This is a genomic window from Enterobacter sp. IF2SW-B1, assembly GCF_001743375.1.
Classification (GTDB): Bacteria; Pseudomonadota; Gammaproteobacteria; order Enterobacterales; family Enterobacteriaceae; genus Enterobacter; species Enterobacter bugandensis.
Map to the genome: position 1 here is coordinate 451164 of NZ_MJAA01000001.1, position 57280 is coordinate 508443.

The window sequence follows — 57280 nt, forward strand, 5'->3', positions numbered from 1 at the left end:
ATTTGCTTATGTAAAACGATCGAGGATAATAAAGACATTGCGTATCAGTGATATGCCCCAATACTGTTGGTATATCCATAAGAGACTCTGACATAGCCATGCCTGAACACTATCGTTATTCCTTGCCCGTCAAAGCGGGCGACCAGCGCCAGCTGGGTGAACTCACGGGCGCGGCGTGCGCCACGCTGGTGGCAGAAATCGCTGAGCGGCACCCTGGCCCGGTGGTGCTGGTTGCCCCGGATATGCAAAACGCCCTGCGCCTGCACGATGAAATCCGCCAGTTCACCGATAGCCTGGTGTTCAGCCTGGCCGACTGGGAAACGCTGCCGTATGACAGTTTCTCCCCGCATCAGGAGATCATCTCCTCGCGCCTGTCGACACTATATCAACTCCCGACCATGCAGCGCGGCGTGCTGATTGTGCCGGTGAATACCCTGATGCAGCGCGTCTGCCCGCACAGCTATCTGCACGGCCACGCGCTGGTGATGAAAAAAGGCCAGCGCCTGTCTCGCGACACCCTGCGAGACCAGCTTGACGGTGCCGGATATCGCCATGTCGATCAGGTCATGGAGCACGGGGAATATGCCACCCGCGGCGCGCTGCTCGACCTTTACCCGATGGGCAGCGACCAGCCGTATCGTCTGGATTTCTTTGATGATGAAATCGACAGCCTGCGCGTGTTCGATGCCGACACCCAGCGCACGCTGGAAGAGGTGGAATCCATCAATTTACTGCCTGCCCACGAGTTCCCGACGGACAAAACCGCCATCGAGCTGTTCCGCAGCCAGTGGCGCGACAGGTTCGACGTAAAGCGTGATGCAGAACATATCTATCAGCAGGTCAGCAAAGGTACGCTCCCGGCCGGAATCGAATACTGGCAGCCGCTGTTCTTCAGCGAGCCGCTGCCCGCCCTGTTCAGCTACTTCCCGGCGAATACCCTGATTGTGAACACCGGCGATATCGACGCCAGCGCCAGCCGCTTTGAAAGCGAAACCCGCGCACGCTTCGAAAACCGGGGCGTTGACCCGATGCGTCCGCTCCTGCCACCGGAAGCGCTGTGGCTGCGCACCGACGAACTCAACGCCGAGCTGAAGCGCTGGCCGCGCATGCAGCTGAAAACCGATTCGCTTGCCGATAAGGCCGCCAACACCAACCTCGCCTTCCGCACGCTGCCGGAGCTGGCCGTTCAGGCTCAGCAGAAATCGCCGCTGGATAATCTGCGCAAGTTCCTGGAATCCTTTACCGGGCCGGTGGTGTTCTCCGTTGAGAGTGAAGGCCGCCGCGAGGCGCTCGGTGAGCTGCTGGGACGCATTAAGGTGGCGCCGAAGCGCATTCTTCGCCTGAGCGAAGCAACCGGAAACGGTCGTTACCTGATGATTGGCGCCGCCGAGCACGGGTTCATTGACACGCTCAACAACCTGGCGCTGATTTGCGAAAGCGACCTGCTGGGCGAGCGCGTCGCGCGCCGCCGTCAGGACAGCCGTCGGACCATTAACCCGGACACGCTGATCCGCAACCTGGCCGAGCTGCATCCAGGCCAGCCGATTGTTCACCTGGAGCACGGCGTTGGCCGCTATCAGGGGATGACCACGCTGGAAGCAGGCGGTATCAAAGGTGAATACCTGATGCTGACCTACGCCAACGACGCCAAACTCTATGTACCGGTCTCGTCGCTGCACCTGATCAGCCGCTATGCGGGCGGCGCGGAGGAAAATGCGCCGCTGCACAAGCTGGGCGGCGACGCCTGGGCGCGTGCACGCCAGAAAGCGGCGGAAAAAGTGCGCGACGTGGCGGCCGAACTGCTGGATATCTACGCCCAGCGCGCGGCCAAAGAGGGCTTCGCCTTTAAGCACGACAAAGAACAGTACCAGCTGTTCTGCGACAGCTTCCCGTTTGAAACTACGCCGGATCAGGCTCAGGCTATTAACGCCGTGCTGAGCGACATGTGCCAGCCGCTGGCAATGGACCGCTTAGTCTGCGGCGACGTCGGTTTCGGCAAAACCGAAGTGGCAATGCGCGCCGCCTTCCTTGCGGTTGAAAACAACAAGCAGGTGGCGGTGCTGGTGCCAACCACCCTGCTCGCTCAGCAGCACTTCGACAACTTCCGCGACCGCTTCGCCAACTGGCCGGTACGCATCGAGATGCTGTCGCGTTTTCGCAGCACCAAAGAGCAGACGCAGATCCTGGAGCAGGCCAGCGAAGGCAAAATTGACATTCTGATCGGTACCCACAAGCTGCTGCAAAGCGATGTGAAGTGGAAAGATCTGGGGCTGCTGATCGTCGACGAAGAGCACCGCTTCGGGGTGCGTCATAAAGAGCGCATCAAAGCGATGCGCGCGGACGTCGACATCCTGACCCTGACCGCGACTCCGATCCCGCGAACCCTGAACATGGCGATGAGCGGCATGCGCGATCTGTCGATTATCGCCACGCCGCCGGCGCGTCGTCTGGCGGTAAAAACCTTTGTCCGCGAGTACGACAATCTGGTGGTGCGTGAGGCCATTCTGCGTGAAGTGCTGCGCGGGGGTCAGGTCTATTACCTGTATAACGATGTCGAAAATATCCAGAAAGCCGCCGACAGGCTGGCGGAACTGGTACCGGAAGCGCGTATTGCCATCGGTCACGGACAGATGCGCGAACGCGAGCTGGAGCGGGTGATGAACGACTTCCACCACCAGCGCTTTAACGTGCTGGTGTGTACCACCATCATCGAAACCGGGATCGACATTCCAACGGCGAACACGATTATCATCGAACGCGCGGATCACTTCGGCCTGGCCCAGCTTCACCAGCTGCGTGGCCGAGTCGGGCGTTCGCACCATCAGGCCTACGCCTGGCTGCTGACGCCGCATCCGAAAGCGATGACCACCGACGCGCAAAAGCGCCTGGAAGCCATCGCCTCGCTGGAAGACCTCGGCGCAGGCTTCGCGCTTGCCACGCACGACCTGGAGATCCGCGGCGCAGGTGAACTGCTGGGTGAGGACCAGAGCGGCTCCATGGAGACCATCGGCTTCTCGCTCTATATGGAGCTGCTGGAAAACGCGGTGGACGCCCTGAAGGCCGGGCGCGAGCCGTCTCTGGAAGATTTGACCAGCCAGCAAACCGAGGTCGAGCTGCGAATGCCTTCCCTGCTGCCGGACGATTTCATTCCGGACGTGAATACCCGCCTGTCGTTCTACAAGCGCATCGCCAGCGCGAAGACGGAAAACGAGCTGGAAGAAATTAAGGTTGAGCTGATCGACCGCTTCGGCCTGCTGCCAGATGCTGCGCGTAACCTGCTGGATATCGCGCGCCTGCGCCAGCAGGCGCAGAAGCTGGGCATTCGCAAGCTTGAGGGCAACGAAAAAGGCGGCGTCATTGAATTTGCCGAGAAGAACCACGTCAACCCGATGTGGCTGATCGGCCTGCTGCAAAAACAGCCGCAGCACTTCCGTCTTGATGGCCCGACGCGACTGAAATTTACCCAGGAGCTGACGGAGCGCAAAACGCGCATGGACTGGGTGCGTAACTTTATGCGACAGCTGGAAGAGAACGCTGTCGCGTAACTCACCCTTCCCCCCGTTAGCGCAATGCTGGCGGGGGACAATTTACAAACTCTTTGCACTTCACCCGATCTTCCCGACACACCCATTCGCCATAATTATCTTTAACCCCTTATAAAACAATAACCTTATCATTTATATGGATTATGGTGATGATGACCTCTTCGCGTTTTACCCGCTGGATAACCCTGTTTGCGCTGGCAGCCACCGTCGCGGTTGCGCTTCCTGCTCGGGCAAACACCTGGCCCCTTCCCCCGCCCGGCAGCAAGGTGGTGGGCGAAAACCGTTTTCATGTGGTTGAAAACAATGGTGGCTCACTGGAAGCGATAGCCAAAAAATATAACGTCGGTTTTCTGGCCCTGCTGCAGGCGAACCCCGGCGTCGATCCGTACGTCCCGCGCGCGGGCAGCGTACTGACCATTCCATTACAGACTATCCTGCCGGATGCCCCGCGGGAGGGGATCGTGATCAACCTGGCGGAGTTGCGTTTGTACTATTACCCGCCGGGTAAAAATGAGGTTACCGTCTACCCTATCGGTATTGGTCAACTGGGCGGCGATACGCTGACGCCGACGATGGTCACCACCGTCTCGGATAAACGCGCCAACCCAACCTGGACGCCGACGGCCAACATTCGCGCCCGCTATAAGGCCCAGGGCATCGATCTTCCTGCCGTGGTTCCGGCAGGCCCGGATAACCCGATGGGTCATCACGCGATCCGCCTTGCCGCATATGGCGGTGTGTACCTGCTGCACGGTACGAACGCGGATTTTGGCATCGGCATGCGCGTCAGCTCCGGCTGCATTCGTCTGCGCGATGACGATATCAAAACGCTGTTTAACGTCGTTACGCCGGGAACGAAGGTGAATATTATCAATACGCCGATTAAGGTCTCTGAAGAGCCAGGCGGCGTGCGGCTGGTTGAGATTCACCAGCCGCTATCAAAAAATATCGGCGATGATCCCCAGACATTACCCATTAACCTGAATGCCGCGATGGTGAGCTTCAAAACGAATGCGGATACCGATAGCCTGGTGATGGAGCGCGCCATGGAAGCGCGGTCAGGCATGCCGACCGATGTCACCCGGCATCACGATGTCGTCCAGCAGTCCATGTAAGACGGAAAGTAAAACGCCCTGCTAAGCAGGGCGTTTTTTATTGCAGTGGCATAAATGAGGGTTTATGCCCGGCTTATTTGTAGATGACAGCGGTGCCGTGCAAGGTGTTAGGACCGGTCACAGAGGTGATGCGGTAAGATTTTGCACCCATTGCTTCCGCTTTTTGTGCCAGCTGATCTTCCAGAGAGCCCAGGTTAGTCCCGGCAGACGCAGAGATCGTCCCGACTTTATGCTGATCGGCTGGCGTAGATTGTACCTGTACAGCAGCAAAGCTTGCGAAAGAGAGTGAACTCAGTACAGCAGCAGCGATGAGGGTTTTGACGTTTTTCATAATGTTTACCTTTGGCAGATGAATTTTTTGGTCGTTAGCTATTTAGTTAACGATCGATAGGTAAATCATAAATGTGATCCAGCTCACGCGTCAACACATTTTTATAACGAGCATTAATTAAATTTTAAAATTGTTATTTTTCATACATATATGATTAATTTATTTTTAAGCATTCTGCACTGGTGGTGGGTTGCGTTTATTTTTATAATGGTCATTCAACAAACCAACAGAGGACCAACGGCAAATGACAACCGACGTCACGAGTTGTGTGAAGAAAAGCCGTGGCCGACCAAAAGTGTTTGACAGGGATGCAGCGCTTGATAAGGCCATGACTCTCTTCTGGCAACATGGGTATGAAGCGACCTCGCTTTCCGATCTGGTAGAAGCCACCGGAGCTAAAGCGCCGACGCTGTATGCTGAATTTACCAATAAAGAGGGGCTGTTCAGGGCGGTGCTGGACAGGTACATTTCGCGCTTTGCGGCGAAACACGAAGCCCAGCTATTTTGTGAAGAGAAAAGCGTTGAACAGGCGCTACGGGATTACTTCACCGCCGTTGCCACCTGCTTCACCAGTAAAGATACGCCCGCGGGCTGCTTTATGATTAACACCTCTGCCACCCTGGCGGCAGCATCAAAAGAGATCGCCAATACGGTGAAATCGCGTCATGCGATGCAGGAGGAGACGCTCAGCGCATTTCTGGCTCAGCGCCAGCAGCGCGGTGAAATTCCCGCACACTGCCAGCCTCAGATGCTGGCGCAATACCTGAGCTGTATTTTACAGGGAATGTCGATCAGCGCCCGTGAAGGGGCGACGCTGGAAAAACTGCAGAACATTTCCGACACCACGCTGCGCCTGTGGCCTGAACTGCTCAAAATCTGACGCAAAAAAAGCTCCTCAGCCTGAGCGCTTGAGGAGCTAAGTTCAGAGAACATCTTTTTTACGCTTTGTTATTCAGTACCAGCTGGCCGTTTCCATCCAGTGGAATTTGGGTGCCCGGGTCTTTATCCATGCGGATTTTGCCCTGCTGATCGCCAATTTTGTAGGTCACGTCATAGCCCAGCATTTTTTCCGACTTGTCATAGACGGTTTTACAGCGCTGCTGGGTCGTGGTGTAAGTATCGTTATCCTGCATTGCGCCCTGCACCTGGTTACCGGCATAGCCGCCACCCAGCGCGCCGACCACGGTCGCGACATCTTTACCCCGACCACCGCCAAACTGGTGACCAATCACCCCACCCGCTACCGCACCCAGAACAGAGCCGGCAATACGGTTTTCATCCTGTACCGGACGACGGTGGGTTACGGAGACGTTACGGCACTCCTGACGTGGGGTTTTTACGGTTTCTTTAATAGGCGTTGCTGAAACCACCTGCGCATACTGCGGGCCGCGATCTAAAACGTTGAGACTGGCAACAGCAGCCACACCTAACGCAGCTGCGACGCCGATCCCTATACCCGCCAACATTGATTTATTCACGGGACTTCCTCCTTTGTTGCTATTGGTAACAATTCTGCTATGGAGGCGCGGCTTCGCCAATAAGACAAAGGATCAAAAAGTGGACATCGGGGAGAGATATATCGCGTTTAGGAGAACTCTTAGGCACCTAATCCACGACGAACAGCATGATATGCTAAAAAATCCCTCCGGAAGGCCCGGAGGGAGTGAAAGATTAGTGCAGCTTCAGACGTGGACGAATGACGCGGTTGATTCTGCCCACCAGCATCATCAGGCCCGTTTTAAAGTAGCCGTGCAGCGCGATCTGGTGCATACGGTACAGGGAGATATACACGAAGCGTGCAATGCGCCCTTCCACCATCATCGAGCCACGCATCAGGTTACCCATCAGGCTACCGACGGTAGAGAAGTTTGACAGCGATACCAGAGAACCGTGGTCTTTATAGACATACGCCTTCATTGGCTTGCCTTTGTACTGCGCCAGGATGTTGTGCAGCACCAGGCTTGCCATCTGGTGCGCGGCCTGAGCGCGCGGCGGCACGAAGCCCCCTTCAGGACGCGCGCAGGAGGCACAGTCACCAATAGCGAAGATTTCAGGGTCGCGCGTGGTTTGCAGCGTCGGCTCGGTGACCAGCTGGTTAATGCGGTTCGTCTCCAGACCACCGATATCTTTCATAAAGTCAGGCGCTTTGATACCTGCCGCCCAGACCATCAGATCCGCTTTGATATACTCGCCGTCTTTGGTGTGCAGTCCACCTTCGTCAGCGCTGGTCACCATGGTCTGCGTCAGGACGCGCACGCCCAGTTTCGTCAGTTCATTGTGCGCTGCGCCGGAAATGCGCGGAGGCAGCGCAGGCAGAATACGCTCACCCGCTTCAACCAGCGTCACGTTCAGCGCTTCGTTAGTTAACCCTTTGTAACCGTAGCTGTGCAGCTGTTTAACCGCATTGTGCAACTCTGCGGACAGCTCAACGCCTGTCGCGCCGCCGCCGACAATGGCAATGTTAACCTTGCCATTCGCACCCAGATTGCTGGTGTACTTCAGGAACAGGTTCAGCATTTCCTGATGGAAACGACGCGCCTGGTGCGGGTTATCGAGGAAGATACAGTGCTCTTTAACGCCCGGCGTGTTGAAGTCGTTGGAGGTACTGCCGAGCGCCATCACCAGCGTGTCATACGCCAGCTTGCGCTCGGGGACCAGCAGCTCGCCTTTTTCATCACGCAGCTCGGCCAGGGTAATGGTTTTGCTCTCACGGTTGATGTCAACCACCGAGCCCAGCTGGAACTGGAAATGATGGTTGCGCGCGTGCGCCAGATAGCTCAGCGCGTCCACGCCCTCATCCAGTGAGCCGGTCGCCACTTCGTGCAGCAGCGGTTTCCACAGGTGGCTGTGGTTACGATCCACCAGCGTGATTTTGGCTTTTTTACCGCGCCCCAGCTTCTTGCCTAACTGTGTGGCCAGCTCCAGCCCGCCAGCACCACCGCCTACAATCACTATCTTTTTCAATGGCGTAGTCAACGTGACCCCCTCAAATTATTAACCAATTGTTAATTAAAAGTTATGAAAATAACCCTTAATTAACAACAGGTTACAGCACTGAAACCATTCAAGTGCATTGAGAATAACACGTCAGGCGCATTGGTCATACCAAAATTGATATGCATCAAGTTTTGATGGCTTAAAAGTAGACAATTCTGGACAAAAAGAAACCCGGTGCGCATTCGCGACCGGGTTTCTGAAGTGGCAGGCTGTGGTTTAGCCCAGCGTTTTAAAGGCTTTGATGCGCTGGAGGTGCGGGGAGATGTTCTTGAACTTGTGGGTCTGCTCTTCGTCCCAGACGATCTCGTAATAGTGATGCAGCAGCTCTGCGGCCCGATGGCTGTTCAGTGCTTCATCATTACGCGAGAGGATCACCAAACAGCGATCGCGGTTTTTCTCACGGAAGTTGCTCACGCACTTGGTCGCAATATCGACATACTCTTCCGGGCGGTCAATTTTGCCTTCCATGTTCTCATTCGGGAAAAGATTAGGATTGAAGACCACCTGGCGGATGTCGCACAGGAAGCCAATCCGCTCCGCCCAATAGCCGCCCAGCCCCACGCCGCAAATCAACGGGCGATCGTCGACGTTAAGCTGCAGCATCTTGTCCACCTCTTTGAGCAGATGCTGCATATCATGCTTCGGATGGCGCGTACTGTAGCTAATCAGCCGTACATCGGGATCGATAAACTGCAGCTGTAGCACCTTCTCATGATTACCAGGACTGTTTGAGTCAAAACCGTGTAAATAGATGATCATTGTCTTCTCACCACGCTACGCCTTCCGGGAGGGTTTACAGGCTGGCTTTATGTGCCTGCCAGCGCTCATTCAGGTCTTCAAGCCGGGCGTTGACCGACTTCCAGCGCGCCGAATCCATCAGCTCCTGACGGCTAAATGAACCTTTATGATACAAATGCGTAACACGCTCTGCATTGATCGGTGACAGGTTATCCAACACGCTAACGGCACCTTTACGATTATTGCAGACCAGGATCATATCGCAACCTGCATCCAGCGAGGCCTGACCGCGCTCAGCATAGCTGCCCATGATTGCCGCCCCTTCCATCGACAGATCGTCGGAGAAAATGACGCCGTTGAAACCCAGCTCCTGGCGCAGAACGGTTTTCAGCCAGTGCGGGGAGCCGCTGGCAGGACGCGGATCAACGTCGCTGTAAATCACGTGCGCGGGCATAATGGCGTCCAGCTTGTTATCGGTGATAAGCGAGCGGAACACCGACATATCTTTGGCGCGAATTTCCGCTTCCGGACGCGGGTCGCGCGGGGTCTCTTTGTGGGAATCCGCCGTCACCGCCCCGTGGCCCGGGAAGTGTTTCCCGGTAGTTTTCATTCCCGCCTCGTGCATCCCGTCGATAAACCGGGTCGCCATTGCCAGCGCAATACGCGGATCTTCATGGTAGGAGCGCTCGCCAATCGCGGCGCTGATATGGCCCACGTCCAGCACCGGGGCAAAGCTGATGTCGATATCCATGGCAATCATTTCGCTGGCCATCAGCCAGCCGGCTTCCTGCGCCAGTTTCCCACCCTCTTCCGTGCCGAGCAGCGCGGCGAAAGACTGGGCTGCCGGCAGGCGGGTAAAACCGTCGCGAAAACGCTGCACGCGGCCGCCTTCCTGATCGACGGCCACCACCAGATGATTGCGCGACGCGGCGCGGATCTGGCGCACCAGTTCACGCAGTTGCGCCGGATCGTGATAGTTGCGGGTAAACAGGATCAGGCCGCCCACCAGCGGATGCGCCAGAATTTCACGCTCCTCCGCATCCAGCTCAAACCCTTCTACATCCAACATGACTGGACCCACACTCACCTCTCTTATCCTTTCGTTTGTAACTGGCGCCAGGCATCGTCTGCCAGCGCAATAAATTGTTTATCTCTGGACTGCTGCAAACGCATCTCAAACCAGCCCGCCATCAGCATGATGACCCAGGGCCGCCAGCGTCTCACCTGGCGTGCCAGCGCATCGGCGTTAAAGTGCGCAACGCTGGCATACTCTCTGATGAGTTTCTGCCGCGCGGCTTCACTTTCCGTCCAGACCGCGGCCAGCTCCAGCGCCACATCGCCGTCTCCGGCATATTCCCAGTCGATAAGCCTGGCGCCCTGTGGCGTATGCACGATGTTCCCGGCGTGCACATCCATATGTAACGGCGAGAGCCGAATCGGTTGCGGCTCGCCCGCTTTACGCAGCTGTTTGAGATGCGCAAGCCACACTGGGGTACGTCTTGCTGGAGAGGCTTGTTGCCAGTAGTTTTCCAGCAGTGGAAGTAAGGCGATTCGCCACCCCAGACGCTGTTGCTGGTGCAGATGATACAGCATCGCCGCAAGCGCTGGGGTGTCCGGCAGCGCGCTTTTCACCTCCCCCTCCAGATAGTCGACGGCCATCCAGCCCTTGCTGAAAAATCGGGGTTCAGGCACGAGATCCGACGGAAGGCGTTTGAGGGCGCGAAACTGACGGCGAAACTGGAAAGCCGGGGCGAAGGGATCGTGGTTCTGCCGCAAGACCAGACGGTGCGCGCCCCGCGCTATAATGCAACTCGCGCCGCTAAGCCCGGAGTGGGCCTGCGGCGCGATAAGGCGGTACTGTGGAAAATAACGCGTCAGAATCTCTTCACGCGTGGTGTCATTGTTGCGTAACCGCACCTTTACCTGACCAGATAATTTCGCCTGTCTGAACCAGCATCAGCTGCATCTGCAGGGCTGGGGTATTCACGTTACCGGTCGCATTAGAGTACAGCACATACTGGGCGCCAACGTTGCGGGCAATGCCAATCGCCTTGCTGCGGGTGCCGAGGCTATCCTGCGGCGACAGGCCCAGCTGCTGTTTGGCTAACGCGAGCTGCTGAGCAGAGACCAGCGTAAACTTACCGTTGTTTGCCAGGGCATTGCGCAGCGTTTCTGTCGCTTCGCCCGCGTTCAGCGAACCGTTGGTACGGTTGTTCACGCTATCGACCAGCAGCACGCTGCCTGCCGTCACGCCCTGAGCCTGCAGCATTTTACCGACCATCGGCTGCATCGCACCGTTCCAGTCGTAATGGCGCACGCGCGGCGCAGGTTGTGACGTCTGGTCCTGATGTTCAATCGGGCCAGGCTGTGACGGAATAGACGGTACAGACGGCACGGTTGGCTGGGTCTGCGTTGGCGGTGTCGGCTGCTCGGTACCCGGCTTTGCCTCTTCCACAGGTGCTGGCTGTTCTGTACGGGTCACACACCCTGCGAGGAACAGCGCGAATGCGGTCACGAGCGCATAACGGCTCATATTTTTAATCAAGGTTCACCCCTTAGAGATAAAGATAAAGTCTCACCTTATGCGCACCCAGATAGCTGGCGCTGTCATAGAGCGTTACCGACGACCTTGCCGGAAGAGTGACGCTGCGCGGCGCCTCCAGCGGGTGCATCTCAAGACCTCTTACGTCATACCAGAAAAAACGGTAGTGGACCGTCACCGGTTCATTTCTTTCGTTATAGAGCGTAGAGGAGGCAGAAGATTTAATTTCACTGATGGTCAGTGCGGGCTGTTGCGCCGTGATGCCCGCAGCCAGCACGGAGGATTCCATCACCAGCGTCTGTTCATCGCTGACGGGGATCGCCGGACGCGTGCTGCACCCCACAACCATCATCGTCATTACCAGCGCTGCAATACGCCCTTTAAACATGTTACAGACCTTTGTGAGCCAGCATCGGTCCCAGCGGACGTCCACCCAGCAGATGCATGTGAATATGATAAACTTCCTGGCCGCCATGACGATTACAGTTCATGATCAGACGATAACCGTCTTCCGCTATGCCTTCCTGCTCGGCAATTTTCGCCGCCACCGTCAGCATACGACCTAACGCCACTTCGTGCTCGGTTTTTACGTCGTTTACGGTCGGAATCAGAATATTAGGAATGATAAGGATGTGTGTCGGTGCCTGAGGGGAAATGTCCCGGAAAGCCGTTACCAGTTCATCCTGATAGACGATATCCGATGGGATTTCGCGGCGAATAATTTTACTGAAAATCGTTTCTTCAGCCATGACCTTTTCCTTTTTTGTTAGGTGCGTCCGCTGTTAACACACTCTCTGGAGGACTGTGTGACACAATTCAAGAGTATGAGCGAGTTTCTCCTGTCCTTTCAACCTTCTCCCCCGAATTCTTTGCTGAATATTCATCAGATGACTGAAGAGTGACCGCTCGCGTGCCTTAACGGGCTGAAACATTATTTCAGTTTCGCACGACACATCTGTTTACAGCATTAATGGCAATGCGTATATTTCGCATTTGCATTTTCATGCGCATTTTTAACATAGAAAACGACGTCAGACCGTATTTGTGGGACTGACGCAAACACTCTTCACCGTTCATAAGGGTTTGATAATGTCTTTCATTGTTCACACCAGGGATGGGCAACGTCAGCCTGTCGCAACGCCTTCGTTGCTGGCAGCCTGTATTGCTATGGCATTGACGCCAGCCGCCGCTTTCGCTGCATCAGCAACCGAAGACACCGTCGTCGTGGATGGAGGTTTTGACAATACGCAGGATCCTTCCGCAAGTCAGGACCGGGATTACAGCGTAAAAACCACCACCACCGGCACAAAGCTGTTGCTGGTTCCCCGTGATATCCCACAGTCCGTTAGCGTGATTAGCCAGCAGCGCATGGCGGATCAGAACCTGCAGTCTATCGGCCAGGTGTTAACCAACACCACGGGCGTAACGGCGCAGGTGCAGGACAGCGATCGTACCGTCTTTTACTCGCGCGGATTTTTCGTCAGTAACTACGCGTATGACGACCTGCCCACCTCCATCAGCGAAGTGTGGAACTTCGGCGACACCGCCGCCGATACCGCGATTTACGACCGTATCGAAGTGGTTCGCGGCGCAACCGGGCTGATGTCCGGCACCGGTAACCCGGCGGCGTACGTCAATATGGTGCGTAAGCATGCGGACAGCAATGAGTTCAAAGGCAATGTCTCCGCCAGCTACGGCAGCTGGGACAAACAGCGCTACGTGCTGGATCTCCAGGCACCGCTGGTAGAGTCCGGGAAGGTACGGGGACGCCTGATTACGGGCTATCAGGACAACGACAGCTTCGTTGATAACTACCACTACCGGAAGAAGTTCCTCTACGGCGTGGTGGATGCGGACGTCACCGACAGCACCACCCTCTCTGTAGGGTATGAATATCAGGAAAGCCACACCGCCGATCCGACCTGGGGCGGATTGCCGACCTGGTACAGCGACGGGAGTAAAACCGACTACAATCGCAGCCAGACCGTTGCGCCTGACTGGGCCTATTCAGACAAGGATAGCACCCGCATCTCCGCTAACCTGACCCAGCGTTTCGACAACGGCTGGGAAGCGCACGTCAACGGCATGCACGCGGAGACCAACTTCGACAGCAAGCTGATGTATATGTCCGGCTATCCGGAAAAAGAGACCGGGGCGGGCATGGTTGGCTACGGCGGCTGGAACAGAGGTGAACGCAAACAGGATGCGGTTGATGCCTTCCTGCGCGGCGGCTTCGATCTTTTCGGCCGCCAGCATGAGATGATGTTTGGCGGCAGCTTCAGCCGACAGCGCAACCACTATGACAACAGAATGCCGGATGCGCTGTACGGCATGGTGGACGTGGGGAATTTCAAAAACTGGAACGGAAATATCGCCGATCCGCAGTGGACGCCGTGGAAGCTCTATAGCCAGGACGACATTCGCCAGTCCTCAGCGTACACCTCCGCCCGCTTCTCGTTGGCTGACCCGCTGCACCTGATCCTCGGGGCGCGCTACACCAACTACAACATTCGCTATAACCCGGCGGGCTCTCCTGACACCCGTCTGGAAAGCACTGAAGATGACGTAACGCCTTACGCGGGCCTGGTCTACGATATCAACGAAGACTGGTCGACCTACGTCAGCTATACCTCCATCTTCCAGCCGCAGGACAAGCGCGACGCCAGCGGACGTTATCTCGATCCGACCACGGGCAAAAGCTACGAAGCCGGTGTTAAAGCAGACTGGTTTAATACCCGTCTGACCACCTCGCTGGCGATTTTCCGCATCGAGCAGGATAACGTGGCGAGCAACACCTATACCTACATGCCGAGCGGTGAGTCGATTTATGAATCGCTGGACGGCGTGGTCAGCAAAGGGATTGAGTTCGAGCTGAACGGCGCCCTGACCGATAACTGGCAGCTGACGTTCGGCGCGACCCGCTACATTGCGGAAGATAAGAACGGCAGCGCTGTCAGTTCCGATCAGCCGCGCACGACAATGAAGCTGTTTACCCGTTATCAACTGCCAATGCTGCCGGCGCTGACGGTGGGCGGTGGCGTAAACTGGCAGAACAAAGTGTGGACGGATGTGGACGGTGGCCCGGCGGGACAATCCCGCGCAGAGCAAGGCAGCTACGGACTGGTTAATCTGTTCAGCCGCTATCAGGTCACCAAAGATTTTGCTATTCAGGCGAACGTCAACAACCTGTTTGACAAAGAGTATTACGATTACGTCGGCTCTTACGTGGTTTATGGCGCACCGCTGAACGTCTCGGTGAGCGCAAGTTACGACTTCTGAGTGTTGGCACAACAAACCACAGCAATAAAAAAGGCAGCCATTCGGCTGCCTTAGTCTCCCCAGGTCACAGCTTAGCTGTTGCGGATGTACTCATCCATTTCGGTTTTCAGGTTATCGGATTTAGTACCGAAGATAGCCTGAACGCCCGAACCTGCAACAACCACGCCCGCTGCACCCAGTTTTTTCAGACCCGGCTGGTCCACTTTCGCAACGTCGGCAACGCTCACACGCAGACGAGTGATGCACGCGTCCAGGTTAGTGATGTTCTCTTTACCGCCGAACGCAGCAACCAGTGCCGGAGCCATTTCGCTGGTCGCGCCTGCTTTGCTGTCTTCAGTTGCATCTTCACGACCCGGAGTTTTCAGGTCCAGTGCTTTGATCAGCACGCGGAAGATGGTGTAGTAAACAACGGCGTAGCATGCACCCACGATTGGGAACAGCCACAGCTTGCTGCTGTTACCGGACAGAACGATAAAGTCGATCAGGCCGTGAGAGAAGGACGTACCGTCACGCATACCCAGCAGGATACAGATTGGGAACGCCAGGCCAGCCAGTACAGCGTGGATGATGTACAGGATTGGCGCAACGAACATGAAGGAGAACTCGATCGGCTCGGTGATACCGGTCAGGAACGAGGTCAGCGCTGCGGAGATCATGATACCGCCCACTTTTGCACGGTTTTCTGGCTTAGCAGAGTGCCAGATTGCAATCGCAGCAGCCGGCAGGCCGTACATTTTGAACAGGAAGCCACCAGACAGTTTACCTGCAGTTGGGTCACCCGCCATGTAACGTGGGATATCGCCGTGGAACACCTGACCTGCTGCGTTGGTGAATTCACCAATCTGCATCTGGAATGGAACGTTCCAGATGTGGTGCAGACCGAATGGCACCAGGCAACGCTCGATGAAGCCATAGATACCGAACGCGACAACCGGGTTCTGGTAAGCAGCCCACTGAGAGAAGGTCTGGATAGCGGAACCGATTGGTGGCCAGATGAAGGACAGGATCACGCCAGTGAAAATCGCTGCCAGACCAGAGATGATCGGAACAAAACGCTTGCCCGCGAAGAAGCCCAGATACTCAGGCAGCTTGATGCGATAGAAGCGGTTGAACATATACGCTGCAATCGCACCGGAGATGATACCGCCCAGAACACCGGTATCTGCCAGGTGTTTCGCGGCAATCTCTTCTGCCGGTAAATGCAGAACCAGCGGCGCAACCACAGCCATGGTTTTCACCATGATGCCGTAAGCAACCACTGCAGCCAGCGCAGAAACGCCGTCGTTATTGGTGAAGCCCAGCGCCACACCGATAGCGAAGATCAGAGGCATGTTAGCAAAGACGGAACCGCCTGCTTCAGCCATCACATGGGAAACTACGGCTGGCAGCCAGCTGAAGTTAGCAGAACCGACACCCAGCAGGATACCTGCGATAGGCAGTACGGATACTGGCAGCATCAGCGATTTACCGACCTTTTGCAGGTTAGCAAATGCATTCTTAAACATAATTGAGAGTGCTCCTGAGTATTTGTGCTTTTTTTACGCTTTCACGCATTGGCCCGGGGGGAGTACCGTGCCGTGGACAGGACATCTAAGCGCCCTTTATTTATTACACAGAGTAAAATAATTCCCTCTGAGTTTGTTTGACGGCTATCACGTTTCAGCTTAAGACGGTCGAAAAACTTTCAGTAATTTACAAAAAGCATGTCTGGATGTTTCTAAGAACACCGTCACCGCCCCAAATGAGGCGGTGAACTTTACTCGTTTTATTTATTAATTACGAGCCTAAAAAAAACAGGCTTATCAGACGGATTGCAGGCGGGCGGGGTCGATATGGAACAGCGCAGAGAAGTTTTGCGTCGTGACGCGGGCCAGCTCTTCGATACTGACGCCTTTAAGCACGGCCATGTACTCTGCGACGTCTCGCGTCATGGCCGGCTGGTTCTCTTTACCTCGATGCGGTACCGGCGCCAGATACGGAGAGTCTGTTTCCACCAGAATGCGATCGAGCGGGACATAGCGCGCAGCATCACGGAGCTGCTCAGCGTTACGGAACGTCACGATCCCGGAAAACGAAATATAAAACCCCAAATCAAGCAGTTTACCCGCCGTTTCTCTGTCTTCTGTGAAACAGTGTAGTACGCCACCGCAATCCGTCACGTTTTCTTCCCGGAGGATCGCCAGCGTATCGGCGCGCGCATCGCGCGTATGTACGATGACCGGTTTATTCAGTTCGCGGCCGATGCGAATATGGTTGCGGAAAGACGCCTGCTGGCGCGCTTTCGTTTCCGGCGTGTAAAAATAGTCCAGCCCGGTTTCACCCATCGCCACGACGCCCGCTTCTGCTGCCAGTCGGCGCAGATCTTCTACGTCATACTCTTCGTCCTGGTTCAGCGGATGAACGCCGCAGGAGAACACCACGTTATCGCGATCGCCCACCAACTCACGCATTGAGCGATACCCTGGCAGCGTCGTCGCCACCGCAAGACAAAATTTCACATCGCGGGCAGCGGCTTTCGCCAGCACGTCATCCACGTCGTTGTGCAGGGATTGATAATCCAGGCCATCAAGATGGCAGTGTGAGTCGACTAAAAACATAATGTCTCTCTCAGAGATGGGAAACAGGCGGCGTAACGCCCGGTTGCAGGTAGTGTTCAATACGCAGTAACTGGTCGGTCAGCAAAAGCTCGCGATTAAGACCCGTCACGGTTAAAAGCTGTTCGCGGCTCTCGCAAACATCATGAAGGATAGCGTGCAGAGACGCGCCTGTAAGGCGGCTCGCCAGCATGTTCACCAGGGGCCACGCGTCCGGGTTAGTCAGCAGCGTAGCTCCTTGCTGGATTTTTAGCGCATCGAGCAATAAGGAGGCCAGCCAGTGCAGACGCTCGATGGCCCGATCGCTATTCAGCGCAGGCAGTAAACTCAGCCAGTCCTGGTTGTTAAGTGAAGCCTCAACGGCCCTGCAGAGCGCTTCTCGCTGCGACCAGACGTCAGGCTGTAGTAATGCCAGCGCCGCCGCGGGGGCGCCGCTGCTGAGGCGCAGCGCAGACAACGCACTCTCCTGTGACGTTGTCACCTCTCGCTCAAGCCAGCTTAACGCCCACGATTCCTGAGGTACCGCCAGATGATGGAGACGACAACGGCTGCGCAGCGTCGCCAGTAAACGTCCCGGGTCCCGGCAGGAAAGGAAAAACCACGTCTTTTCCGGCGGCTCTTCCAGGGTTTTAAGCAGCGCGTTCGCCGCCGCCTCGGTAAGCAACGCAGCGTCGTTGAGCCAGACCACTTTTGCCCCGCCCAGACGCGCATGTTCGTACAGTTTCTCGCTGACTTCACGCACGGCATCAATGCCGAGCGCGCTTTTGCCCTTCTCAGGCTCAAGCGTGTAATAGTCAGGATGCGTGCCGGCCTGCATCAGCTGGCAGCCGCGGCATTTACCGCAGCTTTTATGCCCTTCCGGCTGCTGGCACATCAGAAAACGAGTGATGGCGTAGATCAACGCATCATCCCCCATTCCCGGCAACGCCTGAATCAGTAACGCATGATGCCCCCGACCGGCCTGATAGCTGGCGATCAGCTGTTCAAAGTGCGGGCGCAACCATGGATACCATTTCATGCCTGCTGCTCCTGTAGCCACTGCGTAACGGTCTGTTGAATATCGCGCGTGACGTCGTCCAGAGATTGCGTGGCGTCAATGGTACGAATTGCGCTGTCCCGTGCGGCCAGCTCAAGATAGCGCGCGCGCGTGCGGTTAAAGAAATCGAATGACTCTTGCTCAATGCGATCCAGTTCGCCGCGCGCGCGGGCGCGCCTGAGGCCCACTTCCGGGGTCACATCCAGGTAGAGGGTCAGGTCCGGGCGAAAATCCCCCAGTACGGCATCGCGAAGGGTTGCCAGCATCGCCTGGTCAATACCGCGTCCGCCACCCTGATAGGCCTGAGTCGACAGATCGTGACGGTCACCGATCACCCACTTGCCGTCGGCCAGCGCAGGTTTAATCACGGTCTCAACCAGCTGGACGCGCGCCGCATAGAACATCAGCACTTCGGCTTTGTCAGTAATAACCTCGTCGCCAACGGATTTAATATCCAGCACCAGACTGCGCAGTTTCTCCGCCAGCTGAGTACCGCCCGGCTCGCGGGTAAAGACCATGTCAGCGACGCCAAGCGATTTCAGCGTATCCACTACCACGTTACGGGCGGTGGTTTTACCCGCCCCTTCGAGTCCCTCAATGACAATGTATTTACTGCGCATTTTTTTCCTTAAGTGCCTTCAGATAGTCCTGAACAGAGCGATTATGGCTGGCAAGGTTGGTGTTAAAGGTATGCCCCCCTTTTCCATCAGCCACAAAATAGAGATACGGTGTTTTGGCCGGGTGCGCGGCGGCTTTGAGCGAAGCCTCGCTCGGCGTGGCTATCGGGCCCGGCGGTAAGCCGTTAATCACGTAGGTATTATACGCCGTTGGCGTCTCCAGATCTTTTCTGGAGATCTTGCCGGTGTAGCTTTCGCCCATGCCGTAGATAACGGTCGGGTCGGTTTGCAGACGCATGCCGATGCGCAGGCGGTTGATAAATACCGACGCGACCCGGTCGCGCTCGGCCGCCACGGCCGTCTCTTTCTCAATGATCGAGGCCATTGTCACAAACTGGTTTTGATCTTTATAAGGCAGCCCGTCCATGCGCCCTTCCCAGGCGGAATCAACTGCCTCAACCATCTTTTTGTGTGCCCGTTTAAGAATCGCCACATCGGTCGTGCCCGCCGTATACATCCAGGTGTCTGGCCAGAACCAGCCTTCCACCCACTCAGGATGTTCAAATTTCAGCACTTCGGCGACCGTCTCATAGCGATCGTCTTTGAGCGTGTGCTTGATGTAAGGCGCATCACGCAGCTGCTTGAGGTAATCGCTTAAGCGCATCCCTTCAACAAAGCGCAGCGGGAACTGTGCCTCTTTACCGCTTTCCAGCAGCTGCAGCATCTCTCTGACGGTCATGCCGGGCGTAAAGCGATAGGTACCAGCCTTGAAGTGAGACAGTTCAGGCTCGATACGCAATAACCACTGGAACACGCGTGGACGGTTGATGATTTTATCCCCGTAAAGCTGCTCGCCCAGCGCCATCCGCCCGGTACCGGCTTTCAGGGTAAAAATCGTCTCGTCTTTAATCAGGATTTTACTGTCCGCCAGCTGGCGAACCTTCCATACTCCCGCTCCGCCGGCAATACCCAGCGCAACGATCAGGAGAAGGACAAAGCGCAACATTTTCTTCATGACTTTTTGATTTGCTCACATATCGGGGCTAAAAACGTAAAGAGCTCTCGCGAAGACCAGCGCTGTTGACCATACGCCCGAACGGGTATAACAGGCATCAGCGCATTGCAGATCACAACTTCATCGGCGGACAGCAGCGCCTCTTCCTTCGCGTTTACTTCGACAACGCGAAAGCCTGCATGTGCCAGCTGTTGCAAACAAAACTGGCGCATGATGCCGTTAACCCCAGCCTGCTCCAGCGAAGGGGTGAAGACCTCACGGCCCTTCCGCCAGAGTAAATTAGCCGCACAGCATTCCGTAATGAACCCTTCGCTGTCAAGGACTAGCGCCTCATCGGCGTCCGTCTGTTCAAGATGAGTACGAATAAGCACCTGTTCAAGGCGGTTAAGATGTTTTATTCCGGCGAGCATAGGGTTTCGCCCCAGCCGTACCGGGCTCAGCGTCAGCGTTACCTCCTCCTCACGCCAGCGCGCATAGTGAGCAGGATACGCTGACACGGAAAGAATACGCGTGGGATGCTGACAGGCGGAACCGCTGTACCCTCGCCCGCCGCTGCCGCGGCTAAGAATAACTTTTAAAACGCCGTTTGTATTACCTGACGCCAGCCGGCGCATCTCGCGCTCGAGAATGTCCCACTGCATGAAGGGAATCAGCAATTTCTCGCAGGCTGTTTGTAAACGACGGATATGGGCGTCAAGCAGGCTCACCTCACCGTCAAGAATACGCGCAGTGGTGAAACAACCATCGCCAAACTGGATTGCCCTGTCGCTTGCCGGCAGCGTTTCTTGCTCAAGGCCATTAATTAAAAACATGGTGGCTCCTTATGCGTGGAGGCTCAGTCTGGCAGGATGTTAAAAGCCGGACAAGGGGATTTTCCCTAATAAAAAAGGCCCGCTAAGCGGACCTTTTTTTATAGCTTTCGGGCAGTCAGGCTCAGACCTTTTTGAAGATCAGAGAACCATTCGTGCCGCCAAAGCCGAAGGAGTTACACAGGGTGTACTCCATACCGCTAACCTGACGCGCTTCGTGCGGAACGAAGTCCAGATCGCAACCTTCATCCGGGTTATCCAGGTTGATGGTTGGCGGCACAGCCTGATCGCGCAGCGCAAGGATAGAGTAGATTGACTCTACTGCACCCGCCGCACCCAGCAGGTGACCGGTCATGGATTTCGTGGAGCTGACCATTACGCGGCTGGCAGCCTCGCCGAAGATAGACTTAACCGCCTGCGCTTCTGCTTTATCGCCTGCAGGCGTAGAAGTGCCGTGCGCGTTAACGTAGCCAATCTGTGCAGGGGTAATACCCGCATCACGGATCGCATTTTCCATCGCCAGTGCAGCACCCGCGCCGTTCTCCGGAGGAGACGTCATGTGATACGCATCGCTGCTCATCCCGAAGCCAACGACTTCAGCATAAATTTTCGCGCCACGTTTTTTCGCATGTTCGTACTCTTCCAGTACGAGCATACCTGCGCCGTCACCCAGCACGAAACCATCGCGGTCTTTATCCCACGGACGGCTCGCCGCCTGAGGGTTATCGTTACGGGTAGAGAGCGCACGCGCTGCGCCGAAACCACCAACACCCAGTGGGGTACTGGCTTTTTCAGCACCGCCCGCAACCATAGCATCTGCATCGCCGTACGCAATGATACGCGCGGCCTGGCCGATGTTATGTACGCCAGACGTACACGCGGTAGCGATAGAGATGCTTGGCCCACGCAGGCCGAACATAATGGTCAGGTGACCTGCCACCATGTTAACAATCGTGGACGGAACGAAGAACGGGCTGATCTTACGCGGTCCGCCATTCATCAGCGATGTATGGTTTTCCTCGATCAGGCCAAGACCACCAATCCCGGAGCCGATAGCGGCGCCGATACGGGTTGCGTTCTCTTCCGTAATCTCAAGGCCAGAATCCTGCATGGCCTGAACGCCAGCGACAATTCCATATTGAATGAAGGCATCCATCTTGCGCTGTTCTTTGCGCGAGATGATCTCTTCACAGTTAAAATCCTTTACTAAGCCAGCAAATTTCGTTGCATAGGCGCTAGTATCGAAATGGTCGATTAGGCTGATGCCGCTCTGACCGGCAAGGAGAGCTTTCCAGGTGGACTCTACGGTATTGCCGACAGGAGACAACATGCCAAGTCCGGTCACAACTACACGACGCTTAGACACGTTTGTCCTCCAGGGAGGGATAAAAAAAGAGATACGTGGGACTAAAAAAGATAAAACTCAGGCGGTCGAATGACCGCCTGGAGATGTTCACTTACGCCTGGTGGCCGTTGATGTAATCAATGGCAGCCTGAACGGTGGTGATTTTCTCAGCTTCTTCGTCCGGAATCTCAGTATCAAACTCTTCTTCCAGAGCCATTACCAGCTCAACGGTGTCAAGAGAATCTGCGCCCAGGTCTTCAACGAAGGAAGCGGAGTTCACAACTTCTTCCTGCTTAACGCCCAGCTGTTCGCCGATAATTTTCTTAACGCGTTCTTCGATAGTGCTCATACTCTTAAATTTCCTATCAAAACTCGCTTTCGCGATGGTTTTCGTAGTGTATAAAATGTTGAAAAATTTGCAACTAAATCCCGGCAGGTCTTACCACGATTTTACGTTATTTTGAGGCCATTTGCCCTAATAACGCAAATATTTTCGATCGTGATTAAACCATGTACATCCCGCCGTTGACGTGGAGGGTCTCACCAGTGATGTAACCCGCTTCGTCAGAGGCTAAAAATGCAACCGCACTGGCGATTTCTTTAGGGTCGCCAAGACGACCCGCCGGAACTGCCGCCAGCGTACCCGCACGCTGATCATCAGTCAGCGCACGCGTCATGTCCGTTTCAATAAAGCCCGGAGCAACAACGTTTACAGTAATCCCGCGGGACGCGACTTCACGCGCCAGCGACTTACTGAAACCGATCAGACCTGCTTTCGCCGCAGCGTAGTTAGCCTGACCAGCATTTCCCATGGTACCAACCACAGAACCAACAGTGATAATACGACCATGACGCTTTTTCATCATAGCGCGCATTACCGCTTTTGACAGACGGAATACAGATGACAGGTTGGTTTCGATAATATCGTTCCACTCATCATCTTTCATTCGCATCAGCAGGTTGTCGCGAGTTATCCCGGCATTATTGACCAGAATATCCACTTCACCAAACTCTGCGCGAATATTTTCCAGAACAGATTCGATAGATGCAGGTTCGGTCACATTCAGTACCAGACCTTTACCGTTCGCACCCAGATACTCGCTGATGGCCTGAGCGCCATTCTCGCTGGTTGCTGTACCAATCACCTTCGCGCCGCGCGCGACCAGTGTTTCAGCAATTGCACGCCCGATACCGCGGCTTGCGCCAGTCACCAGGGCAATTTTTCCTTCAAAACTCATGGTATTCCTCTTTTATTGCGAGAGTGCCGCTGACATCGCTTCCGGCTCGTTAATCGCCGAGGCAGTCAGGGTGTCAACAATACGTTTCGTCAGACCGGTGAGGACTTTACCAGGACCGACTTCATAAAGGTGCTCAACGCCCTGAGAGGCCATAAACTCAACGGTTTTGGTCCACTGTACCGGGCTATAGAGCTGGCGAACCAGTGCGTCACGGATAGCCTCCGGCGCGGTTTCGCATTTCACATCGACGTTGTTCACAACGGAAATCGTCGGTGCGTTGAAGGTAATTTTTTCCAGCTCAGCCGCCAGTTTCTCGGCTGCGGGCTTCATCAGTGCGCAGTGCGACGGTACGCTGACCGGCAGCGGCAGTGCGCGTTTGGCGCCCGCGGCTTTACAGGCAGCACCGGCACGTTCAACGGCCTCTTTATGACCAGCAATAACAACCTGGCCCGGCGAGTTGAAGTTAACCGGAGAAACCACCTGCCCTTCAGCAGATTCTTCACACGCTTTTGCAATCGCGGCATCATCCAGACCAATAATGGCAGACATGCCACCCGTTCCTTCTGGCACCGCTTCCTGCATGAATTTACCGCGCAGTTCTACCAGGCGCACCGCGTCAGCAAACGCAATCACACCGGCGCACACCAGCGCAGAGTATTCACCCAGGCTATGGCCCGCGAGCAGCGCTGGCGCTTTACCGCCCTGCTGCTGCCATACGCGCCACAGCGCAACGGACGCAGTCAGCAACGCTGGCTGAGTTTGCCAGGTTTTGTTCAGCTCTTCGGCCGGACCCTGTTGGGTCAGCGCCCACAGATCATAACCCAGCGCATCAGAAGCTTCACGAAAAGTCTCTTCAATGACCGGGTAGTTTGCTGCCATTTCAGACAACATCCCAACGGTTTGAGAACCCTGGCCCGGGAACACAAAAGCAAATTGCGTCATTTTTTATTCCTTATACTAGAAACGAACCAGCGCGGAACCCCAGGTGAACCCGCCACCGAAGGCTTCAAGCAAGACCAGCTGGCCCCGTTTGATTCGTCCGTCGCGTACCGCTTCATCAAATGCGCACGGTACCGACGCCGCAGAGGTGTTGCCGTGACGATCCAGCGTCACCACAACGTTATCCATCGACATGCCCAGCTTTTTAGCGGTGGCGCTGATGATACGCAGGTTCGCCTGATGCGGCACCAGCCAGTCGAGCGCGGTGCGTTCAAGGTTATTTGCTTCCAGCGTCTCATCGACAATGTGCGCAAGCTCGGTCACCGCCACCTTGAACACCTCGTTACCCGCCATGGTCAGGTAGATGGAGCTGTCCGGATTAACGCGATCGGCGTTAGGCAGCGTTAACAGCTCGCCGTAGCGGCCATCGGCATGCAGATGCGTGGAGATGATACCCGGCTCTTCGGACTGCCCCAGCAGCACCGCACCGGCACCATCACCGAAAATAATGATCGTTCCGCGATCGGTTGGATCGCAGGTACGCGCCAAAACGTCAGCACCGATAACCAGCGCATATTTGACGGAGCCAGATTTAACATACTGATCGGCAATGCTCAGCGCGTAGGTGAAACCTGCGCACGCGGCGGCAACGTCAAACGCCGGGCAGCCTTTAATACCGAGCATGTTCTGCACCTGACACGCCGCGCTTGGGAAAGCATGCGTGGCAGACGTCGTGGCAACCACGATCAAGCCAATCTCTTCTTTATCGATACCCGCCATTTCGATAGCGCGCTGTGCGGCTTCGTAACCCATGGTGGACACGGTTTCGTCTGGCGCGGCGATACGACGTTCACGGATACCTGTGCGCGTGACAATCCACTCGTCAGACGTATCTACCATTTTTTCCAGATCGGCGTTGGTACGCACTTGTTTTGGCAGGTAGCTGCCGGTACCTAAAATCTTCGTATACATGTACGCTCAGTCACTTTTAGCTAATACAGATTCCAGGCGAGCGGCAATCCGCTGAGGGACTTGTCGCTGCACCGCCTGCACTGCCTGTTCAATGGCGACAGAAAATGCTCGCTGATTGGCGGCGCCATGACTCTTAATCACGATGCCGCGCAATCCTAACAGACAGGCGCCATTATACTGGTCGGGGTTGAGGTGACTGAATCGCCGCGTCAGGCTCTTTTGTAACCAACGCTTCAATAAAATCAACCACCAGGCGCTTTTTTTGCCTTCTCCCTGAGATTTCAGCAGAGAAAGGAACATGCGCACGACCCCTTCCATGGTCTTCAACGTTACGTTTCCGGTGAAGCCATCGCACACCAGAACATCCGTTTTTCCCGTCAGCAACTCATTGGCTTCGAGATAACCAATATAGTTGATGGAGGGAACCTGTTTGAGCATTTCAGCAGCGTCGCGAATGCTGTCCAGGCCTTTGGTCTCTTCTTCACCAATATTCAATAACGCAACGCGGGGATTGTTGATCCCGACCACGTCTTCTGCCAGCACCGACCCCATCACGGCGAACTGAGCCAGCATGGTACTATCACAATCCACGTTAGCGCCCAAATCGAGCACCACCGTTTTCCCCTTCTGCTGATGCGGTAACACCGTCACCAGCGCCGGGCGCTCAATGCCCTCAATCGGCTTGAGCAGTAATTTCGACAGCCCCATCAGCGCACCGGTATTGCCGGCGCTGACGCAAGCCTGCGCTCGCCCTTCTTTTACCAGCTCCAGCGCCATGCGCATAGAGCTGCCACGGCTATTACGAATCGCCTGTGAGGGGCGTGCATCACTGGCAATAACTGACTGCGCAGGAATAATCTGCAGACGCGAACGTTGTTCAAAGTCAGCTTTTGCAAGTAATGGCGTGATTGTGTCGGGATTGCCGACTAAAAGAAGTGTGAGTTGCGAATTAGAATTCAGTGCCTGCAATGCTGCAGGCACTGTCACGGAAGGGCCAAAATCTCCCCCCATGACATCTAACGCCAGGGTTAGACGTGTCAAGGTATCGTCGCAGCCTGGTTCGGTAACTTCCCCGTTTGCACGGGGAAATCCTCACTAAGCCTAATCACGCTTTCGCGCGATTACTTAGTGATAACCTTGCGGCCGCGGTAGAAACCGTCAGCGGTGATGTGGTGACGCAGGTGTTTCTCACCAGAAGTCTTGTCTACAGACAGGCTGGTAACTGCAGTCAGCGCGTCATGGGAACGACGCATGCCACGTTTGGAACGGGTTGGTTTATTCTGTTGTACGGCCATGGACCTTACTCCTCAATTACTTACGCTTTAAGCTGGCTAATACGGCAAATGGGTTTGGTTTTTGCGCTTCATCAGGCAGTTCCCCAAAGACCATGTCCGCCTCGGACACTTCACAGTGTTCAGAATCATGCACCGGAACGACTGGCAAGGAGAGGATGATTTCATCTTCAACCAGAGCCAGAAGATCGATTTCACCGAATTCGTTAACCTCAATCGGCTCATACGCTTCCGGGAGTGCTTCAGCCTGTTCGTCAGAACGAACCGGACTGAAACAATACGTTGTGTGAACATGCTGTACAAACGGTTTCCCGCAACGCTGACACTCGAGCGTTACCGTTACCTTTGCATCACCGGTTAAAACGGCGAGACGCTGGTTGTCGATAGCGAACGACATGGAGCATTCTACATCACTGTCCACACTGACTACAGATTCGGCAATACGCTCGGCCTGATCGGAAGTATAGATACCTTCGTAATCAAGGCGTTTTTGAGCCGTACGAACCGGATCAAGAGTCAGGGGTAATTTTACCTTTTGCATAGGGCGCGCATATTAACTTTGTAACGTCATAGAGTCAAAGAAAAAGGCAACCAGAGCTGCCTTTTGCCAATTATTCGCACACATTGCGGCCTGTAGTTTAAAATGGCTGGCATCGATACGCTATATCTGGTGATAAAAATATGCCAAATCTCGTCCTTGCTTCCACTTCTCCCTACCGTCGAACGCTGCTGGAAAAGCTCGGGATCCCGTTTGAATGCGCCGCGCCGGACGTTGATGAGACGCCGCAGCCGGGCGAATCACCGCGTCATCTGGTAACGCGTCTCGCTAAGGAGAAAGCGCAATCGCTGGCCGCACGTTATCCTGCACATTTGATTATAGGCTCCGATCAGGTTTGCGTGCTGGACGGCGAAATCACCGGCAAGCCCCATACGGAGGAGAATGCCTGCCAGCAGCTTCTGCGTGCGCGGGGCACTATCGTGACCTTTTACACGGGCCTGGCGCTCTATAACTCCGCCTCCGGCCATCTGCAAACCGAATGCGAGCCGTTCGACGTGCACTTCCGCCATCTTAGCGAGCAGGAGATTATGGACTACGTGCGCCGGGAACGTCCGCTGAACTGCGCAGGAAGCTTTAAGAGTGAAGGACTGGGGATTGCGCTGTTCGACAAGCTGGACGGTCGGGATCCGAACACACTGGTGGGATTGCCGCTGATTGCCTTGTGCCAGATGTTACGGCGAGAAGAGTGTAATCCGCTGATCGTGTAAGTTATGCCCAGCGGCGCTTCGCTTGCATGGGCCTACGGGTTTCGTAGGCCGGGTAAGCGCAGCGCCACCCGGCACCTAATCAGCCGCGCAGAACCTTCAGGCAGCGTTTCAACTGCTCATCCAGCGGCGCTTCAATACGGATAACTTCCCCGGTATTAGGATGGGTAAACTTCAGCGCTGCCGCATGCAGGAACAGACGCGACAGGCCCGTACCCGCCAGTTGCTTATCGAACTCGCGATCGCCGTAGCGGTCATCAAACGCAATCGGATGGCCCGCAAACTGGGTATGCACGCGAATCTGGTGGGTACGTCCCGTCACCGGGCTGCAACGCACCAGCGTGGCAAACTCATAGCGCTCTTCAACCTTAAAGCGCGTCTCCGACGGTTTCCCTTCCTGGCTCACGCGCACAATGCGCTCGCCGCTTTGCAGAATGTTCTTCAGCAGCGGGGCCTGCACCACCTTCACGTGGGACTGCCACTGACCGCGCACCAGCGCCAGATAATCTTTCTGCATGCCCTTCTCACGCAGCTGCTCGTGCAGGGAACGCAGCGCTGAACGCTTTTTCGCTACCAGGAGCACGCCTGAGGTATCACGGTCCAGGCGGTGAACCAGTTCGAGGAAACGGGCTTCCGGACGCAGCGCACGTAACCCTTCAATCACGCCGAAGCTCAGACCGCTACCACCGTGGACCGCGGTACCCGATGGCTTATTCAGCACCAGAATATGATCGTCCTCATAAAGGATGACATCGCTCAGGGCCGCGACTTTTTGCAGCTTCGGCGACAACACCTCTTCTTCACGTTCAGCCACGCGAACCGGTGGAATACGCACTTCATCACCGGCTTCGAGCTTATACTCAGGCTTCACGCGTTTTTTATTCACCCGCACCTCGCCCTTACGCAGGATGCGGTAAATCATACTCTTTGGCACGCCCTTCAGTTGGGTGCGCAAGAAGTTATCGATGCGTTGCCCCGCGTAGTCATCCGCGATAGCAACCATTTTTACGGCTGGAGTCTCTGTTTTCATGGTTGGCGATTCTAAATATCGTCAGCCATTAGCGCCACTCATTTTTCTATGCTTATATTTACTTTTATCCGGCCTGCGCCCCGTTTCACGCAATCGATTTGGTGGTTATTAAACCAATCACCACCTTGAGGTGAAGAAACTGTGAGTAACCGGGTGATAATTGGTAAAAGTCATCTTGCTATAACCCGGCGAGCAGTGGAATAATGGGGCTGTTTTCCGCGTTAAATCCGGGTTTTGTAAGGATGTCGACGGAATGACCAATTTTGTCTGACCGATCATCCACGCAGCAATGGCGTAAGACGTATTGATCTTTCAGGCAGTTAGCGGGCTGCGGGTTGCAGTACTTCCCGGTATAAGGATTGTTCTCTGGAGAGTTCTACCCAGGCAATTCCCCTGATAATTGCGCTGTGTTTCCGTATGAAATACAGGCAACCGACACTCTGCGCCTCTTAAGCGAGCGACAACCGTGAGGTTGGCGACGTGAACAGACACGAGGCCATCGGTTCATACCCCGGAAAGCGTCACCTTGCCCGCAGCTTTGTCGTCAATGTAAGAATAACGAGTAAGTTACGATGAAAAGAATGTTAATCAACGCAACTCAGCAAGAAGAGTTGCGTGTCGCCCTTGTGGATGGGCAGCGCCTGTACGATCTGGATATCGAAAGTCCTGGACACGAACAGAAAAAAGCGAACATTTACAAAGGTAAAATCACCCGCATTGAACCAAGCCTTGAAGCTGCATTTGTCGATTACGGTGCTGAGCGTCATGGCTTCCTCCCTCTGAAAGAAATCGCCCGCGAATATTTCCCTGCAAACTACAACGCCCATGGCCGCCCAAACATCAAAGATGTTCTGCGTGAAGGTCAGGAAGTTATCGTTCAGATTGATAAAGAAGAGCGCGGCAACAAGGGTGCCGCACTGACCACCTTTATCAGCCTGGCGGGGAGCTATCTGGTGCTGATGCCAAACAACCCGCGCGCGGGGGGCATCTCTCGCCGTATCGAAGGTGATGACCGTACCGAGCTGAAAGAAGCGCTGGCAAGCCTTGAGCTGCCGGATGGCATGGGGCTTATCGTGCGTACCGCGGGCGTGGGCAAATCTGCCGAAGCGCTGCAGTGGGACCTGAGCTTCCGTCTGAAGCACTGGGAAGCTATCCAGAAAGCCGCAGAAAGCCGCCCTGCTCCGTTCCTGATCCACCAGGAAAGCAACGTTATCGTGCGTGCCTTCCGTGATTACCTGCGTCAGGACATCGGTGAGATTCTGATCGATAACCCGAAAGTGCTTGAGCTGGCTCGCCAGCACATCGCCGCGCTGGGTCGTCCGGATTTCACCAGCAAAATTAAACTGTACACCGGTGAAATCCCGCTGTTCAGCCATTATCAGATCGAATCCCAGATCGAGTCCGCCTTCCAGCGTGAAGTGCGCCTGCCGTCCGGCGGTTCTATCGTTATCGATACCACCGAAGCGCTGACCGCTATCGACATCAACTCCGCGCGTGCAACCCGCGGCGGGGACATCGAAGAGACGGCCTTCAACACCAACCTTGAAGCCGCTGATGAAATCGCCCGCCAGCTCCGCCTGCGCGACCTGGGCGGTCTGATTGTTATCGACTTCATCGACATGACCCCGGTTCGTCACCAGCGTGCGGTTGAAAACCGCCTGCGTGAAGCGGTGCGTCAGGATCGCGCGCGTATCCAGATTAGCCACATCTCGCGCTTCGGCCTGCTGGAGATGTCCCGCCAGCGTCTGAGCCCGTCGCTGGGTGAGTCCAGCCATCACGTCTGCCCGCGCTGCTCCGGCACCGGTACCGTGCGTGATAACGAATCGCTGTCTCTCTCTATCCTGCGTCTGATTGAAGAAGAAGCGCTGAAAGAGAACACCAAAGAGGTTCACGCCATTGTGCCTGTGCCGATTGCCTCCTACCTGCTGAACGAAAAACGTGCAGCGGTCAGCGCAATCGAGGCGCGTCAGGGCGGCGTTCGCTGCATCATCGTGCCAAACGACCAGATGGAAACCCCGCACTATCACGTGCTGCGTGTCCGTAAGGGCGAAGAGACCAGCACCCTCAGCTACCTGCTGCCGAAGCTGCATGAAGAAGAGATGGCGCTGCCTTCCGATGAAGAACCTGCCGAGCGCAAACTCCCAGAGCAGCCTGCGTTAGCGACCTTCATTATGCCTGAAGCACCACCGGAAGCGGCGCTGGAAAAACCTGCAGCCAAACCGGCGGCGCAGAAACCAGAAGCAACGGCCGTGAAAGCCCAGCCGGCGCAACCGGGTCTGCTGAGCCGCTTCTTCGGTGCGCTGAAGAAGATGTTTGCGGGTGAAGAAGTTCAGCCAGAGCAGCCGAAAGAAGAACCTAAAGCAGCCAAACCTGAACGTCAGCAGGACCGTCGCAAGCGTCAGAACAACCGCCGCGATCGTAACGACCGCAGCGACCGTAACGAGCGTCGTGACAGCCGTTCAGACAATAACGAAGGCCGTGAGCAGCGCGAAGACAACCGTCGCAACCGTCGCGAGAAACAGCAGCAGAATGTTGAAGATCGTGAAATTCGCCAGCAGGCGGGCGATGAGTCCGAGAAGAGCAAACAGCGCGACGAGCAGCAGCCACGCCGCGAACGCAACCGTCGTCGTAACGACGAGAAACGTCAGGCGCAGCAGGAAGTTAAAAACCTGAACCGCGAAGAGCCCGCTGAGCAGCAGGACGGCGAGCAGGAAGAACGTACTCAGGTGATGCCTCGTCGTAAGCAGCGCCAGCTGTCACAGAAAGTGCGCGTTGGTGCGGCTCCGGTAGAAGAAACCACCGTAGTTGCGGCTGAAGCGGCAGAAACCGCAACAGGCACGCAGGTTGCAAAAGTTGACCTGCCAGCCATCGTGGACAATAACGTTGAGCAGGATGAAAACGGTGAAAACCGTGACAACGCAGGTATGCCGCGTCGCTCCCGCCGTTCTCCGCGTCATCTGCGCGTGAGTGGCCAGCGTCGTCGTCGCTACCGTGACGAGCGTTATCCGACTCAGTCTCCAATGCCGTTGACCGTGGCGTGCGCGTCACCAGAAATGGCATCCGGCAAAGTCTGGATCCGTTATCCGGTCGCTCGCCTGGAGCAGGCTGTTGAAGAGCAGGCTGTGACCGAAGAGGTGATTGCTCCTGTAGCAGCGGTTGAAGACGCTGTGACCGAAGCAGCAACCGTGGTTGAACCTCAGGTTGTTGAAGCGGCAGAACCACACGCAGTGGACGTCGAAACCACCCATCCTGAAGTGATTGCCGCGCCGGTTGATGCCGCACCGCAGATTATCGCCGAAGAAGATGTCGTGGTGGCTGAGGAAGTCGCTGAAGAGGCTGAACCTGTAGCCGCAGTGGAAGAAGCCGCTGAAACCGTCGTAGAAACCACCACTGAAGAAATCGTTCAGGACGTTGAGATTCAGGTTGAACCGGTTGTTGAAGAAGCGAAAGCGCCTGAAGTGGAGCCAGAGCCGGTTAAGATTGTTACCGCTCCTGCGCCTGCTCACGTTGCGACAGCGCCGATGACGCGCGCTCCGGCACCAGAGTATGTGCCTGAAGCACCGCGTCACAGCGACTGGGTTCGCCCGGCGTTCAGCTTTGACGGTAAAGGCGCTGCAGGCGGCCACAGTGCAACGCATCAGGCGACTGCACCAGCGACGCGTCCGCAGTCTGTCGAATAACGACGCAGAAAGTAAAAAGCCGACCTTCGGGTCGGCTTTTTTTATGGCTGCTGCACGGGCTTTCTCATCCCGGTGACCTCCGGCATGATCTGCCGCATTAGCTCCAGAAATCGCCGCAAGCGCGCAGGATAATACCGGGACCAGGGGTAAACCAGATGCACCGGTAACGCCGCCGGCTGCCACTCTGGCAGCAAATGTACCAGCCGACCTTCCCGGATATCATCCTGTACCGTCCAGCTGGATACTACCGCCACGCCAAGACCGGTGAGTGCCGTATTGCGTGCGACATACAGACTGTCGGTGCTCAGGCGTGGGGTAATTATCACGCGCGCGGTGGCGGATGATGCCTCGTGAAAAAGCTCCACATGGCGCTGGTAGAAAGAGCTGATGGCAATCCAGGGAAGCTGCTGCAGATCCTCCGGGGTGTTAACCGTCGGAAAGCGGTCCAGCAATGCCGGAGAAGCCACCACCGAGCGCGGCACTTCGGCCAGCAGCACGGACACGGTCGCCGGGTCGACTTCCATTCCCACCCGAATAGCGCAGTCAAGGTTGTCGCCCAGAAAATCAGCCGACCGATCGTTGAGCATCCATTCAATAGAAAGCTGCGGATAACGCTGTAGAAATTCGGTTAGTGGTTTCAGGAGCTGATCCTGACCAAACGCATGCGGCGCCCGCACCCGCAGCACGCCTACAGGTTCATCTTCCGTCTGCCCCACCTCATCTTCCAGCGCCAGCCAGCTGTCAATTACCCGGCGGGCATGCTGATAGCAGCGCTCCCCGTCATCCGTCAACCGCGTCGTGTGGGTGGTGCGCAACATCAGACGCACGCCCAGCATTGTCTCAAGCGACTGCAGCCGCCGGCTCACCGTGGCCTGGGTTGTGTCCAGCTGCCGTGCCGCCGCAGAAAGGGAACCCGCCTCCACAATGCGGACAAACGTCCGCATCAGCTCTACCCTGTCTATACGCTCAACTTTTTTCATTTACTTTTCATCTATACGTTCAACGTATAAGCGTTTTACCACCGCGCTCGCTACCGCCGCAAGGCGTACTGATGAAAAATAGCCTCACACGATGAATGAGGAACGTCTTATGAATACAACAACCGCCGCCCATGCCGTAAGCCGCTGGGTAATCTTAATGCTGGCGCTCGGTGCAGGCTTCAGCGTGGCATCCATCTATTATGCCCAGCCTCTGCTGCCTCTGATGGGCGCCGACCTTCACCTGAGTATCGAAGGAATGGGCCTGGTCCCGACCCTCACCCAGGCGGGATATGCCTTAGGGATCCTGTTCCTGCTGCCGCTCGGCGATCGCCACGACCGCAGAACATTAATCCTGATAAAGAGCGCGGCCCTGGCGCTGTTCCTGCTGGGCTGTAGCCTGACCGGACAGATCCACTCCCTGCTGCTGGCAAGCCTGCTCATCGGCATGGCCGCCACCATGGCGCAGGATATTGTCCCGGCTGCGGCGATCCTTGCGCCGGAAGGCAAACAGGGGAAAACCGTGGGTACGGTGATGACCGGTCTGCTGCTGGGCATTTTGCTCTCCCGAACCGTCAGCGGCGTGGTGGGCGAAGCGTTTGGCTGGCGCGTGATGTATCAGCTGGCTGCGGCAAGTATTGCGTTTATCGGCGTGGTGATGTGGGCCGTACTCCCTCGTTTCGCCGTTCACTCCACGCTGAGCTATCCCGCTCTGCTGCGCTCGATGGAACATCTGTGGCGTCGCTATCCCGCTCTGCGCCGTGCCGCGCTGGCCCAGGGTTTTCTGTCGATAGCCTTTAGCGCCTTCTGGTCTACGCTTGCGGTCATGCTGCTGGAACGCTATCACCTCGGGAGTGCCGTCGCCGGTGGTTTTGGTATCGCAGGGGCAGCCGGTGCGTTGGCAGCCCCGCTGGCGGGCGGCCTGGCGGATAAACTGGGTGCCGGGAAAGTCACGCAGCTTGGTGCCGTCCTTGTGACCGTCTCGTTTGCCCTGATGTTCCTGATGCCCGCCCTGGGAGTTCACGGACAGCTGATTCTGATTGCCGTCTCTGCTATCGGGTTCGATCTGGGCCTGCAGTCCAGCCTGGTCGCGCACCAGAATCTGGTTTACAGCCTTGAGCCACAGGCGCGGGGTCGTCTGAACGCCCTGCTCTTTACCGTGATCTTTATCGGCATGGCGTTGGGTTCCGCGTTAGGCAGCAATATTTACACGCTGGCTGGCTGGACGGGCGTAGTTGCGCTGGCAACGGTCTGCGGCATCATTGCGCTGGCAATCCGTATGATTGAAAGCGCGCGGGTCGCCTCGGCACCAGCAGAAATGGCATAAAAAAAATGCCCAATCCAGACGGATTGGGCAGTAAAACATGCCCAGTTTCAAGACATGTTCCAAGAGGTCAAGATGTTATTTGTTCAGCTGGAACAGAGACATGCCCTGCATATCGCTAAACGCTTTATAAGAGGCCTGCAGGGCCGCCTGCTGCATGGTGTAAGAGGAAATCGCTTCGTTCCAGTCCACGTCCACCAGGTCGCTCATCTGCTTAGTCTGACCCAGCGCGCGGTCGTCACCCAGGGTATCGAGTTTTTCCAGTTCGTTCAGTTTAGTACCCACATCCGCAACGACCGTCAGGACGTTGTTTTGAGCGTTTTTAATACCGATCTGCGCGTTGGAAATCACCTGACCTTGCGCGGCGGCTGCGGCCGGATCGTTCTCAATCGGCGTTTTCAACGAAGCAATGGCGGAATCAAGGATTTTAAACATGTTGGTATCGCCATACCCACCGCCCGGCAACTCTTGTGCATTGCTGGTAATGCTCTCAAAGATCTGCTGGCCGGTATGGCTGATCGCCATGTTTCGCGCCGTATCGACCTGCTGAGTGATCGCCTCAGTACCACCATTGTAGGTGCCGGTTGCGGCATCAAACGGTGCACTCTCGGTTTTGTATCCCGCAAAGATAAAGCGACCATTGCCATCCGTCGTGTTAGCCAGGTTCATTAGCTGGTCGCGGATCCCCTGGATATCGGTCGCCAGAGAGAGACGGTCGTCATCGCTTAAGGTGCCGTTTGACGCGTAGACCAGCTTCTCACGCACGCTTGATAAAGCGGTGTTCACCTGGGTCAGCACGTTATCTTCCAGCGACACTTTTTGCGTGGCAAAGGTGCGCGCTAACGCGAACTGGCTGTTTTGAGACTGAGACTGTGACAGCACAATAGACTGTGAAGCCGCGATAGGATCGTCCGACGGACGGTTAACGCGCTTGCCGGTGGACATTTGTTCACCGTAGCTCAGCCATCTGCTCTGGGAATCGGTGATCCCGCGCATGTTCTGTTCGTACATCATCTGGGTGCTAATACGCATTTTTCACCTCAACCTTAACGAATGTTGATAATTGCATCGAAGAGCGTACTGGCAGTCTGAAGCACCTGCGCGTTGGCGAGGTAATACTGCTGATAACGCTGCAGGTTGCCATACTCTTCGTCGAGGTTTACCCCAGAGATGGTCTGCTGCTGCTTAATTAACTGCGTTTCCACATTGGCTTTCGTCTGGCTACTGACTTTCAGTGAAGCGGTGGTGCTCCCTACGGTGCTCACCAGTGAGGCATAGGCATCGTTAAAGGTTTTGTTCCCGCCAACCACTTTGCTGTTTTGCAGATCGAGCATTTTCTGCCCGTTGCGGTTGTCGCTCTCACCGCCGTTCTGCACCGCGGCCATGGCCAGTTTGGATTCGTCACTGATGGATAGTTCCATGTTCATGATGACGTCAGAGACGGGCTTCACGGTAAAGCTGTCTTTGGCGTTGGCCGAACCGCTGACGTTCACGTTGAGACCGTCAAACGACAGATTGCCGCTGGCATCCGGGCTCATGGTAAAGCTGGTCTTGTCCGACGTGCGGGTGATGGTCCAGTCGGTGCCGTTAAACTGCAGCTTATAGTCCGTTGCCTGAACTTTGGTGCTGTCCGCAACGGTGGCATTGACGACCGCCGTGCCGCTATTTTTGCTGTTGGAAAGCACAGCCGGAGAACCGAAGCCGAACAGCTTGCCGCCCGCATCGCCGTTGGCATCAAAGCCGGCCTCGTGCTGCTTGTTCATCGCGTCAGCAAACGCCAGCGCCATCTGGTTCAGGTTATTACGAGCCTTATCCAGATCTTCCGCGCGGAAGGTCAGCAAACCGCCTAACGAGCCGGTGGTGATCATCTTTTCCGGGATCTCGACATTACCCGCAACTTCATCGACGTAGGCGATAGTGGTGCGGGAAGGATCGGCGCTGGACTTCACAGCAGCCAGCTGGTTAGCTTTGCTGCCCTGCACCAGGCTGTAGCCATTGCCGAAAGAGATGTTAAACGTGCCGCTATCCTGAACCGAAACTTCCACACCCACGATTTTGTTCAGCTCGTTGACGAGCTGATCGCGCTGGTCGAGCAGATCGTTAGGCGATGCGCCCGCGCCGACGCCGGTGAGGCGGGAAATCTGATCGTTCAGATTGGCAATCTGTTTGGCATAGTTGTTGATCTGCGAAACGCTGGTCCCGATCGCCGTATTCACCTGCGTATCCTGATCGCGGAGATACTGATCGTTGGTTTTGAACTGATTGACCAGGCCGCCCGCTTTTCCCAGCACCGTCTGACGCGCAGCCGGGTCTTCCGCGTTGCTCACCAGCGTTTGCAGGCTCTTAAAGAAATCCTGCAGAGTGGTGGAAAGCGAGTTGGTGGTATCGGAGAGCACATCGTCAATTTTTGACATCTGCTGATAGCGCGTGGTCAGGCCGCTGCTCTGGGTCTGCGCGGCGCGCAGCTGGTTGGTGATGAAAGCGTCATATTCACGCTGGACACCGGAGACATACACCCCGTTACCCACCCAGCCACCGCCGGTCAGCGTGCTGTTAGATGCACCCAGCACCGTCGTCTGGCGGGTGTAACCTGCCACGTTATAGCTTGAAATATTATTACTGACGGTATTGAGTGCCGACTGCGCGGCACTGAGGCCACTCATGGCGCTGTTAATCAAACTGGACATGGGGGTTCCTTTTATACGTTCAGACACGAGTCCTGATGAAGGTTATCGGCAACCTCCACCGGGACTTGAGAACTTTCAGAACAGATTTTCGATATCTGTGCTATAGGCTTTGCTGACCTTCTCGCCCATGGATTTCAGCTGCTGGATCATGCTGGTAAGCTTGCGCGCGTAGTTCGGGTCGGTCGCGTAGCCCGCGTTTTGCAGGGCCTGAGCGCCCTGCTCCGCCGTTGCCGCCTGCGTAACGGCGGTATAACGCGGATTTCGGCTCAGCAGGCCTACATAATCGGATAAGGCTTCCAGATACGAGCTGTAAACGCGGAATTTGGCTTTCACCTTCACCGCCGCGCCGTTCTCGTATTCCGTAGTCGTGATCTCGGTGGTCGGCCCCTTCCAGCTGGAGGTGGCCTTCACGCCGAAGATGTTGAAGCTCGGGTCGCCGTTTTCCTTGCGGATCTGGCGCTGGCCCCAACCCGACTCCAGCGCGGCCTGGGCCAGAATCAGGTGATGAGGCACGCCGCTCTGTTCACTGGCAAGCCGTGCCGGCAGAGAAAGCTGCGCCAGGAAGTCTTTGCTGTCACCGGAGAGCGCCTCGTCGCCGCTGCCCGTTGCCTTCGGTATCGCTTTACGCACCATCTGCGTCAGCGCCTGGTTCTGATAACTGGTCACCGTTTCGAGGTCGAACTTCATCGGCACCTGCGGCGGCTGCTCTTCTGGCTGAACACCCTGTGCGGCAGCGGTCTGTTTGACAATCATGTCAGCCAGACCGAGGCCTTTACCGGCGGTCATCTGCTGCGCAATCTGCTGGTCATACATGCTGGTGTAGAGACGCGTTGAATCGCTGCTGAACATCCCGTCTTTCGGCAGGGTTTCACGCATGCTTTTCAGCATCATCTGTACAAACATCCCTTCCACCTGGCGGGCGACCGGGCGGATATTCGCCGCCGGGTCTTTACCTGCTTTGGCTTTCAGTTCGTTGAGCGACTGGGCGTCCCAGGCGGCACTGGTCAACAGTTTGCTATCGGTCAGCATCAGATGATTTCCAGTTTGGCGCGCAGGCAGCCCGCGCTTTGCATCGATTGCAGAATGGACATCAGATCCATCGGCGTCGCGCCCAGGGCGTTCAGGGCACGCACCACGCTGTTCAGGTTGGCGCTGGAGCGCACGCTCTGCAGGGAACCGCCGCTCTGGCGTAAATCAATCTGCGTTTGCGGCGTCACTACCGTCTGGCCGCCACCAAATGGTGTATCCGGCTGGCTGACGTTGGCGGAACGGTTAACCGTCACCGACAGGTTACCCTGCGCCACGGCACAGCTATCCAGCGACACTTCCCGGTTCATCACCACGGAGCCCGTACGGGAGTTGATGATCACTTTGGCATCCTGCACCGGCACGTTCACTTCCAGATTCTGGATATCCGCCAGCATGCGCACCTGGTTGCTGCTGCCGGTGGAGGTGCGGATCTGCACGGTACGCGCATCCAGTGCCGTGGCATTGCCATAGCTGCGGTTGATGGTGTCGGCAATCTGCTGCGCCATCGTGAAGTCTTCATTATTCAGCTGCAGGTTGATGGTGTTACCCGCGCCAAACTGGGTCGGCAGTTCACGCTCGATGATCGCACCGTTGGTGATGCGCCCGCCGTTCAGCTGGTTCACCTGTACGCTGCTTCCACCAGCGGATGCGCCTGCCCCGCCGACCAGGATGTTCCCCTGCGCCAGCGCGTAGACCTGGCTGTCGACGCCTTTCAGCGGGGTCATCAGCAGCGTACCGCCGCGCAGGCTTTTGGCGTTACCCATTGAGGAGACCACCACGTCAATGGTCTGCCCCTGGCGCGCAAACGCCGGGTATGAGGCAGTGACCATTACCGCGGCCACGTTTTTCAGCTGCATGTTGGTTCCCGCCGGCACGGTAATGCCGAGCTGGGAAAGCATGTTGTTTAAGCTTTGGGTGGTAAACGGCGTCTGGGTGGTCTGGTCACCGGTACCGTCCAGCCCCACCACCAGGCCATAGCCAATCAGCGAGTTCCCGCGGACGCCCTGAACGCTGGTGAGATCGCGAATGCGGTCGGCCTGGGCAAACGTTGCGACAAGAACCAGCGCCGCGGCGAAGATCGATTTAAACATGGGTCACCTCGCTTACATCGGCGATAAATTAAGGAAGAAGCGCTGCAGCCAACCCATATTCTGCGCTTCATTAATGTAGCCGTTGCCGACATACTCAATGCGCGCATCCGCCACCTGGGTGGACGGAACGGTGTTGGTGCCGCTGATGGTGCGTGGATTCACCACGCCCGAGAAGCGAATGAATTCAGTGCCCTGGTTAATGGCGATCTGCTTTTCACCCACGACGTGTAAATTGCCGTTAACCAGCACCTGGTCAACCGTGACCGTCAGCGTACCGCTGAAGGTGTTGCTGGCGTTCGCGCCACCTTTACCGTTAAAGGTGTTGCCGCCGGAGGCCTCAACATCCGCACGGGCATTGCCGAACAGGCCCTGCAGATAGCGTGGAACGGTGTCAAAGCCAAAATTGGTTTTGCCATCGCGGCTGGCGTTCGCCGACGAGCTCTTGCTCGCGCTGACGTTTTCCTGCAGCACAATGGTCAATGTATCGCCGACATTACGCGGGCGGCGATCTTCAAACAGCGGCTGATAGCCGTAGTTAATCGGCTGCGCGGTCTGGAAAATGGAGCCGTTTACAACTGGCGCAGGGCCAGGAACGGGTTGGGCAGTCGTCGCACCCTGGACCAATGGTTTAGACGGGATCAAAGCGCACCCGCTGAGGGTGACGGCCAGAACAGTCAGTATCGGATAACGAAACGCTGCGTTTTTTTGCATTGCCTTCATCTTCGAAAACAGGGAGCCGGTGCGGGGTTTACCGCACCGGGCTACACCTTAGAGTTGCGTCAGTTTCTGCAGCATCTGATCGGTCGTCGAGACTGCTTTACTGTTAATTTCATACGCGCGCTGGACCTGGATCATATTCACCAGCTCTTCCGCCACGTTCACGTTGGAGGTTTCGACATACCCCTGATACAGCAGACCGGCACCGTTCAGGCCTGGCGTACTTTCATTTGGCGTACCGGAGGATTGCGTTTCGGTGTAGAGGTTCTCACCAATGCTTTCCAGACCGGTATCGTTCATGAAGGTGGTCAGGTTGAGCTGTCCGACCTGGACCGGCGCGGCCTGCCCCTGCTGGGTCACGCTCACGATGCCGTCGCGGCCGATGGTAATGCTCAGGGCGTTCGCCGGAATGGTGATCGCAGGCTGAACCTGGAAACCGCCCGCCGTCACCAGCTGACCGTTCTGATCGACCTGGAAGGAACCGTCACGGGTGTAGGCAGAGGTCCCGTCAGGCAACTGCACCTGGAAGAAGCCCTGGCCTTTGATCGCCACGTCTTTGCTGTTGTTGGTCTGAGACAGGTTGCCCTGGCTGTGCAGACGCTCGGTCGCCACCGGGCGAACGCCGGTACCGATCTGCAGGCCTGACGGCAGCGTCGTCTGTTCAGAAGACTGCGCGCCCGGCTGGCGGATGGTTTGATAAAGCAAATCTTCGAAAACGGCGCGCTGACGCTTGAAACCATTGGTGCTGACGTTTGCCAGGTTGTTGGCAATCACATCCATGTTGGTTTGCTGCGCGTCCAGGCCAGTTTTCGCGATCCATAAAGAACTGATCATAAAGAGTCCTGTTAACTCATCGACAGAAGTTGGTTAGCCTTGCCCGCGTTTTCGTCCACGCTGCTGATAATTTTCATCTGCATTTCAAAACGACGGGCGCTGGCGATCATGTCGCTCATGGCGGCTACCGGCTTAACGTTGCTGCCTTCCAGAACGCCGGACATCACGCGGATGCTCGGATCGGCCTGTAATGTGGCACCACGGGTAGCCTGAGCTGCCTGGGTCAGACGGAACATGCCGTCGTCGCCGCGCTGCACCTCTTTGCCTTCCGCTTTGACCAGCTTCAGACGCCCGACGGGGGCAACGGTGTTGGCCGGATCGCCCGGGTTCAGCGCCGAGATGGTGCCGTCCGCGGCGATGGTCAGCTCAGAGCCTTCCGGCACGGTCAGCGGGCCCGCTTCACCCATCACCGGATGCCCCTGAATCGTCAGCTGGCCGGTCGCGCTGACCTGGATATTCCCGTTACGGGTATAGCCTTCGCCACCGTCCGCCGTTTGCACCGCCAGCCAGCCGTCCTGCTGCAGAGCAACGTCCAGCGGGCGTGAGGTGTAATCCATCTGCCCTGGCGTCATGTCTGCGCCCGGAGTGGATGCCGCCACCAGCGTACGGGTCGGCAGGGAGAGCCCTTCCACCGGCACCGCGCGCAGCGCATTCAGCTGCGCGCGAAAGCCCGGCGTAGAGGCGTTTGCCAGGTTGCTGGCGGTAACGGCCTGCTGGCTGAGCGTCTGACTTGCCGCGCCCATCGCGGTATATATTGCGTGATCCATTGCGCTTTCCTGTTAGCCGCTTAACGCAGGTTAACCAGCGTGTTGAGGATCTGATCCTGGGTCTTGATGGTCTGCGCATTCGACTGATAGTTACGCTGCGCGACAATCATGTTCACCAGTTCTTTACTCAGGTCCACGTTAGAGGCTTCCAGCGCGCCGTTGGTCAGCGTGCCGAAGTTACCGGAGCCCGCGGTGCCCAGCAGGGCAACACCGGAAGACTGCGTGGCAGACCAGACGTTATCGCCTTCAGATTTCAGACCTTCGTTGTTGGCGAAGTTTGCCAGCACGATCTGGCCCAGCACCTGAGTCTGCTCGTTGGAGTAGTTCCCGACGACGGTGCCGTCATCATTAATCTGATAGCTGACCAGATCGCCCGGCTTGAAGCCGTTCTGGTTGGTCGCCACGATATTGTTCGCACCGGTGTTCTGCTGCATGGAGTTAGCAAAACTCATCGCGAAGGTCGCCGGGTCCGCACCTGGGATAGTCGCGGTAGTGATGTTGATGTTTCCACCCCCGATCAGCGTACCGTTATTATCGAAGGTCAAGGTAGTGACCGCTGGTGCCGGGCTGCCTGCCACGCTGCCGTCCTGGGCATACACTTTCCAGGAGTTAGCCGGGGTCGCATCTTTGACGTAAAACAGGTTCATGTTGTGCGCATTACCCTGGCTATCAAAGACGGTTACCGTACCTTTTTTGTTGTAGGTATCCGGGTTGGCCGGATCGAAGGCGGCGGTTGGTGCAGCATCGGTGGAGTTGAGGTTAATCTGCTGGGAAGCCGTGGTGGTGGACTTCGCGGCCATCAGCGTGGTCGGGATATTAATCGCCTGTGGATTCGCACCGGTCTGAACCGTTGATGGCGTTCCGGCAACCGGATACCCCGTTAATTGCATCCCCTGCATGTTCACCAGGTTACGGTTTTCGTCCAGCTTGAACTGGCCGTTACGGCTGTAGAACACCGAGCCGTTTGCATCGACCATACGGAAGAAACCGTTCTGGCTGATGGCAACGTCCAGGCCACGACCGGTGTTGGTAGTGGTACCGTCGGTAAAGTCCTGAGTGATGCCCGCAACTTTTACGCCCAGACCCACTTTGGAACCGGCAAACATATCTGCAAAAGACGCAGAACCGGATTTGAAACCATAGGTCGCGGAGTTGGCGATGTTGTTGCCAATGACGTCCAGGTTGGTGGCCGCAGCATTCAGGCCGCTGACCGCTTGAGAAAAGGCCATGACTTACTCCTGATAAGTGTTAAGGCTTAGATAATCTGCCGAACTTCGTCGAGTGTGGTGGTACCGGAGGTACCCAAATCCAGTTTGTTGCCGTCGCCCCCTTTAATCACGCCCTGAACCAGCGCGAACTGCAGCGGCTGCGCCACCAGTTGGGTCGTCCCGTTGCTGGCGCTAATCGCGACTTTGTAAGAGCCATTTGGTGCTTTCGTGCCGTCGGTCAGGCTGCCGTCCCAGGTAAAGGTGTGAACGCCCGCTTTCAGCTCGCCGATGTCGATGGTGCGAACCACGGCGCCGGTTGAGTCGGTGATCGTCGCCGTCACTTTGTCAGCCGCCTGCTGCAATTCAACGCCGAACGGCGTAGTGGTGGTGGTCGATGTACCGTCGGTGGTGCTGGTGCCCGCCAGGATCGTGGTCCCCGGGATCATCACGCCGTGACCAATCAGGCTTGCCGCCTGCAGGGACTGAGCGCTGTTAATCTGACCGGAGACGGAACCGAGGGTGGTGTTCAGTTTCTCAATGCCGCTCACGGTACTGATCTGCGCAAGCTGCGTGGTCAGTTCGTTGTTCTGCATTGGGTTAGTCGGATCCTGGTTCTTAAGCTGCGCCACCAGAAGCGTCAGAAAACTGCTCTGCAAATCGGAGGCATTGCTTCCCGTCAGGGAGCTGGAGCTTGTCGAACTTTTGGTGTTGTTAACACCCGTGTTCGTCGGATCATTCACATTTACGGCGATGGACATGCATGTCTCCTTTACTGGCCGAGAGTGAGTGTTTTGAGCATCATGCTCTTCACGGTATTAAGCACTTCGACGTTCGCCTGGTAGCTACGGGACGCCGACATGGAGTTCACCATCTCGCCTACCACATCCACGTTTGGCATCTTCACGTATCCGTTAGCGTCCGCGAGCGGGTTACCGGGCTCATACACCAGCTTGTCCGGCGCCTGGCTCTCAACCACGTCAGACACCTTCACGCCGCCCGTTGCCGCGCCTGGCGCAGCGTCGACCTGAAACACAACCTGTTTGGCACGATAAGGCTGTCCGTCAGGTCCGGTCACGCTGTCGGCGTTCGCCAGGTTACTGGCGGCCACGTTCAGACGTTTGGACTGGGCGGTTAACGCCGAGCCGGCGATATCAAAAATATTCAGCAAGGCCATTTATCAGTTGCCCCCTTGCAGGACGTTCATCATGCCTTTGATTTGTCCGCCGAGTACGGTCAGGCCCGTCTGGTATTTCAGGCTGTTATCGGCAAACTGCGTACGCTCCCGGTCCATATCCACGGTGTTACCGTCGAGTGAAGGCTGGTCAGGGATGCGATAAAGTAAATCGGTCGCTGGCGCGGTCATCGCCTGAGCGGGAATATGGCGAGAGGATGTCATGGCGAGTGCAACACCGGTTCCTTCGGCACGTCCACGCTCCATCACCTTTTTGAGCTCACTGGAAAAATCAATATCGCGCGCCTGATACCCGGGCGTATCGGCGTTAGCGATGTTGGCGGCTAAAATCTCCTGCCGCTGGGCGCGTAAATTGAGCGCTTCCTGCTGAAAACGTAACGCGGCGTCGAGTTTATCGAGCATGTCTCCTCCGCTGATGGCAAAATTTCAGTTCACAGCTTAAATCTCACCCGGTCTCCCCTATCGACGGAATAAGCACAAAATGCGTCGCTATTTATTCCGTTGATGCAAAACCACTGCAGGTAGAATTCATCCAACTCTGGAAACGGTGGAACTTGCGATGCAAACGTTAAAACGTGGCCTGATGGCAACCTTCTTGCTGTTTAGCCCTCTGGTGAATGCCGGGGATTTACAGGATGCGCTGACGAATTTTTTTGCCCAGAAGCTGGCGGGCTTTAGCGATGACGTTAACGTGACCATCCGCACGCCGCCGAATCTGTATCCGACCTGCGAGCAACCGTCCTTCAGCGTGACGGGGACCACGAAGCTGTGGGGCAATGTGAACGTCCTGGCACGCTGCGCCAACGAAAAACGCTATTTACAGGTTGCAGTTCAGGCGACGGGCAATTATGTTGTCGCCGCCGTACCCATTGTGCGTGGCAGCGCGCTGCAGGCAAACAGCGTGACGTTAAAGCGCGGGCGTCTGGATCAGCTCCCGCCGCGGACAATGCTGGACATTAACCAGGCACAGGACGCCGTCAGCCTGCGCGATGTCGCGCCGGGCCAGCCGATTCAGCTCTCCATGCTGCGCCAGGCGTGGCGTGTCAAAGCGGGACAGCAGGTGATGGTCGTTGCCAACGGAGACGGCTTTAGCATCAACAGTGAAGGGAAAGCGTTGAACAATGCCGCGGTAGCGCAAAACGCCCGCGTCAGAATGTCCTCAGGCCAGGTGGTGAGCGGAACCGTCGATTCTGATGGGAATATTCTGATTAACCTATAATCTTTTTAAAGATTTCGCGGCGCGTGCCGATAAATATTCCACTAATGATGATGTCAGGCGCAAACGCCGCGAACCCTCGATGAGGACAACACTATGAGCATTGATCGTACATCAGCCCTGAAGCCGGTAAGCGCTGTACAGCCTCGCGAAACGAACGACGCTACCCCTCTGAAAACGCGTCTGGAAAAACCGTCAACGTCTAACAGCACCAGCGTGACCCTGAGCGATGCCCAGGCAAAACTGATGCAGCCAGGCAGCAACGATATCAATATGGAACGTGTTGAAGCGCTGAAAACGGCTATTCGCAACGGTGAGCTGAAAATGGACACCAGCAAAATCGCTGATGCCCTGATTCAGGAAGCACAGAGTTTCTTACAGAGTAACTAACCGTATGAGTCGACTGTCAGAAATACTGGATCAAATGACGGTTGTCCTGAACGACCTGAAAACGGTAATGGATGCTGAACAACAGCATCTCTCTTCCGGTCACATTAACGGCAGCGCGCTGCAGCGTATTACTGAAGATAAGAGTTCGCTGCTGGCCACGCTGGATTATCTGGAGCAGCAGCGCCGCGCCGAGCAGGACTCGAAGCGCAGCGCCAATGACGATATTGCCGAGCGCTGGCAGACCATTACCGAAAAAACCCAGCATCTGCGCGATCTCAACCAGCATAACGGCTGGCTGCTTGAAGGCCAGATAGAGCGTAATCAGCAGGCGCTTGAGGTGCTGAAGCCGCATAAAGAAACCGGACTGTACGGCGCGGATGGTCAGACGGCGACGGCACGTATTGCGGGTGTAAAAAAGATTTCGATTTGACGCGTAAGCGACAAATCTTGCAGTGGGGAGCACCCTGAGGTGAACTCCCCTTTTGGCGTTTATGCCGTCCGGCGGGTAAACTCTTTCACTTTGAAGCCCAGCACGGCGAGCGTGGCAAAATACGCTACCACCCCAACGCCCACCACGGCCATCAGCCGCATCAGACGATAAGGCATCGTGCCCAGAGACCACTCCGGCATGACGTACATCATCCCGATGAGTGCCGCAGACATCACCAGCACCGCCACGACCAAACGCACGAGGAAACTTGCCCACCCCGGCTGCGGCGTAAAGATATCCTGCTTGCGCAGCTGCCAGTAAAGCAGCCCGGCATTCAGACAGGCCGCCAGACCAATAGACAGCGACAGGCCGGCATGCTTCAGCGGGCCGATAAATGCCAGGTTCATCAGTTGCGTCATAATCAGCGTCACAATGGCAATTTTCACCGGCGTTTTAATGTCCTGACGTGAATAGAACCCTGGTGCCAGCACTTTGACGACAATCAGCCCCATCAGTCCCACCGAGTAAGCGACCAGCGCGCGCTGGGTCATCGCGGCGTCAAACGCGGTGAATTTCCCGTACTGGAAAAGCGATACCGTCAGCGGCTTGGCGAGGATCCCCAGCGCTACCGCGCTTGGCAGGGCCAGCAGGAAGCAGAGACGCAGGCCCCAGTCCATCAGGCGGCAGTATTCGTCATGGTTGCCGCTGGCAAAGCTTTTCGACAGCGACGGCAGCAGGATGGTCCCCAGCGCCACGCCCAGCACGCCGGACGGGAACTCCATCAGGCGGTCAGCGTAGTACATCCACGAGACAGAACCCGACACCAGGAAAGAGGCAAAAATGGTGTTGATAATCAGCGAGATCTGGCTGACGGAGACGCCAAGAATGGCGGGCCCCATCTGCTTGATAACGCGCATCGCCCCGGCATCTTTCAGGTTGATACGCGGCAGCACCAGCATGCCGATTTTCTTCAGATGCGGCAGCTGATACGCCAGCTGCAGCACGCCGCCCACGGTGACCGCCCAGGCCAGTGCCAGCACCGGCGGGTTGAAGTGCGGCGCGGCGAACAGCGCAAAACCGATCATGCTGACGTTGAGAAACGTCGGCGCAAACGCCGGAACGGAGAAGCGGTTCCAGGTGTTCAGGATCGCCCCCACCAGCGAGGCCAGCGAGATCAGCAGAATATAGGGGAAGGTAATGCGCAGAAGCTGCGAGGTCAGGGCAAATTTATCCGCCGTGTCGGCAAAGCCGGGCGCGGTCACCATAATTACCCAAGGCGCGGCCAGCATACCGACTACCGTCACCACGGCCAGCGCCAGCGTCAGCAACCCGGAGACATAAGAGACAAACACGCGCGTGGCGTCTTCACCCTGCTTGCTTTTATATTCCGCCAGAATGGGCACAAACGCCTGGGAGAACGCCCCTTCAGCAAAAATGCGACGCAGCAGGTTCGGCAGTTTGAACGCCACGAAAAAGGCGTCCGTTGCCATCCCTGCACCAAAGACCCTTGCCACAATGGCATCGCGCGCAAAACCGAGAACGCGAGAGAACATGGTCATCGAGCTGACGGCAGCCAGCGATTTTAATAAGTTCATTAACGTGAATTTCCAGAACCATACGGATTTATAGGCCGGGAACGCACAAGCGCCACCCGGCAAAGCCAACAAGCGGCGCTTAGTCTAACCCGATTTCAACGAATTACTATCCGCAGATGTTACAGCGAGTTATTCACTCATGGCCTCGCGCCAGAGCCGTTCCACAATGCGCTGAGCCAGAATGGCCTGCTCGCCGGACGTTTCAGGAACCGTCTGATTTTGCACGCAGGTGATAAAGTGGCGGGCACATCCTGCGAAACCTCGTTGCTCCAGAGTGCTTTGCCAGCCGGGGACCGGCTGCATCACCACGCCGCCGCCCTTCTCTTCCCGCCATTCACGCATGTCGGTAACGTCGTACAGCGCGCCGTCGGTTACCGCCTGCACGGATTCCCGCTGGCTGCCCGCGCGGCGGTGCATGCTGGTGGTGACCTGAAGATGCTCAACGGCAAAATGGTGTTCCGCATACACCATCTGCCCCTGTTCGTTGGTAACAAGAGTGCCGCTTTTCAGCAACACTTCGCCGTTAGTCAGCCACAGCGCGGTGTCCACCACGTGGAGGTAGTCATCGAGAAGGGTAAAGCGCAGATCGTTCGGTCCCACGCTGTCGGTGCGGTGCTTATCCATGCGCAGCGAGGCCATATTGCCGGACTGCGCCTTCAGCTGCTGGTAAAGCGGCGCGAAGCGGCGGTTGAAACCGACCATCAGCGTCAGTTTTTTACGTGCCGCCAGCTCAATCAGCCGTTCGGCGTCCTGAACATTTTCCGCCAGCGGTTTATCCACGCAGACGTGAACCCCCGCATTGAGCAACTCGCTCACCACCTGATAGTGGGTTGCCGTTGAGGTATGCACAAAGACCGCATCGCACTCGCGGGCCAGATCCTGGAGCGATGCCGCATACGGGATACGCCAGGTTTCACAGATACGTTCTGCCTTTTCTCGGGTGGGTGACCATGCCCCTTGCAGCGTCCAGTCAGACGCAGCGCCCAATACGGGCAGCCAGGCTTTCTGTGCAATACCGCCCAGCCCCACCACGCCAATGCGTAATTTTTTCACCGTTAGTCTCCCAAATGTGCCAGCAGTGCATCCAGACGCTGTTTCAGCCCGGCCACCTCGTCTTCCAGCGCCTCTACGCGCGCGGCAAGGTCGTCACGGGTTGCAGGGCTCGATTCCGTCGCCACGCTTGCGGCGTCAACGTCGCCGCTGAAGAGATGCATGTAGCGGCTCTCACGTTTACCCGGCTCGCGCGCCAGGCGCACCACGTAAGGGCCATCCTCACGCGCGGCCAGCCCTTCCAGGGTCTGCTCGACTTCCTGCATGTCGCTGAACTCATGCATTCGGGAAGCGCGCGTTCGCAGTTCCCCCGGCGTTTGCGCCCCGCGCAGCAGCAGCGAGGTAATAACCGCCACTTCCGCGCTGTTCAGCTTCAGATCGCCAAATTCGGAGTTACAGAAGCGCTGCTCGTATTTGGTCACGCGGTTGCCGAAGCCGCTGACGGTGCGCAGATAGTGGCGCTTCACGAGCGCATCCAGCACGTCCTGAACCTCATGCTCGCTGAGATTCATCACCGGCTCGCGGTTGGTCTTCTGGTTGCAGGCCATGGTCACGGCATTAACAGAGAGCGGATACTGCTCCGGCGTGGTGACCTGTTTTTCGAGTAAGCACCCAATCACGCGCGCTTCCGTACCGTTTAGCTGATACTTCATCTTTTCTCCTTAACGACCTGCGGTCCAGTCACGGGTGGTTAATGCCGTCAGAACGTGGTCGCGCCACTCTCCGTCTATCAGCAGATAGTCTTTGGCATAACCCTCTTTCTCAAACCCTAAACGCGCCAGCAAATTCCCGCTGCGCTGATTATGCGGCATGTAGTTCGCCATAATGCGATGGATATGCTGCGTGCGTTGCATATAGCGGATGGCTACCGTTAACGCCTCGTACATCAGCCCCTGCCCCTGCCATTTCTGGCCGATGGAATAGCCAAGGTAGCAGGCGTGAAAAGATCCCCGCACCACGTTTGAAAAATTGGCGATCCCGATAATCTCTTTCTCTTCTGGATCCAGCAGCGCGAAATAAAACGCGCTGCCCTGCTTATGAAATTCAGCGATCATGCTGAGGCGTGCCTGCCAGCCGGAGGGGTAACAATGGCTCTCATCCCGAACGGGTTCCCAGGGTTTTAAAAACTGGCGATTCTCGGCGTAATAATCCGCCAGACGCCAGGCATCACGCTCATGCACAAGACGAACGACCAGCCTGTCCGTTGTCAGACGCACTTTTGGCACATTACTGCGATAGCCAAACATCAATACCACTCCTTCCCGTCACTTCAGCTTACCCATTAGCTTTACTATACCTGCGCCCGTGCCGTCTGTGAAAACAGTGACATACCATTTTGACCTCTTTTCACATTTTTCGATGAGAACTCTCTATCAAAGCACCGTTTTGATAAAAAAATATTGTCGCGCCCGGGGGTGGGAAAAAACGCGGCGACACCGCAGAATGTTAGCGTGCTCACCTTCTTATTTTCCCTGGAGGGAAAATGTCCCGCGTATCACAGGCCAGGAGCCTGGGTAAATATTTCCTGCTCGTCGATAACATGCTGGTCGTGCTCGGCTTTTTTGTCGTGTTCCCCCTCATCTCGATCCGCTTTGTTGATCAAATGGGCTGGGCGGCATTAATGGTTGGGATTGCCCTGGGGTTACGCCAGTTTGTCCAGCAGGGGCTGGGCGTCTTTGGCGGCGCGATCGCTGACCGCTTTGGCGCTAAACCGATGATCGTGACCGGTATGCTGCTCCGCGCGGCAGGCTTTGCCACGATGGCGATCGCCCACGAGCCCTGGCTGCTGTGGTTTTCCTGCTTTCTCTCCGGTATCGGTGGCACCCTGTTTGACCCGCCGCGCACCGCGCTGGTGGTAAAGCTGATTCGTCCTCAGCACCGCGGCCGCTTCTTCTCCATTCTGATGATGCAGGACAGCGCCGGGGCGGTTGTTGGCGCCCTGCTGGGCAGCTGGCTACTGCAGTACGATTTCCGTCTGGTTTGCGCGGCCGGGGCGGTGCTGTTTATTCTGTGCGCCCTGTTTAACGGCCTCTACCTTCCGGCCTGGAAGCTGTCGACGGTAAAAGCCCCGGTGCGCGAGGGGCTAGGACGCGTCCTGCGCGACAGGCGTTTTGTCACCTACGTGTTGACCCTGACCGGCTATTACATGCTCGCCGTACAGGTGATGCTGATGCTGCCAATCATGGTGAACGATATTGCGGGCACGCCTGCTGCCGTAAAATGGATGTACGCCATTGAAGCCTGCCTGTCATTAACGCTGCTCTACCCGATTGCCCGCTGGAGTGAACGGCGTTTTCGCCTGGAGCATCGCCTGATGGCCGGGCTGTTTCTGATGACGCTGAGCATGATGCCGATCGGTCTGGTAAACACGCTTCAGCAGCTTTTTACGCTGATCTGCACCTTCTATATCGGCTCCATCATCGCCGAGCCCGCCCGCGAAACGCTGAGCGCCTCGCTTGCGGATGCGCGTGCGCGCGGCAGCTATATGGGCTTCAGCCGCCTGGGTCTGGCCTTTGGCGGTGCGCTGGGTTACGCCGGCGGCGGCTGGCTGTTCGATGCCGGCAAAGCGCTGAACCAGCCAGAACTCCCCTGGATGATGCTCGGCGTGGTAGGCGTCATGACGCTTCTCGCCCTGTGGTGGCAGTTCAGCCAGAAACGCAGCGCGAGCGGCATGCTCGAGCCTGGCGCGTAGCCTTTCCCTCGGGCGAGAGCCTCTCCCGCCCCACTTCTCAGTTTTTTCTGCTGGTTTCTGCCTATTCACGCTGACATACTGGCGTTACAGGACAGAAGCGCCGATTTTTCGTTGAGGAGCACTATGAAGAAAATTGTCTTAGCCGCGGCATTCGTTGTCAGCGGTCTGCTGGTCGGCTGTAACCAGCTTACGCAATATACCGTCAGTGAGCAGGAAATTAATCAGGCGCTGGAAAAACATAACAATTTCTCTAAAGACATTGGCGTGCCGGGGCTGGCCGATGCCCACATCGTGCTCACCAATCTCACCAGCCAGATTGGCCGCGAAGAGCCGAATAAAGTCACTCTCGCAGGCGATGCCGCGCTTGATATGACGTCCCTTTTTGGCAATCAGAAAGCCAACATCAAGCTCAAGCTGAAGGCGCTCCCCGTTTTCAACAAAGAGAAAGGGGCGATATTCCTGCAGGAGATGGAAGTGGTCGATGCGCAGGTTTCGCCGGACAAAATGGCGCCGGTACTGCAAACCCTGATGCCCTATCTGAACCAGTCGCTGCGAAACTACTTTAACCAGCAGCCGGCGTACGTCTTAAGCGAAGACAACAGCAAGGGTGAAGCCCTTGCGAAGAAATACGCAAAAGGGATAGAGGTGAAACCGGGAGAGATCGTTATTCCTTTCACCGATTAACCTGAAGGGCGCTACGGCGCCCTTTTTTTTACGGAAAAGTGTGCAAACGAAAACGTTTCCGCTTATGATTTGTGTCCGGCAAAAACAGCCATCCTTATGACTGATTCCTGACAAGCCGGAGCTTCCATGACTGCACAACCCCAGGTTCTTAAAATCCGCCGCCCAGACGACTGGCATATCCATCTGCGCGATGGCGATATGCTGAAAACCGTCGTGCCCTATACCAGTGAAATTTATGGCCGCGCGATTGTCATGCCAAACCTGGTTCCGCCAGTCACCACCGTCGATGCCGCCATTGCCTACCGTCAGCGCATTCTGGATGCCGTTCCGGCGGGACATGATTTCACCCCGTTGATGACCTGCTACCTGACCGATTCACTGGATCCGAACGAAGTGGAACGCGGGTTTAACGAAGGCGTATTTACGGCGGCGAAACTCTACCCGGCGAACGCCACCACCAACTCCAGCCACGGCGTCACCAGTATTGATGCCATCATGCCGGTGCTGGAGCGCATGCAGAAACTGGGCATGCCGCTGCTGGTACACGGTGAAGTAACGCATGCGGAGATTGACATCTTTGACCGTGAAGCCCGTTTTATCGAAACCGTGATGGAGCCCCTGCGCCAGCGCCTGCCGGCGCTTAAGGTGGTCTTTGAGCATATCACCACCAAAGACGCGGCAGAGTATGTTCGTGACGGTAACGAGCTGATCGCTGCGACCATCACCCCACAGCATCTGATGTTTAACCGTAACCATATGCTGGTGGGCGGGGTGCGCCCTCACCTGTACTGCCTGCCGATCCTCAAGCGCAACGTTCACCAGCAGGCGCTGCGCGAACTGGTCGCCAGCGGATTCACGCGTGCGTTCCTGGGCACAGACTCCGCGCCTCACGCCCGCCATCGCAAAGAGGCAAGCTGCGGCTGCGCGGGCTGTTTCAACGCCCCAACGGCGCTTGCCAGCTACGCAACCGTATTTGAAGAGATGAACGCGCTGGAACATTTCGAAGCGTTCTGCTCCCTCAACGGCCCGCGCTTCTACGGCCTGCCGGTCAATGACACCTTCATTGAGCTGGAGCGCAAAGCGAGCCAGGTTGAGGAGTCTATCGCGCTGACGGATGACACGCTGATCCCCTTCCTGGCAGGTGAAACCGTAAGCTGGACGGTAAAACGCTAAAAAATCAACGCCCCTTGTTGTCAAACCGATAATATGCCTGTATAAATAAACAGTATATTACACAGGGGGCATTTATGCGTATTGAAGTCACCATAGCCAAAACTACCGTTCTGCCTGCCGGCGCGCTTGACGCTCTGGCAGGCGAATTATCCCGTCGTATTAACAACACCTTTCCCGACAACGCGGGCGCCGTAACGGTGCGTTACGCCGCAGCGAACAACCTCTCCGTCATGGGTGCCGCAAAAGAAGATAAAGATCGCATCAGCGAAATCCTGCAGGAAACGTGGGAAAGCGCAGACGACTGGTTCATTACCGATTAACACTGCTCCCTCATTGTGTTTTTTGCCGGGTCGCCCCGGCTTTTTTTTGCCTGTAATTTCGAAAGTTCAAATTAATTCAGCGTGTTCTTAAAAAATCGTGAACGAGATGGTGTTTTATTGTTCGAACAATCCTAAAAAGCAGAAAAATGTGTTGCTACCTGTTTATTTTTCCCGTTGGAACCCTTATTACTTGGTATACTGAAGAAGCTTTCAGAAAAACATGCATTGAACCTCAGAGCCGTTGTCTTCTAACACGCATTAAGGGGGTTATAATGGAAAAGAATAACGAAGTCATCCAGACCCATCCGCTTGTAGGCTGGGATATCAGTACCGTAGATAGCTACGATGCACTGATGCTGCGTTTGCACTACCAGACCCCAAATCAACTCAACCGTGACGAAGCGGAAGTGGGACAGACGCTGTGGCTAACAACAGACGTCGCCCGTCAGTTTATTTCTATTTTAGAGGCAGGCATTGCAAAAATAGAATCTGGCGACTATCAGGAAAATGAGTATAAACGGCACTAACCTTATGCCCACTTTTCACTCAACAGGCACCCTCGCGGTGCCTTATTTATTTCCCGCTTGTTTACGCCCGCGTTGTTAATTACTCTGCTAACAAACCGTAAGTTTACGAGATGCATATGAGATACGACTTAATCATTATTGGTAGCGGCTCCGTTGGATCGGCCGCCGGTTATTACGCAACGCAGGCAGGGCTAAACGTCCTGATGATTGACGCCCACCTGCCGCCGCATAGCGAAGGTAGCCATCATGGCGACACCCGTCTCATTCGCCATGCCTATGGCGAGGGGGAGCGCTACGTTCCGCTGGTGCTTCGCGCCCAGACGCTGTGGGACGAGCTGGCGAAACAGACTGAAGAGCGCATTTTCGAACGCACGGGGATCATCAACCTCGGTCCGGCCCGTTCAGAATTTCTCGCCAACGTCGAACGCAGCGCGAAAGCCTTTAATCTTGACGTTGAGAAACTGGACGCGGCGGCCATTACCTCGCGCTGGCCTGAAATTACCGTCCCGGAGGATTATATTGGTCTTTTTGAAGCCAACTCCGGTGTGCTGCACTGTGAAACGGCGATCAAAACCTGGGTCGATCTTGCCGCCAAAGCGGGCTGTGCGCAGCTGTTCAATTGCCCCGTAGAGGCCATCACGCATGATGCAAACGGCGTTACGGTGAAAACCGTAGACGGGGAATATTCGGCTTCCCGCCTGCTTATTAGCGCAGGAACCTGGGTTACCCGCCTGCTCCCGGAGCTGCCGATCCAGCCGGTACGCAAGGTCTTCTCCTGGTTCCAGTCGGACGGGCGTTACAGCGCGCAAAATAAATTCCCGGCGTTTACCGGCGAGTTACCCAACGGCGATCAGTTCTACGGTTTCCCTTCCGAGAAGGACGCCCTCAAGATTGGAAAACACAACGGCGGGCAGGTCATCTCCTCACCTGAGGAGCGCAAGCCGTTTGGCGCCTGCCCGCAGGACGGCTCAGAAGCCTTCTCGTTCCTGCGCAATATTCTCCCGGGCGTCGGTGGCCTGCTTTATGGCGCGGTCTGCACCTATGACAACACGCCGGATGAAGACTTTATCATTGATACGCTGCCGGGACATGACAACACCCTGCTGATTACCGGGCTGAGTGGCCACGGCTTTAAGTTCGCTTCGGTGTTGGGTGAAATCGCCGCGCAGTTTGCCCAGGGTATCACGCCGCAGTTTGATCTGACGCCGTTCTCACTCTCGCGTTTTAACGGATAATCGGCTACGGGCTCCGGCGGCATCGGGGCCCGTTTTCTTCGTACTCAATTGTGGGGCGTTATGCGCAGGATAGTGGATTTCCTCATCAATAACATTCGCGAACACTTTATGCTCTATATCTTATTGTGGGCGCTGCTGGCTATCGTTGATGTTATTTACATTGTGTTTTATTGAAAGTGACAATTGACGTTAACTGACGTTACTTTATGTTTATTTAAGATTTTTTCTTCTGCTAAATACGTCTTGCACGAAGCCATTGAATTAATCTCCCCGTTTCTTTTCAAAATCGCTGAAATAAATAAAATAAAAATCAATAGTCAATTATTTCAGTTGCAATATCGCGTCTTCCCGTTCATTTTTACCTTTCGGTTAATTTGAAAATGGACATTCTGATGCAATTGCGTAACTCCTCCCGGCGCTACGGAATAATATCCATAAGTTTGCACTGGATATTTGCCATTGCCGTCTACGGTATGTTCGGACTTGGACTCTGGATGGTCACGCTCAGCTATTACGATGGCTGGTATCATCAGGCACCCGAGCTGCATAAAAGCATCGGGGTTCTGCTGATGCTGGGGCTGGTATTTCGCGCTATCTGGCGACATATTTCCCCACCGCCCGCGCCACTAAAGACATACGGAAAAATAACTCGCGTCAGCGCCGTTGCCGCGCATATTGCGCTCTACGCGCTGCTCTTCGCCATTCTTATCAGCGGCTATCTCATTTCAACGGCAGACGGCAAACCGATTAGCGTTTTTGGCCTGTTCGAGGTTCCGGCAACGCTCAGCGATGCCGGGGCTCAGGCCGATACGGCAGGCGTCGTTCACCTCTGGCTTGCCTGGAGCGTGGTGATCCTGTCCGTACTGCACGGGCTCGCCGCCCTTAAACACCATTTTATTGATAAAGACGATACGCTTAAGCGCATGCTTGGCCGCTCGTCAGTTGACTCTGGAGCATAAAATGAAAAAACACCTGCTGGGTATTGCCCTCGGTTCTCTGTTATTCACCACCGGTTCTGCCGTAGCGGCTGACTATAAAATTGATAAAGAGGGCCAGCACGCTTTCGTCAATTTCCGCATTCAGCACCTGGGATACAGCTGGCTGTACGGCACCTTTAAAGATTTCGACGGCACATTTACTTTTGACGAGAAAAATCCTGCGGCAGATAAAGTCAATGTGACCATTAATACGAACAGCGTCGACACGAACCATGCTGAGCGCGATAAACACCTGCGCAGCGCAGAGTTCCTCAACGTCACAAAATTCCCACAGGCCACCTTCACCTCCACGGAAGTTAAGAAAGACGGTGATAAATTGGCTATTACCGGGAATCTGACGCTGAATGGCGTAACCAAACCCGTTACTCTGGATGCGAAGTTGATCGGTCAGGGCGACGATCCGTGGGGCGGAAAACGCGCAGGTTTTGAAGCGGCGGGTAAAATTCACCTGAAAGATTTTAATATCACAACGGATTTAGGCCCGGCGTCGCAGGACGTTGAGCTGGTTATTTCCGTTGAAGGTGTGCAGCAGAAGTCGTAATAGATTCGCCCGGCAGGCTTTCGCCGTGCCGGGCGTTATTATCATTCCGGGTCAGGAATACCCAGTTTGGTATTCAGACGGCCGCGTGATTTATTAAAAATCTTATTACCGTTTTCACGCCCCGCGCGACGACGACGCTGCTCTTCTTCCGGCAGGACGCTCTCTTCGCTGCACAGCTCGCTACAGCAGCCGTTAAACTTCTCGGCACAGGCCGGGCACTGAATAA

The 57280-nt window shown here is 56.1% G+C and carries 60 protein-coding genes (1 of these 60 running past the window's edge); 19 read left to right on the top strand and 41 right to left on the bottom strand.

Annotation, left to right across the window (positions count from 1 at the left end; translation table 11 throughout):
- Positions 1–98: 98 nt before the first annotated feature.
- Positions 99–3545: a transcription-repair coupling factor gene (gene mfd, locus A6013_RS02250; protein ID WP_048959702.1), complete on the top strand. Its 3447-nt coding sequence runs from the start codon at positions 99–101 to the stop codon at positions 3543–3545.
- A gap of 149 nt (positions 3546–3694) precedes the next feature.
- A complete protein-coding gene (locus A6013_RS02255) occupies positions 3695–4660 on the top strand; it encodes a L,D-transpeptidase family protein (RefSeq protein ID WP_069732479.1) in 966 nt (321 codons plus the stop codon).
- A 73-nt stretch (positions 4661–4733) separates the two neighbouring features.
- On the opposite strand, the gene bhsA is transcribed toward A6013_RS02255, so the two are convergent.
- Positions 4734–4991 (bottom strand): multiple stress resistance protein BhsA, encoded by a 258-nt coding sequence (bhsA, locus tag A6013_RS02260; RefSeq protein ID WP_023332711.1) that lies wholly within the window; start codon positions 4989–4991, stop codon positions 4734–4736.
- A 244-nt stretch (positions 4992–5235) separates the two neighbouring features.
- Between bhsA and comR the strand changes: the two genes are divergently transcribed.
- Entirely contained in the window at positions 5236–5871 is a 636-nt protein-coding gene (gene comR, locus A6013_RS02265) for a TetR family copper-responsive transcriptional repressor ComR (RefSeq protein WP_048959700.1), read from the top strand.
- Positions 5872–5929: 58 nt separating this feature from the next.
- Here the strand turns inward: comR and A6013_RS02270 are convergent, their stop codons facing one another.
- The 8 genes from A6013_RS02270 to hinT all read right to left on the bottom strand — a co-directional run bounded on the left by A6013_RS02270 (position 5930) and on the right by hinT (position 12017).
- Positions 5930–6469 (bottom strand): glycine zipper 2TM domain-containing protein, encoded by a 540-nt coding sequence (locus A6013_RS02270; RefSeq protein WP_028012731.1) that lies wholly within the window; start codon positions 6467–6469, stop codon positions 5930–5932.
- Between the two features lie 193 nt (positions 6470–6662).
- Positions 6663–7967 carry an NAD(P)/FAD-dependent oxidoreductase gene (locus A6013_RS02275; RefSeq protein ID WP_028012730.1) on the bottom strand — a complete coding sequence of 435 codons (1305 nt, stop codon included), beginning with the start codon at positions 7965–7967 and terminating at the stop codon, positions 6663–6665.
- A 237-nt stretch (positions 7968–8204) separates the two neighbouring features.
- Entirely contained in the window at positions 8205–8747 is a 543-nt protein-coding gene (gene ycfP, locus A6013_RS02280; protein WP_008500781.1) for an alpha/beta hydrolase YcfP, read from the bottom strand.
- 34 nt (positions 8748–8781) lie between these two features.
- Complete coding sequence (gene nagZ, locus A6013_RS02285) at positions 8782–9807, bottom strand: beta-N-acetylhexosaminidase (RefSeq protein WP_045261820.1); 1026 nt, start codon at positions 9805–9807, stop codon at positions 8782–8784.
- 11 nt (positions 9808–9818) lie between these two features.
- A complete protein-coding gene (gene thiK, locus A6013_RS02290; protein ID WP_049136782.1) occupies positions 9819–10643 on the bottom strand; it encodes a thiamine kinase in 825 nt (274 codons plus the stop codon).
- Positions 10624–11268, bottom strand: a complete 645-nt coding sequence (gene lpoB, locus A6013_RS02295; RefSeq protein WP_088205017.1) for a penicillin-binding protein activator LpoB — start codon at positions 11266–11268, stop codon at positions 10624–10626. Before lpoB ends, thiK begins: the two co-directional genes overlap by 20 nt.
- A gap of 13 nt (positions 11269–11281) precedes the next feature.
- A complete protein-coding gene (locus tag A6013_RS02300) occupies positions 11282–11656 on the bottom strand; it encodes a YcfL family protein (protein ID WP_041910507.1) in 375 nt (124 codons plus the stop codon).
- Between the two features lies 1 nt (position 11657).
- Positions 11658–12017 carry a purine nucleoside phosphoramidase gene (hinT, locus tag A6013_RS02305; protein ID WP_006809243.1) on the bottom strand — a complete coding sequence of 120 codons (360 nt, stop codon included), beginning with the start codon at positions 12015–12017 and terminating at the stop codon, positions 11658–11660.
- 340 nt (positions 12018–12357) lie between these two features.
- Here hinT and fhuE point away from each other — a divergent pair, with 340 nt between their 5' ends.
- Positions 12358–14547, top strand: coding sequence for a ferric-rhodotorulic acid/ferric-coprogen receptor FhuE (gene fhuE, locus A6013_RS02310; RefSeq protein ID WP_069732480.1), 2190 nt, complete (start codon positions 12358–12360; stop codon positions 14545–14547).
- Between the two features lie 71 nt (positions 14548–14618).
- Here fhuE and ptsG read toward each other — a convergent pair whose 3' ends face one another.
- From ptsG to yceD, 14 genes are all read right to left on the bottom strand, one after another.
- Positions 14619–16052 carry a PTS glucose transporter subunit IIBC gene (gene ptsG / locus A6013_RS02315; protein WP_028012724.1) on the bottom strand — a complete coding sequence of 478 codons (1434 nt, stop codon included), beginning with the start codon at positions 16050–16052 and terminating at the stop codon, positions 14619–14621.
- 297 nt (positions 16053–16349) lie between these two features.
- Entirely contained in the window at positions 16350–17144 is a 795-nt protein-coding gene (locus tag A6013_RS02320; protein WP_069732481.1) for a metal-dependent hydrolase, read from the bottom strand.
- A gap of 10 nt (positions 17145–17154) precedes the next feature.
- Positions 17155–18159, bottom strand: a complete 1005-nt coding sequence (holB, locus tag A6013_RS02325; protein WP_059356874.1) for a DNA polymerase III subunit delta' — start codon at positions 18157–18159, stop codon at positions 17155–17157.
- Positions 18156–18797 carry a dTMP kinase gene (gene tmk / locus A6013_RS02330; RefSeq protein WP_041910511.1) on the bottom strand — a complete coding sequence of 214 codons (642 nt, stop codon included), beginning with the start codon at positions 18795–18797 and terminating at the stop codon, positions 18156–18158. The genes holB and tmk overlap by 4 nt, the downstream gene beginning before the upstream one ends.
- The gene (gene yceG, locus A6013_RS02335) at positions 18787–19809 is read right to left on the bottom strand and encodes a cell division protein YceG (protein ID WP_069732482.1); all 1023 of its coding nucleotides are present in this window, start codon (positions 19807–19809) and stop codon (positions 18787–18789) included. Before yceG ends, tmk begins: the two co-directional genes overlap by 11 nt.
- The gene (pabC, locus tag A6013_RS02340) at positions 19806–20621 is read right to left on the bottom strand and encodes an aminodeoxychorismate lyase (protein WP_069732483.1); all 816 of its coding nucleotides are present in this window, start codon (positions 20619–20621) and stop codon (positions 19806–19808) included. Before pabC ends, yceG begins: the two co-directional genes overlap by 4 nt.
- A gap of 121 nt (positions 20622–20742) precedes the next feature.
- Positions 20743–21984, bottom strand: a complete 1242-nt coding sequence (gene fabF, locus A6013_RS02345; protein WP_045630098.1) for a beta-ketoacyl-ACP synthase II — start codon at positions 21982–21984, stop codon at positions 20743–20745.
- A 91-nt stretch (positions 21985–22075) separates the two neighbouring features.
- Positions 22076–22312, bottom strand: a complete 237-nt coding sequence (acpP, locus tag A6013_RS02350) for an acyl carrier protein (protein ID WP_003857954.1) — start codon at positions 22310–22312, stop codon at positions 22076–22078.
- A gap of 154 nt (positions 22313–22466) precedes the next feature.
- On the bottom strand, positions 22467–23201 hold the full coding sequence (gene fabG / locus A6013_RS02355; RefSeq protein WP_010429699.1) for a 3-oxoacyl-ACP reductase FabG: 735 nt from the start codon (positions 23199–23201) through the stop codon (positions 22467–22469).
- 12 nt (positions 23202–23213) lie between these two features.
- Complete coding sequence (gene fabD, locus A6013_RS02360; RefSeq protein WP_028012717.1) at positions 23214–24143, bottom strand: ACP S-malonyltransferase; 930 nt, start codon at positions 24141–24143, stop codon at positions 23214–23216.
- A 15-nt stretch (positions 24144–24158) separates the two neighbouring features.
- Positions 24159–25112 (bottom strand): beta-ketoacyl-ACP synthase III, encoded by a 954-nt coding sequence (locus tag A6013_RS02365; RefSeq protein WP_041910515.1) that lies wholly within the window; start codon positions 25110–25112, stop codon positions 24159–24161.
- 6 nt (positions 25113–25118) lie between these two features.
- The gene (gene plsX / locus A6013_RS02370; protein ID WP_028012715.1) at positions 25119–26153 is read right to left on the bottom strand and encodes a phosphate acyltransferase PlsX; all 1035 of its coding nucleotides are present in this window, start codon (positions 26151–26153) and stop codon (positions 25119–25121) included.
- A gap of 80 nt (positions 26154–26233) precedes the next feature.
- Positions 26234–26407, bottom strand: coding sequence for a 50S ribosomal protein L32 (gene rpmF / locus A6013_RS02375; RefSeq protein WP_003857964.1), 174 nt, complete (start codon positions 26405–26407; stop codon positions 26234–26236).
- A 16-nt stretch (positions 26408–26423) separates the two neighbouring features.
- Positions 26424–26945: a 23S rRNA accumulation protein YceD gene (yceD, locus tag A6013_RS02380; protein ID WP_021240759.1), complete on the bottom strand. Its 522-nt coding sequence runs from the start codon at positions 26943–26945 to the stop codon at positions 26424–26426.
- Positions 26946–27085: 140 nt separating this feature from the next.
- On the opposite strand from yceD, the gene A6013_RS02385 reads away from it, so the two are divergent.
- Positions 27086–27670 carry a nucleoside triphosphate pyrophosphatase gene (locus A6013_RS02385; protein ID WP_041910516.1) on the top strand — a complete coding sequence of 195 codons (585 nt, stop codon included), beginning with the start codon at positions 27086–27088 and terminating at the stop codon, positions 27668–27670.
- Between the two features lie 79 nt (positions 27671–27749).
- Here A6013_RS02385 and rluC read toward each other — a convergent pair whose 3' ends face one another.
- A complete protein-coding gene (rluC, locus tag A6013_RS02390; protein ID WP_069732484.1) occupies positions 27750–28697 on the bottom strand; it encodes a 23S rRNA pseudouridine(955/2504/2580) synthase RluC in 948 nt (315 codons plus the stop codon).
- A 572-nt stretch (positions 28698–29269) separates the two neighbouring features.
- Between rluC and rne the strand changes: the two genes are divergently transcribed.
- On the top strand, positions 29270–32377 hold the full coding sequence (rne, locus tag A6013_RS02395; RefSeq protein ID WP_069732485.1) for a ribonuclease E: 3108 nt from the start codon (positions 29270–29272) through the stop codon (positions 32375–32377).
- 41 nt (positions 32378–32418) lie between these two features.
- On the opposite strand, the gene A6013_RS02400 is transcribed toward rne, so the two are convergent.
- Positions 32419–33357, bottom strand: coding sequence for a LysR family transcriptional regulator (locus tag A6013_RS02400; protein ID WP_069732486.1), 939 nt, complete (start codon positions 33355–33357; stop codon positions 32419–32421).
- A gap of 109 nt (positions 33358–33466) precedes the next feature.
- Here A6013_RS02400 and A6013_RS02405 point away from each other — a divergent pair, with 109 nt between their 5' ends.
- Positions 33467–34681, top strand: a complete 1215-nt coding sequence (locus A6013_RS02405; RefSeq protein WP_045261646.1) for an MFS transporter — start codon at positions 33467–33469, stop codon at positions 34679–34681.
- Positions 34682–34756: 75 nt separating this feature from the next.
- On the opposite strand, the gene flgL is transcribed toward A6013_RS02405, so the two are convergent.
- From flgL to flgB, 11 genes are all read right to left on the bottom strand, one after another.
- Complete coding sequence (flgL, locus tag A6013_RS02410) at positions 34757–35710, bottom strand: flagellar hook-associated protein FlgL (RefSeq protein WP_041910520.1); 954 nt, start codon at positions 35708–35710, stop codon at positions 34757–34759.
- A gap of 14 nt (positions 35711–35724) precedes the next feature.
- Positions 35725–37365 carry a flagellar hook-associated protein FlgK gene (gene flgK, locus A6013_RS02415; RefSeq protein ID WP_048956760.1) on the bottom strand — a complete coding sequence of 547 codons (1641 nt, stop codon included), beginning with the start codon at positions 37363–37365 and terminating at the stop codon, positions 35725–35727.
- Between the two features lie 75 nt (positions 37366–37440).
- On the bottom strand, positions 37441–38394 hold the full coding sequence (gene flgJ / locus A6013_RS02420; protein ID WP_041910522.1) for a flagellar assembly peptidoglycan hydrolase FlgJ: 954 nt from the start codon (positions 38392–38394) through the stop codon (positions 37441–37443).
- Positions 38394–39485 (bottom strand): flagellar basal body P-ring protein FlgI, encoded by a 1092-nt coding sequence (locus A6013_RS02425; protein WP_028012706.1) that lies wholly within the window; start codon positions 39483–39485, stop codon positions 38394–38396. The genes flgJ and A6013_RS02425 overlap by 1 nt, the downstream gene beginning before the upstream one ends.
- 12 nt (positions 39486–39497) lie before the next feature.
- Positions 39498–40196 (bottom strand): flagellar basal body L-ring protein FlgH, encoded by a 699-nt coding sequence (gene flgH / locus A6013_RS02430; RefSeq protein ID WP_023311139.1) that lies wholly within the window; start codon positions 40194–40196, stop codon positions 39498–39500.
- Positions 40197–40253: 57 nt separating this feature from the next.
- A complete protein-coding gene (gene flgG, locus A6013_RS02435) occupies positions 40254–41036 on the bottom strand; it encodes a flagellar basal-body rod protein FlgG (RefSeq protein WP_000625853.1) in 783 nt (260 codons plus the stop codon).
- A gap of 11 nt (positions 41037–41047) precedes the next feature.
- Positions 41048–41803 (bottom strand): flagellar basal body rod protein FlgF, encoded by a 756-nt coding sequence (locus tag A6013_RS02440; protein WP_028012705.1) that lies wholly within the window; start codon positions 41801–41803, stop codon positions 41048–41050.
- A 20-nt stretch (positions 41804–41823) separates the two neighbouring features.
- Positions 41824–43032, bottom strand: a complete 1209-nt coding sequence (flgE, locus tag A6013_RS02445) for a flagellar hook protein FlgE (RefSeq protein WP_069732487.1) — start codon at positions 43030–43032, stop codon at positions 41824–41826.
- Positions 43033–43058: 26 nt separating this feature from the next.
- Complete coding sequence (flgD, locus tag A6013_RS02450; RefSeq protein WP_041910524.1) at positions 43059–43769, bottom strand: flagellar hook assembly protein FlgD; 711 nt, start codon at positions 43767–43769, stop codon at positions 43059–43061.
- An 11-nt stretch (positions 43770–43780) separates the two neighbouring features.
- Positions 43781–44185, bottom strand: a complete 405-nt coding sequence (gene flgC / locus A6013_RS02455) for a flagellar basal body rod protein FlgC (RefSeq protein WP_013097138.1) — start codon at positions 44183–44185, stop codon at positions 43781–43783.
- Positions 44186–44188: 3 nt separating this feature from the next.
- Positions 44189–44605, bottom strand: coding sequence for a flagellar basal body rod protein FlgB (gene flgB, locus A6013_RS02460; RefSeq protein ID WP_008500815.1), 417 nt, complete (start codon positions 44603–44605; stop codon positions 44189–44191).
- Positions 44606–44762: 157 nt separating this feature from the next.
- Between flgB and flgA the strand changes: the two genes are divergently transcribed.
- The 3 genes from flgA to flgN all read left to right on the top strand — a co-directional run bounded on the left by flgA (position 44763) and on the right by flgN (position 46239).
- The gene (gene flgA, locus A6013_RS02465; RefSeq protein ID WP_028012702.1) at positions 44763–45422 is read left to right on the top strand and encodes a flagellar basal body P-ring formation chaperone FlgA; all 660 of its coding nucleotides are present in this window, start codon (positions 44763–44765) and stop codon (positions 45420–45422) included.
- Between the two features lie 93 nt (positions 45423–45515).
- A complete protein-coding gene (gene flgM / locus A6013_RS02470; RefSeq protein ID WP_069732488.1) occupies positions 45516–45809 on the top strand; it encodes a flagellar biosynthesis anti-sigma factor FlgM in 294 nt (97 codons plus the stop codon).
- Between the two features lie 4 nt (positions 45810–45813).
- Positions 45814–46239, top strand: coding sequence for a flagella biosynthesis chaperone FlgN (gene flgN, locus A6013_RS02475; protein ID WP_028012701.1), 426 nt, complete (start codon positions 45814–45816; stop codon positions 46237–46239).
- Positions 46240–46298: 59 nt separating this feature from the next.
- Here flgN and murJ read toward each other — a convergent pair whose 3' ends face one another.
- From murJ to rimJ, 4 genes are all read right to left on the bottom strand, one after another.
- Entirely contained in the window at positions 46299–47834 is a 1536-nt protein-coding gene (gene murJ, locus A6013_RS02480; RefSeq protein WP_028012700.1) for a murein biosynthesis integral membrane protein MurJ, read from the bottom strand.
- A 129-nt stretch (positions 47835–47963) separates the two neighbouring features.
- Positions 47964–48887, bottom strand: a complete 924-nt coding sequence (locus A6013_RS02485) for a Gfo/Idh/MocA family protein (RefSeq protein ID WP_063942652.1) — start codon at positions 48885–48887, stop codon at positions 47964–47966.
- 2 nt (positions 48888–48889) lie between these two features.
- Complete coding sequence (locus A6013_RS02490; protein WP_069732489.1) at positions 48890–49537, bottom strand: YceH family protein; 648 nt, start codon at positions 49535–49537, stop codon at positions 48890–48892.
- 9 nt (positions 49538–49546) lie between these two features.
- On the bottom strand, positions 49547–50131 hold the full coding sequence (gene rimJ, locus A6013_RS02495) for a ribosomal protein S5-alanine N-acetyltransferase (protein WP_013097146.1): 585 nt from the start codon (positions 50129–50131) through the stop codon (positions 49547–49549).
- A gap of 236 nt (positions 50132–50367) precedes the next feature.
- Between rimJ and mdtH the strand changes: the two genes are divergently transcribed.
- The 9 genes from mdtH (at position 50368) to A6013_RS02545 (ending at position 57054) form a co-directional block, all read left to right on the top strand.
- On the top strand, positions 50368–51576 hold the full coding sequence (gene mdtH / locus A6013_RS02500) for a multidrug efflux MFS transporter MdtH (protein ID WP_049000010.1): 1209 nt from the start codon (positions 50368–50370) through the stop codon (positions 51574–51576).
- A 123-nt stretch (positions 51577–51699) separates the two neighbouring features.
- A complete protein-coding gene (locus A6013_RS02505) occupies positions 51700–52260 on the top strand; it encodes a lipoprotein (RefSeq protein WP_028012696.1) in 561 nt (186 codons plus the stop codon).
- Positions 52261–52386: 126 nt separating this feature from the next.
- Positions 52387–53433: a dihydroorotase gene (gene pyrC, locus A6013_RS02510; RefSeq protein WP_028012695.1), complete on the top strand. Its 1047-nt coding sequence runs from the start codon at positions 52387–52389 to the stop codon at positions 53431–53433.
- Positions 53434–53507: 74 nt separating this feature from the next.
- The gene (gene dinI, locus A6013_RS02515) at positions 53508–53753 is read left to right on the top strand and encodes a DNA damage-inducible protein I (RefSeq protein WP_028012694.1); all 246 of its coding nucleotides are present in this window, start codon (positions 53508–53510) and stop codon (positions 53751–53753) included.
- A gap of 272 nt (positions 53754–54025) precedes the next feature.
- Positions 54026–54280 (top strand): biofilm formation regulator BssS, encoded by a 255-nt coding sequence (bssS, locus tag A6013_RS02520; protein WP_023299782.1) that lies wholly within the window; start codon positions 54026–54028, stop codon positions 54278–54280.
- Between the two features lie 116 nt (positions 54281–54396).
- Positions 54397–55515, top strand: a complete 1119-nt coding sequence (solA, locus tag A6013_RS02525; protein WP_069732490.1) for an N-methyl-L-tryptophan oxidase — start codon at positions 54397–54399, stop codon at positions 55513–55515.
- 60 nt (positions 55516–55575) lie between these two features.
- On the top strand, positions 55576–55689 hold the full coding sequence (locus A6013_RS02530; RefSeq protein ID WP_032644857.1) for a YceO family protein: 114 nt from the start codon (positions 55576–55578) through the stop codon (positions 55687–55689).
- A gap of 218 nt (positions 55690–55907) precedes the next feature.
- A complete protein-coding gene (locus tag A6013_RS02540; RefSeq protein WP_028012692.1) occupies positions 55908–56474 on the top strand; it encodes a cytochrome b in 567 nt (188 codons plus the stop codon).
- A 1-nt stretch (position 56475) separates the two neighbouring features.
- Complete coding sequence (locus A6013_RS02545; RefSeq protein ID WP_028012691.1) at positions 56476–57054, top strand: YceI family protein; 579 nt, start codon at positions 56476–56478, stop codon at positions 57052–57054.
- Between the two features lie 41 nt (positions 57055–57095).
- Here the strand turns inward: A6013_RS02545 and A6013_RS02550 are convergent, their stop codons facing one another.
- Positions 57096–57280, bottom strand: the 3' portion of a protein-coding gene (locus A6013_RS02550; protein WP_028012690.1) for a rhodanese-related sulfurtransferase. It continues 865 nt past the right edge of the window; the window shows 185 of its 1050 coding nt (coding positions 866–1050); its start codon lies off the right edge, out of view; it ends in the stop codon at positions 57096–57098.

Excerpts from the sequence above, each read along its gene's own strand:
- mfd (WP_048959702.1), top strand. The coding sequence starts at position 99 with ATGCCTGAACACTATCGTTATTCCTTGCCCGTCAAAGCGGGCGACCAG.
- A6013_RS02255 (WP_069732479.1), top strand. The coding sequence starts at position 3,695 with ATGATGACCTCTTCGCGTTTTACCCGCTGGATAACCCTGTTTGCGCTG.
- bhsA (WP_023332711.1), bottom strand. The coding sequence starts at position 4,991 with ATGAAAAACGTCAAAACCCTCATCGCTGCTGCTGTACTGAGTTCACTC.
- comR (WP_048959700.1), top strand. The coding sequence starts at position 5,236 with ATGACAACCGACGTCACGAGTTGTGTGAAGAAAAGCCGTGGCCGACCA.
- ycfP (WP_008500781.1), bottom strand. The coding sequence starts at position 8,747 with ATGATCATCTATTTACACGGTTTTGACTCAAACAGTCCTGGTAATCAT.
- A6013_RS02300 (WP_041910507.1), bottom strand. The coding sequence starts at position 11,656 with ATGTTTAAAGGGCGTATTGCAGCGCTGGTAATGACGATGATGGTTGTG.
- hinT (WP_006809243.1), bottom strand. The coding sequence starts at position 12,017 with ATGGCTGAAGAAACGATTTTCAGTAAAATTATTCGCCGCGAAATCCCA.
- fhuE (WP_069732480.1), top strand. The coding sequence starts at position 12,358 with ATGTCTTTCATTGTTCACACCAGGGATGGGCAACGTCAGCCTGTCGCA.
- ptsG (WP_028012724.1), bottom strand. The coding sequence starts at position 16,052 with ATGTTTAAGAATGCATTTGCTAACCTGCAAAAGGTCGGTAAATCGCTG.
- A6013_RS02320 (WP_069732481.1), bottom strand. The coding sequence starts at position 17,144 with ATGTTTTTAGTCGACTCACACTGCCATCTTGATGGCCTGGATTATCAA.
- holB (WP_059356874.1), bottom strand. The coding sequence starts at position 18,159 with ATGAAATGGTATCCATGGTTGCGCCCGCACTTTGAACAGCTGATCGCC.
- tmk (WP_041910511.1), bottom strand. The coding sequence starts at position 18,797 with ATGCGCAGTAAATACATTGTCATTGAGGGACTCGAAGGGGCGGGTAAA.
- yceG (WP_069732482.1), bottom strand. The coding sequence starts at position 19,809 with ATGAAGAAAATGTTGCGCTTTGTCCTTCTCCTGATCGTTGCGCTGGGT.
- pabC (WP_069732483.1), bottom strand. The coding sequence starts at position 20,621 with ATGTTTTTAATTAATGGCCTTGAGCAAGAAACGCTGCCGGCAAGCGAC.
- acpP (WP_003857954.1), bottom strand. The coding sequence starts at position 22,312 with ATGAGCACTATCGAAGAACGCGTTAAGAAAATTATCGGCGAACAGCTG.
- fabG (WP_010429699.1), bottom strand. The coding sequence starts at position 23,201 with ATGAGTTTTGAAGGAAAAATTGCCCTGGTGACTGGCGCAAGCCGCGGT.
- fabD (WP_028012717.1), bottom strand. The coding sequence starts at position 24,143 with ATGACGCAATTTGCTTTTGTGTTCCCGGGCCAGGGTTCTCAAACCGTT.
- A6013_RS02365 (WP_041910515.1), bottom strand. The coding sequence starts at position 25,112 with ATGTATACGAAGATTTTAGGTACCGGCAGCTACCTGCCAAAACAAGTG.
- rpmF (WP_003857964.1), bottom strand. The coding sequence starts at position 26,407 with ATGGCCGTACAACAGAATAAACCAACCCGTTCCAAACGTGGCATGCGT.
- yceD (WP_021240759.1), bottom strand. The coding sequence starts at position 26,945 with ATGCAAAAGGTAAAATTACCCCTGACTCTTGATCCGGTTCGTACGGCT.
- A6013_RS02385 (WP_041910516.1), top strand. The coding sequence starts at position 27,086 with ATGCCAAATCTCGTCCTTGCTTCCACTTCTCCCTACCGTCGAACGCTG.
- rluC (WP_069732484.1), bottom strand. The coding sequence starts at position 28,697 with ATGAAAACAGAGACTCCAGCCGTAAAAATGGTTGCTATCGCGGATGAC.
- rne (WP_069732485.1), top strand. The coding sequence starts at position 29,270 with ATGAAAAGAATGTTAATCAACGCAACTCAGCAAGAAGAGTTGCGTGTC.
- A6013_RS02400 (WP_069732486.1), bottom strand. The coding sequence starts at position 33,357 with ATGAAAAAAGTTGAGCGTATAGACAGGGTAGAGCTGATGCGGACGTTT.
- A6013_RS02405 (WP_045261646.1), top strand. The coding sequence starts at position 33,467 with ATGAATACAACAACCGCCGCCCATGCCGTAAGCCGCTGGGTAATCTTA.
- flgL (WP_041910520.1), bottom strand. The coding sequence starts at position 35,710 with ATGCGTATTAGCACCCAGATGATGTACGAACAGAACATGCGCGGGATC.
- flgK (WP_048956760.1), bottom strand. The coding sequence starts at position 37,365 with ATGTCCAGTTTGATTAACAGCGCCATGAGTGGCCTCAGTGCCGCGCAG.
- flgJ (WP_041910522.1), bottom strand. The coding sequence starts at position 38,394 with ATGCTGACCGATAGCAAACTGTTGACCAGTGCCGCCTGGGACGCCCAG.
- A6013_RS02425 (WP_028012706.1), bottom strand. The coding sequence starts at position 39,485 with ATGTTTAAATCGATCTTCGCCGCGGCGCTGGTTCTTGTCGCAACGTTT.
- flgH (WP_023311139.1), bottom strand. The coding sequence starts at position 40,196 with ATGCAAAAAAACGCAGCGTTTCGTTATCCGATACTGACTGTTCTGGCC.
- flgG (WP_000625853.1), bottom strand. The coding sequence starts at position 41,036 with ATGATCAGTTCTTTATGGATCGCGAAAACTGGCCTGGACGCGCAGCAA.
- A6013_RS02440 (WP_028012705.1), bottom strand. The coding sequence starts at position 41,803 with ATGGATCACGCAATATATACCGCGATGGGCGCGGCAAGTCAGACGCTC.
- flgE (WP_069732487.1), bottom strand. The coding sequence starts at position 43,032 with ATGGCCTTTTCTCAAGCGGTCAGCGGCCTGAATGCTGCGGCCACCAAC.
- flgD (WP_041910524.1), bottom strand. The coding sequence starts at position 43,769 with ATGTCCATCGCCGTAAATGTGAATGATCCGACGAACACGGGTGTTAAC.
- flgC (WP_013097138.1), bottom strand. The coding sequence starts at position 44,185 with ATGGCCTTGCTGAATATTTTTGATATCGCCGGCTCGGCGTTAACCGCC.
- flgB (WP_008500815.1), bottom strand. The coding sequence starts at position 44,605 with ATGCTCGATAAACTCGACGCCGCGTTACGTTTTCAGCAGGAAGCGCTC.
- flgA (WP_028012702.1), top strand. The coding sequence starts at position 44,763 with ATGCAAACGTTAAAACGTGGCCTGATGGCAACCTTCTTGCTGTTTAGC.
- flgM (WP_069732488.1), top strand. The coding sequence starts at position 45,516 with ATGAGCATTGATCGTACATCAGCCCTGAAGCCGGTAAGCGCTGTACAG.
- flgN (WP_028012701.1), top strand. The coding sequence starts at position 45,814 with ATGAGTCGACTGTCAGAAATACTGGATCAAATGACGGTTGTCCTGAAC.
- murJ (WP_028012700.1), bottom strand. The coding sequence starts at position 47,834 with ATGAACTTATTAAAATCGCTGGCTGCCGTCAGCTCGATGACCATGTTC.
- A6013_RS02490 (WP_069732489.1), bottom strand. The coding sequence starts at position 49,537 with ATGAAGTATCAGCTAAACGGTACGGAAGCGCGCGTGATTGGGTGCTTA.
- rimJ (WP_013097146.1), bottom strand. The coding sequence starts at position 50,131 with ATGTTTGGCTATCGCAGTAATGTGCCAAAAGTGCGTCTGACAACGGAC.
- mdtH (WP_049000010.1), top strand. The coding sequence starts at position 50,368 with ATGTCCCGCGTATCACAGGCCAGGAGCCTGGGTAAATATTTCCTGCTC.
- A6013_RS02505 (WP_028012696.1), top strand. The coding sequence starts at position 51,700 with ATGAAGAAAATTGTCTTAGCCGCGGCATTCGTTGTCAGCGGTCTGCTG.
- pyrC (WP_028012695.1), top strand. The coding sequence starts at position 52,387 with ATGACTGCACAACCCCAGGTTCTTAAAATCCGCCGCCCAGACGACTGG.
- dinI (WP_028012694.1), top strand. The coding sequence starts at position 53,508 with ATGCGTATTGAAGTCACCATAGCCAAAACTACCGTTCTGCCTGCCGGC.
- bssS (WP_023299782.1), top strand. The coding sequence starts at position 54,026 with ATGGAAAAGAATAACGAAGTCATCCAGACCCATCCGCTTGTAGGCTGG.
- solA (WP_069732490.1), top strand. The coding sequence starts at position 54,397 with ATGAGATACGACTTAATCATTATTGGTAGCGGCTCCGTTGGATCGGCC.
- A6013_RS02530 (WP_032644857.1), top strand. The coding sequence starts at position 55,576 with ATGCGCAGGATAGTGGATTTCCTCATCAATAACATTCGCGAACACTTT.
- A6013_RS02540 (WP_028012692.1), top strand. The coding sequence starts at position 55,908 with ATGCAATTGCGTAACTCCTCCCGGCGCTACGGAATAATATCCATAAGT.
- A6013_RS02545 (WP_028012691.1), top strand. The coding sequence starts at position 56,476 with ATGAAAAAACACCTGCTGGGTATTGCCCTCGGTTCTCTGTTATTCACC.